60 protein-coding genes and 1 tRNA gene (2 of these 61 running past the window's edge) are annotated in these 53830 nt (G+C 64.2%); 38 read left to right on the top strand and 23 right to left on the bottom strand.

Going from position 1 to position 53830, the window contains the following annotated elements; all coding sequences use genetic code 11:
* From FCS99_RS04180 to FCS99_RS04165, 4 genes are all read right to left on the bottom strand, one after another.
* Positions 1 to 166: the 5' portion of a gamma-butyrobetaine hydroxylase-like domain-containing protein gene (locus tag FCS99_RS04180; RefSeq protein WP_138510819.1), read on the bottom strand. 137 nt of this gene lie to the left of the window's left edge; 166 of the gene's 303 nt are visible here — the first part of the coding sequence; the start codon lies at positions 164 to 166; its stop codon lies off the left edge, out of view.
* A 1-nt stretch (position 167) separates the two neighbouring features.
* Positions 168 to 365, bottom strand: a complete 198-nt coding sequence (locus FCS99_RS04175) for a Trm112 family protein (protein ID WP_138510818.1) — start codon at positions 363 to 365, stop codon at positions 168 to 170.
* An 11-nt stretch (positions 366 to 376) separates the two neighbouring features.
* Positions 377 to 1291 carry a thioredoxin gene (gene trxA / locus FCS99_RS04170; protein WP_138510817.1) on the bottom strand — a complete coding sequence of 305 codons (915 nt, stop codon included), beginning with the start codon at positions 1289 to 1291 and terminating at the stop codon, positions 377 to 379.
* 61 nt (positions 1292 to 1352) lie between these two features.
* A complete protein-coding gene (locus FCS99_RS04165; protein ID WP_138510816.1) occupies positions 1353 to 1874 on the bottom strand; it encodes a prolyl-tRNA synthetase associated domain-containing protein in 522 nt (173 codons plus the stop codon).
* Between the two features lie 123 nt (positions 1875 to 1997).
* On the opposite strand from FCS99_RS04165, the gene FCS99_RS04160 reads away from it, so the two are divergent.
* Positions 1998 to 2072 (top strand) — tRNA-Gly (locus FCS99_RS04160).
* Positions 2073 to 2129: 57 nt separating this feature from the next.
* On the opposite strand, the gene FCS99_RS04155 is transcribed toward FCS99_RS04160, so the two are convergent.
* From FCS99_RS04155 to FCS99_RS04145, 3 genes are all read right to left on the bottom strand, one after another.
* Positions 2130 to 3194 carry a hypothetical protein gene (locus tag FCS99_RS04155; protein WP_138510815.1) on the bottom strand — a complete coding sequence of 355 codons (1065 nt, stop codon included), beginning with the start codon at positions 3192 to 3194 and terminating at the stop codon, positions 2130 to 2132.
* Positions 3195 to 3371: 177 nt separating this feature from the next.
* Positions 3372 to 3758 carry a helix-turn-helix domain-containing protein gene (locus FCS99_RS04150; RefSeq protein ID WP_138510814.1) on the bottom strand — a complete coding sequence of 129 codons (387 nt, stop codon included), beginning with the start codon at positions 3756 to 3758 and terminating at the stop codon, positions 3372 to 3374.
* 7 nt (positions 3759 to 3765) lie between these two features.
* Complete coding sequence (locus tag FCS99_RS04145; RefSeq protein ID WP_138510813.1) at positions 3766 to 4959, bottom strand: LysR family transcriptional regulator; 1194 nt, start codon at positions 4957 to 4959, stop codon at positions 3766 to 3768.
* On the opposite strand from FCS99_RS04145, the gene FCS99_RS04140 reads away from it, so the two are divergent.
* The 4 genes from FCS99_RS04140 to FCS99_RS04125 all read left to right on the top strand — a co-directional run bounded on the left by FCS99_RS04140 (position 4924) and on the right by FCS99_RS04125 (position 11935).
* Entirely contained in the window at positions 4924 to 5469 is a 546-nt protein-coding gene (locus tag FCS99_RS04140) for a hypothetical protein (RefSeq protein ID WP_138510812.1), read from the top strand. The genes FCS99_RS04145 and FCS99_RS04140 overlap by 36 nt on opposite strands.
* On the top strand, positions 5466 to 6074 hold the full coding sequence (locus tag FCS99_RS04135; RefSeq protein ID WP_171036234.1) for a GNAT family N-acetyltransferase: 609 nt from the start codon (positions 5466 to 5468) through the stop codon (positions 6072 to 6074). The genes FCS99_RS04140 and FCS99_RS04135 overlap by 4 nt, the downstream gene beginning before the upstream one ends.
* Entirely contained in the window at positions 6071 to 6610 is a 540-nt protein-coding gene (locus FCS99_RS04130) for an isochorismatase family protein (protein WP_138510810.1), read from the top strand. The genes FCS99_RS04135 and FCS99_RS04130 overlap by 4 nt, the downstream gene beginning before the upstream one ends.
* Positions 6611 to 7009: 399 nt before the next feature.
* On the top strand, positions 7010 to 11935 hold the full coding sequence (locus FCS99_RS04125; protein ID WP_138510809.1) for an NAD-glutamate dehydrogenase: 4926 nt from the start codon (positions 7010 to 7012) through the stop codon (positions 11933 to 11935).
* Here the strand turns inward: FCS99_RS04125 and FCS99_RS04120 are convergent.
* The 7 genes from FCS99_RS04120 to htpX form a co-directional block, all read right to left on the bottom strand.
* Positions 11926 to 12810: a dienelactone hydrolase family protein gene (locus FCS99_RS04120; RefSeq protein ID WP_171036233.1), complete on the bottom strand. Its 885-nt coding sequence runs from the start codon at positions 12808 to 12810 to the stop codon at positions 11926 to 11928. The genes FCS99_RS04125 and FCS99_RS04120 overlap by 10 nt on opposite strands.
* Positions 12811 to 12912: 102 nt before the next feature.
* Positions 12913 to 14508 (bottom strand): bifunctional phosphoribosylaminoimidazolecarboxamide formyltransferase/IMP cyclohydrolase, encoded by a 1596-nt coding sequence (purH, locus tag FCS99_RS04115; RefSeq protein ID WP_138510807.1) that lies wholly within the window; start codon positions 14506 to 14508, stop codon positions 12913 to 12915.
* A 55-nt stretch (positions 14509 to 14563) separates the two neighbouring features.
* Complete coding sequence (locus FCS99_RS04110) at positions 14564 to 16471, bottom strand: nucleoside-diphosphate sugar epimerase/dehydratase (protein WP_138510806.1); 1908 nt, start codon at positions 16469 to 16471, stop codon at positions 14564 to 14566.
* Positions 16468 to 18234, bottom strand: a complete 1767-nt coding sequence (locus FCS99_RS04105) for a heparinase II/III family protein (RefSeq protein WP_138510805.1) — start codon at positions 18232 to 18234, stop codon at positions 16468 to 16470. The genes FCS99_RS04110 and FCS99_RS04105 overlap by 4 nt, the downstream gene beginning before the upstream one ends.
* A gap of 5 nt (positions 18235 to 18239) precedes the next feature.
* Positions 18240 to 18899 (bottom strand): ribulose-phosphate 3-epimerase, encoded by a 660-nt coding sequence (rpe, locus tag FCS99_RS04100; RefSeq protein WP_138510804.1) that lies wholly within the window; start codon positions 18897 to 18899, stop codon positions 18240 to 18242.
* A 60-nt stretch (positions 18900 to 18959) separates the two neighbouring features.
* On the bottom strand, positions 18960 to 20264 hold the full coding sequence (locus FCS99_RS04095; RefSeq protein WP_138510803.1) for an RsmB/NOP family class I SAM-dependent RNA methyltransferase: 1305 nt from the start codon (positions 20262 to 20264) through the stop codon (positions 18960 to 18962).
* Between the two features lie 72 nt (positions 20265 to 20336).
* Entirely contained in the window at positions 20337 to 21233 is an 897-nt protein-coding gene (htpX, locus tag FCS99_RS04090) for a zinc metalloprotease HtpX (RefSeq protein ID WP_138510802.1), read from the bottom strand.
* Between the two features lie 59 nt (positions 21234 to 21292).
* Here htpX and FCS99_RS04085 point away from each other — a divergent pair, with 59 nt between their 5' ends.
* On the top strand, positions 21293 to 21511 hold the full coding sequence (locus FCS99_RS04085; RefSeq protein WP_138510801.1) for a DUF1674 domain-containing protein: 219 nt from the start codon (positions 21293 to 21295) through the stop codon (positions 21509 to 21511).
* A 65-nt stretch (positions 21512 to 21576) separates the two neighbouring features.
* A complete protein-coding gene (locus FCS99_RS04080; RefSeq protein WP_138510800.1) occupies positions 21577 to 22101 on the top strand; it encodes a hypothetical protein in 525 nt (174 codons plus the stop codon).
* On the opposite strand, the gene pyrF is transcribed toward FCS99_RS04080, so the two are convergent.
* Both pyrF and glsA read right to left on the bottom strand, forming a co-directional pair.
* Complete coding sequence (pyrF, locus tag FCS99_RS04075; RefSeq protein WP_138510799.1) at positions 22098 to 22799, bottom strand: orotidine-5'-phosphate decarboxylase; 702 nt, start codon at positions 22797 to 22799, stop codon at positions 22098 to 22100. The genes FCS99_RS04080 and pyrF overlap by 4 nt on opposite strands.
* Positions 22800 to 22851: 52 nt before the next feature.
* The gene (glsA, locus tag FCS99_RS04070; RefSeq protein ID WP_138510798.1) at positions 22852 to 24123 is read right to left on the bottom strand and encodes a glutaminase A; all 1272 of its coding nucleotides are present in this window, start codon (positions 24121 to 24123) and stop codon (positions 22852 to 22854) included.
* 113 nt (positions 24124 to 24236) lie between these two features.
* Between glsA and FCS99_RS04065 the strand changes: the two genes are divergently transcribed.
* The 4 genes from FCS99_RS04065 to FCS99_RS04050 all read left to right on the top strand — a co-directional run bounded on the left by FCS99_RS04065 (position 24237) and on the right by FCS99_RS04050 (position 27962).
* A complete protein-coding gene (locus FCS99_RS04065) occupies positions 24237 to 25469 on the top strand; it encodes an argininosuccinate synthase (RefSeq protein ID WP_138510797.1) in 1233 nt (410 codons plus the stop codon).
* Positions 25470 to 25650: 181 nt separating this feature from the next.
* On the top strand, positions 25651 to 26790 hold the full coding sequence (locus FCS99_RS04060) for a sensor histidine kinase (RefSeq protein WP_138510796.1): 1140 nt from the start codon (positions 25651 to 25653) through the stop codon (positions 26788 to 26790).
* 72 nt (positions 26791 to 26862) lie between these two features.
* A complete protein-coding gene (locus tag FCS99_RS04055; RefSeq protein ID WP_138510795.1) occupies positions 26863 to 27498 on the top strand; it encodes a hypothetical protein in 636 nt (211 codons plus the stop codon).
* Positions 27498 to 27962, top strand: a complete 465-nt coding sequence (locus FCS99_RS04050; RefSeq protein ID WP_138510794.1) for a low molecular weight protein-tyrosine-phosphatase — start codon at positions 27498 to 27500, stop codon at positions 27960 to 27962. Before FCS99_RS04055 ends, FCS99_RS04050 begins: the two co-directional genes overlap by 1 nt.
* On the opposite strand, the gene thpR is transcribed toward FCS99_RS04050, so the two are convergent.
* Complete coding sequence (gene thpR, locus FCS99_RS04045) at positions 27947 to 28486, bottom strand: RNA 2',3'-cyclic phosphodiesterase (protein WP_138510793.1); 540 nt, start codon at positions 28484 to 28486, stop codon at positions 27947 to 27949. The genes FCS99_RS04050 and thpR overlap by 16 nt on opposite strands.
* 182 nt (positions 28487 to 28668) lie before the next feature.
* Between thpR and FCS99_RS04040 the strand changes: the two genes are divergently transcribed.
* Complete coding sequence (locus FCS99_RS04040) at positions 28669 to 29433, top strand: Bax inhibitor-1/YccA family protein (protein WP_138510792.1); 765 nt, start codon at positions 28669 to 28671, stop codon at positions 29431 to 29433.
* 78 nt (positions 29434 to 29511) lie between these two features.
* Here the strand turns inward: FCS99_RS04040 and FCS99_RS04035 are convergent, their stop codons facing one another.
* On the bottom strand, positions 29512 to 29847 hold the full coding sequence (locus FCS99_RS04035; RefSeq protein WP_233352650.1) for a DUF2794 domain-containing protein: 336 nt from the start codon (positions 29845 to 29847) through the stop codon (positions 29512 to 29514).
* A gap of 303 nt (positions 29848 to 30150) precedes the next feature.
* On the opposite strand from FCS99_RS04035, the gene FCS99_RS04030 reads away from it, so the two are divergent.
* The 7 genes from FCS99_RS04030 to FCS99_RS04000 are packed head-to-tail and all read left to right on the top strand — an operon-like array spanning position 30151 to position 36628.
* The gene (locus FCS99_RS04030) at positions 30151 to 30888 is read left to right on the top strand and encodes an ABC transporter ATP-binding protein (RefSeq protein ID WP_138510791.1); all 738 of its coding nucleotides are present in this window, start codon (positions 30151 to 30153) and stop codon (positions 30886 to 30888) included.
* A complete protein-coding gene (locus tag FCS99_RS04025; protein ID WP_138510790.1) occupies positions 30888 to 31628 on the top strand; it encodes an ABC transporter permease in 741 nt (246 codons plus the stop codon). The genes FCS99_RS04030 and FCS99_RS04025 overlap by 1 nt, the downstream gene beginning before the upstream one ends.
* On the top strand, positions 31625 to 33466 hold the full coding sequence (locus FCS99_RS04020; protein WP_138510789.1) for a Gldg family protein: 1842 nt from the start codon (positions 31625 to 31627) through the stop codon (positions 33464 to 33466). Before FCS99_RS04025 ends, FCS99_RS04020 begins: the two co-directional genes overlap by 4 nt.
* Entirely contained in the window at positions 33463 to 34512 is a 1050-nt protein-coding gene (locus FCS99_RS04015; protein WP_138510788.1) for a DUF4340 domain-containing protein, read from the top strand. The genes FCS99_RS04020 and FCS99_RS04015 overlap by 4 nt, the downstream gene beginning before the upstream one ends.
* Positions 34502 to 34882: a VOC family protein gene (locus tag FCS99_RS04010; RefSeq protein WP_138511229.1), complete on the top strand. Its 381-nt coding sequence runs from the start codon at positions 34502 to 34504 to the stop codon at positions 34880 to 34882. Before FCS99_RS04015 ends, FCS99_RS04010 begins: the two co-directional genes overlap by 11 nt.
* A gap of 58 nt (positions 34883 to 34940) precedes the next feature.
* Entirely contained in the window at positions 34941 to 35942 is a 1002-nt protein-coding gene (locus FCS99_RS04005; protein WP_138510787.1) for a GlxA family transcriptional regulator, read from the top strand.
* The gene (locus FCS99_RS04000) at positions 35939 to 36628 is read left to right on the top strand and encodes a DJ-1/PfpI family protein (RefSeq protein WP_138510786.1); all 690 of its coding nucleotides are present in this window, start codon (positions 35939 to 35941) and stop codon (positions 36626 to 36628) included. Before FCS99_RS04005 ends, FCS99_RS04000 begins: the two co-directional genes overlap by 4 nt.
* Here the strand turns inward: FCS99_RS04000 and FCS99_RS03995 are convergent.
* Entirely contained in the window at positions 36625 to 37491 is an 867-nt protein-coding gene (locus FCS99_RS03995) for a PfkB family carbohydrate kinase (RefSeq protein WP_171036232.1), read from the bottom strand. The two genes, FCS99_RS04000 and FCS99_RS03995, sit on opposite strands and share 4 nt — an antisense overlap.
* Positions 37492 to 37535: 44 nt before the next feature.
* Between FCS99_RS03995 and FCS99_RS03990 the strand changes: the two genes are divergently transcribed.
* Both FCS99_RS03990 and arsC read left to right on the top strand, forming a co-directional pair.
* Positions 37536 to 38387, top strand: coding sequence for an HpcH/HpaI aldolase/citrate lyase family protein (locus FCS99_RS03990; protein WP_138510784.1), 852 nt, complete (start codon positions 37536 to 37538; stop codon positions 38385 to 38387).
* A gap of 84 nt (positions 38388 to 38471) precedes the next feature.
* The gene (gene arsC / locus FCS99_RS03985; protein ID WP_138510783.1) at positions 38472 to 38831 is read left to right on the top strand and encodes an arsenate reductase (glutaredoxin); all 360 of its coding nucleotides are present in this window, start codon (positions 38472 to 38474) and stop codon (positions 38829 to 38831) included.
* A 17-nt stretch (positions 38832 to 38848) separates the two neighbouring features.
* Here arsC and FCS99_RS03980 read toward each other — a convergent pair whose 3' ends face one another.
* Positions 38849 to 39790 (bottom strand): acyl-CoA desaturase, encoded by a 942-nt coding sequence (locus FCS99_RS03980; RefSeq protein WP_233352648.1) that lies wholly within the window; start codon positions 39788 to 39790, stop codon positions 38849 to 38851.
* Between the two features lie 63 nt (positions 39791 to 39853).
* Positions 39854 to 40378 (bottom strand): GbsR/MarR family transcriptional regulator, encoded by a 525-nt coding sequence (locus tag FCS99_RS03975; protein ID WP_138510781.1) that lies wholly within the window; start codon positions 40376 to 40378, stop codon positions 39854 to 39856.
* A 223-nt stretch (positions 40379 to 40601) separates the two neighbouring features.
* On the opposite strand from FCS99_RS03975, the gene FCS99_RS03970 reads away from it, so the two are divergent.
* Positions 40602 to 40961, top strand: coding sequence for a hypothetical protein (locus tag FCS99_RS03970; RefSeq protein WP_138510780.1), 360 nt, complete (start codon positions 40602 to 40604; stop codon positions 40959 to 40961).
* On the opposite strand, the gene FCS99_RS03965 is transcribed toward FCS99_RS03970, so the two are convergent.
* Positions 40952 to 41854: a hydrogen peroxide-inducible genes activator gene (locus FCS99_RS03965; protein WP_138510779.1), complete on the bottom strand. Its 903-nt coding sequence runs from the start codon at positions 41852 to 41854 to the stop codon at positions 40952 to 40954. The two genes, FCS99_RS03970 and FCS99_RS03965, sit on opposite strands and share 10 nt — an antisense overlap.
* 129 nt (positions 41855 to 41983) lie before the next feature.
* Between FCS99_RS03965 and FCS99_RS03960 the strand changes: the two genes are divergently transcribed.
* The 13 genes from FCS99_RS03960 (at position 41984) to FCS99_RS03900 (ending at position 51474) form a co-directional block, all read left to right on the top strand.
* Positions 41984 to 42535: a peroxiredoxin gene (locus FCS99_RS03960; protein ID WP_138510778.1), complete on the top strand. Its 552-nt coding sequence runs from the start codon at positions 41984 to 41986 to the stop codon at positions 42533 to 42535.
* A gap of 156 nt (positions 42536 to 42691) precedes the next feature.
* Positions 42692 to 43213, top strand: a complete 522-nt coding sequence (locus tag FCS99_RS03955) for a carboxymuconolactone decarboxylase family protein (protein ID WP_138510777.1) — start codon at positions 42692 to 42694, stop codon at positions 43211 to 43213.
* Positions 43214 to 43337: 124 nt separating this feature from the next.
* Complete coding sequence (locus FCS99_RS03950; RefSeq protein WP_138510776.1) at positions 43338 to 43640, top strand: hypothetical protein; 303 nt, start codon at positions 43338 to 43340, stop codon at positions 43638 to 43640.
* A 115-nt stretch (positions 43641 to 43755) separates the two neighbouring features.
* Positions 43756 to 45045 (top strand): dicarboxylate/amino acid:cation symporter, encoded by a 1290-nt coding sequence (locus tag FCS99_RS03945; RefSeq protein WP_138510775.1) that lies wholly within the window; start codon positions 43756 to 43758, stop codon positions 45043 to 45045.
* Between the two features lie 15 nt (positions 45046 to 45060).
* A complete protein-coding gene (locus tag FCS99_RS03940; RefSeq protein ID WP_138510774.1) occupies positions 45061 to 45684 on the top strand; it encodes a hypothetical protein in 624 nt (207 codons plus the stop codon).
* Positions 45685 to 45772: 88 nt separating this feature from the next.
* Positions 45773 to 46072 carry a hypothetical protein gene (locus FCS99_RS03935; RefSeq protein ID WP_138510773.1) on the top strand — a complete coding sequence of 100 codons (300 nt, stop codon included), beginning with the start codon at positions 45773 to 45775 and terminating at the stop codon, positions 46070 to 46072.
* A gap of 237 nt (positions 46073 to 46309) precedes the next feature.
* Positions 46310 to 46504, top strand: coding sequence for a hypothetical protein (locus tag FCS99_RS03930; protein ID WP_138510772.1), 195 nt, complete (start codon positions 46310 to 46312; stop codon positions 46502 to 46504).
* A gap of 235 nt (positions 46505 to 46739) precedes the next feature.
* Positions 46740 to 48278 (top strand): signal recognition particle protein, encoded by a 1539-nt coding sequence (ffh, locus tag FCS99_RS03925; RefSeq protein WP_138510771.1) that lies wholly within the window; start codon positions 46740 to 46742, stop codon positions 48276 to 48278.
* Positions 48279 to 48315: 37 nt separating this feature from the next.
* Positions 48316 to 48789 carry a 30S ribosomal protein S16 gene (rpsP, locus tag FCS99_RS16315; protein WP_138510770.1) on the top strand — a complete coding sequence of 158 codons (474 nt, stop codon included), beginning with the start codon at positions 48316 to 48318 and terminating at the stop codon, positions 48787 to 48789.
* A 187-nt stretch (positions 48790 to 48976) separates the two neighbouring features.
* A complete protein-coding gene (gene rimM / locus FCS99_RS03915; RefSeq protein ID WP_138510769.1) occupies positions 48977 to 49534 on the top strand; it encodes a ribosome maturation factor RimM in 558 nt (185 codons plus the stop codon).
* Positions 49527 to 50267 carry a tRNA (guanosine(37)-N1)-methyltransferase TrmD gene (gene trmD / locus FCS99_RS03910; RefSeq protein ID WP_138510768.1) on the top strand — a complete coding sequence of 247 codons (741 nt, stop codon included), beginning with the start codon at positions 49527 to 49529 and terminating at the stop codon, positions 50265 to 50267. The genes rimM and trmD overlap by 8 nt, the downstream gene beginning before the upstream one ends.
* Entirely contained in the window at positions 50264 to 50656 is a 393-nt protein-coding gene (gene rplS, locus FCS99_RS03905) for a 50S ribosomal protein L19 (protein ID WP_138510767.1), read from the top strand. The genes trmD and rplS overlap by 4 nt, the downstream gene beginning before the upstream one ends.
* Before the next feature lie 104 nt (positions 50657 to 50760).
* Positions 50761 to 51474 carry an NAD-dependent deacylase gene (locus tag FCS99_RS03900; protein ID WP_138510766.1) on the top strand — a complete coding sequence of 238 codons (714 nt, stop codon included), beginning with the start codon at positions 50761 to 50763 and terminating at the stop codon, positions 51472 to 51474.
* Here FCS99_RS03900 and FCS99_RS03895 read toward each other — a convergent pair.
* Entirely contained in the window at positions 51462 to 51869 is a 408-nt protein-coding gene (locus FCS99_RS03895; protein WP_138510765.1) for a metallopeptidase family protein, read from the bottom strand. The genes FCS99_RS03900 and FCS99_RS03895 overlap by 13 nt on opposite strands.
* A gap of 135 nt (positions 51870 to 52004) precedes the next feature.
* Between FCS99_RS03895 and FCS99_RS03890 the strand changes: the two genes are divergently transcribed.
* The 3 genes in view from FCS99_RS03890 to FCS99_RS03880 are tightly spaced (at most 47 nt apart) and all read left to right on the top strand, a layout consistent with a single transcriptional unit that may run on beyond the window.
* Positions 52005 to 52649 (top strand): DUF3857 domain-containing protein, encoded by a 645-nt coding sequence (locus FCS99_RS03890; RefSeq protein WP_171036231.1) that lies wholly within the window; start codon positions 52005 to 52007, stop codon positions 52647 to 52649.
* Positions 52559 to 53707: a hypothetical protein gene (locus tag FCS99_RS03885; RefSeq protein WP_138510763.1), complete on the top strand. Its 1149-nt coding sequence runs from the start codon at positions 52559 to 52561 to the stop codon at positions 53705 to 53707. The genes FCS99_RS03890 and FCS99_RS03885 overlap by 91 nt, the downstream gene beginning before the upstream one ends.
* Before the next feature lie 47 nt (positions 53708 to 53754).
* Positions 53755 to 53830, top strand: partial view of an MmcB family DNA repair protein gene (locus FCS99_RS03880; RefSeq protein ID WP_325053213.1) — the start only. 410 nt of this gene lie beyond the right edge of the window; the window shows 76 of its 486 coding nt (coding positions 1-76); the start codon lies at positions 53755 to 53757; the stop codon falls past the right edge of the window.

Genomic DNA, 53830 nt, shown 5'->3' with positions numbered 1-53830 from the left:
TGACGATTTTCTTTTCGCCGGGATTGTGACCCTGGACCTCGGCGCTGGGGCTTTCCACGCGCAGGGTCTGAAAGGGTATGGACATGTCTCGGCCATCATCGAAGCGGATGTCGAGTGTCCGCTTGCCGGCCGAGAAGACCAGTTCGGAAGGCCAGGCGCGGGTCATGTCAGCTCGCCTCCAGCGACCGGGCCTCGTCCGGCAGCATGATCGGGATACCGTCCCGGATCGGATAGGCCAGGCCGGCACCCTCGGAGATCAGTTCCTGCGCCTCGCGATCATAGGTCAGCGGACCGCGCGTGACCGGGCAGACCAGGATTTCCAGGAGTTTCGGATCGACTACGCGCTGGGTTTGCGGATCGCTCATCTCATCAGTCCTCAGGAAAACAGGATGGAGGAAAGACGGCGGCGGCCGTCCTTGGACACGTCACTCATCGGGCCGGCCGCTTCGAAGACTTTCAGCAGCAGGGTGCGGGCGGCCTGGTCATTCCATTCCCGATCCAGAGCGGTGATGGCGATCAATTGATCAACCGCGCCCTGGTGGTCGCCACTGGCGACCAGCGCCTCGGCGAGGTCGTAACGGGCCTGAAGGTCGGACGGATTGGCCTCGACCTTGCCGCGCAGAGCAGCGGTTTCCGCATCATCGCCCGGTTGGCCGGAGGCCAGGTCCAGCGCGGTTTGAGCGCCAACCACGGCCGGGTCATCGGCCTTGTCTTCGGGCACATGGGACAGGATTTCGCGGGCCTTGTCCGTATCGCCATTCTTCAGCCAGACACGGGCCAGTCCGGCCAGGGCGGCGGGATGGCCCGGGTCGACCTGCAGCACGCCGGCAAAATCCTGAGAGGCGCCGCCCACATCACCATTGTCCAGGGCGGTCATGCCCCGATCGACCATGGCTTTCAGCTCGGCCTCGCTGGGACCCTTTCCCGTGATGCGCTGGATGAAATCCTTGATCTGGCTTTCCGGCAGGGCGCCCATGAACCCGTCCACCGGCTGGCCATCCTTGAAGGCGAACACGGCGGGAATGGACTGCACGCGCAATTGCTGGGCGATGCCGGGATTCTCGTCGATATTGATCTTGACCAGCTTCACCTCGCCGCCGGCCTCAAGAACGCTTTTCTCGATAACCGGGCCGAGTTGCCGGCACGGGCCGCACCAAGGGGCCCAGAAATCGACGATGACCGGAACTTCGCGCGAAGGTTCCACGACATCCGCCACGAAGGACTGGTCGGAGGAATCCTTGACGAGATCGGAGCCGGCGGCGTCGCCATCGGTGCCAGTAAAAAGGGTCATCGGGGTCTTCCTTGCATTGTCTAGCCCCTAGTTGGACGTCCCGGGCCCGGGATGCAAGGCGTCACTGCGCCGCGCTGGCGTCGTCCAACAGGGTGTTGAAGTCGAAAATTTCCACCGGATGGCCGGTCGCTTCGGCAAAGCGGATCAGGTCGTCACAGCTGACGGCCGTGGTCGCATCATTGCTGAGGGGATGGAAGTTCACCGGATCATGGTCGGTCAGGGCCTTGTCGAGGACGAAGCGGACACGCTTCCCGGTGTCATTCATGAGGGCGAAGGCGCTGACGGAACCGGGTCGCACGCCAAGCAGCTCGTACAGGAGGTCTTCCTTGCCGAAGGAGAGGCGGCCGCAGCCCAGAGCATGGTGCAGGCGATTGATCCGGATCCGGGTTTCGCCGAGGGCGGAGATCAGGATGATCGTGCCCTTTTTGTCCATGAGGAACAGGTTTTTGGTGTGCCCGCCCGGCATTTCCGCCTTGATCCCTTCACCTTCTGCGACAGTGAAAACAGGCGGATGATCGACGGTGGAATGTGGAATTTCCAGTCGGTCGAGATAGGTGAAGAGGTCGTGACGATCGGCGGGCATGCCCGTGTTGAAGCGCGCAGCTGCATCATATGCAAGAGGACGGAATCAGGTGCTTGCAATTATCCGGCGTTTGCGCGATATACCCCGCTCCCCGGCGGGGCCATGTTGCCCTGCAAATCGTGAGCGGGCGTAGCTCAGGGGTAGAGCGTCACCTTGCCAAGGTGAATGTCGTGAGTTCGAATCTCATCGCCCGCTCCATTTTCCCTTCTGGAAAATCCGGATCGAAACACTTGAGTGAACGGCTCGTGACTTGCGTCAGTCGATGCCCTGCGTTTCGCGCCATTGCTTGACGGCTTCTTCCATCATGGCGGGGTCGGGCAGGCTGTCATCCTTGGAAATCTGCGCTGCGAAGAGATAGCCGACGACCCGGCGCAAATCCTCCAATTCGCCTTCCAACTGCCGGATCCGGGCCTGTTCCGGTGACCCGTCCGGCGTGTTGCCAGCGGTCTTGGCGCTGAACAGCGCCCAGAAGGCATCGGCGCGGTCGCTGAAAAATTGATCGCAAATGGCCTCATTGGAGGCCTGGTGGGCGTCCATGATCTGTTTTTGTTGGGCGTCGGTCAGCCCGCCGCGGCGGCGCACCACATCCTCCGGCAAATTGCGCAGGACCCATTCAAAGGCCCGGTTGTCCCGGGAGTCCCGAAACAGGTAGTCCGACGCCCGGAAGACTTCCAGCAAGGCGTGGTCGACATTCGGATTGGATTGCCCGGCCGGGTGTTTGAAGCCGTCTGCTTCAATCTCCGTCATGCGACAGAAATCCGTCACAAGATCGCCGCCTGACAGGAAGTCGCGATGCAGGATGCGCATGTCATACCGGTCCGTGTCGAATCCGGCATCACGATAGCCCTCATACGCGTCCCAGAAGGTCGGCAGCGGGCCCCTGGTGCAGCGGTCGACCCATTCCTGCAAGCCCAGGCCCCGTTTGACCTGCCATTGCTTCCAGGCCGAATAGCACCAGTCCGTCTGGGGCCGGATATAGTGGATGATGCGGATCCCGAAAGTGTCCAGCAGCCGGCGGGCAAAGCCGGCCATGCGCGGTTGTCCCAGGATTTCAGCCGACAGAATGAAGCGGTCGCCCGTGTTTGCACAGCCGGCTGCCGCGATGACCTGGTCTGCCGCATTGTCCCAATGGTCGGCATTGTCCAGCAAGGCGTTCGGCATGCCTTTCACGTGATCGTCCCGGGAGCAGGCCAAATTCCGTCCGAACAGGAAGATCTTCTGATCGCGCAGCAGGTCCTGATTGGCCAGTAAGGTGCGCTGAATCGTGGTGCTGCCACACTTGGAATGGCCAATGTGCAGGATGAGTTCGGGTTTGGTCATGACAAGCGGCGGTGTTTCTGTCGGAAGCGCCGACTTTTGCGCGATGCTGTCGCCAGTGCAATCGCGCTGCGCGGTTCAGACATGACGAAACGGCCCTGCCAGTTGGATGGCGGGCCTCTGATGCGGGTCTACCTGCAGGCAGAAATGAAAACGCCCGGCGAGCTGCCGGGCGTTGGATCAGTCAGCGAGGGACCGAAGCAGGTCGATCACGCGACGCCGGACCGTCTGGTCCTTGATCGCGGAAAAGGCCGAGGCCAATGCGAGACCGTCGGGCGACGCGATGAAATCGTACAGCGTATCGGAATCCGTCCCCTTGAGTTCCGAAGAGCCATCGTCTTCGAGACCTTCGAAGAAGTAGGATACCGGAACTTCCATGACTTTGGCGACATGGAACAGACGGCTGGCACCGATACGGTTGGTGCCGCGCTCATATTTCTGGACTTGCTGGAAGGTGACGCCCAGTTTCTCTCCCAGCTCGGACTGGCTCATTTCAAGCAGGCTGCGCCGCAAACGAAGGCGTGCGCCGACATGCTGATCGATACTCGTTGGACCCCTAGCGCTCATCTCATCCTCATTGTTGTGGTTCAATGACCGTAATGCCGCTGAATTCTCTTGGATGACAGAATTCGTCACGGAACCATGGGTTTTTCTTACGGTCGAATAGTTCAGTAATCCAGTCGCCTACACATTTCACCCGACCGATCTCGTGGCTGCCCGGCTGGTATTTCAACCAAAACCGCATGCTCTGGTGGAACTCATAATCGAGAACAACCAATTCATCCGGATACAGGGACGCCAGATAAGTCGGTGCCATGGCGATGCCGCCGCCATAACGTATGGTTTCAAATAGCACCGAACTAATGTCTGTGCGGAAGGAATATTTAATAAGTGAATTGGTCTCAGCGGCCTGAATTCCCCACGTATTGAGCGACTTGTCATACTGTTCGAGGGTCAGAAACCTGAGGTTCATGACGTCCGACAGCGATTGCGGCGCGCCGTAGGTGTTGATGAAGTCGCGTGAGGCGACCGGGACATAGTGCAGTGTGCCAAGCTCGTCCGCCCGGACATCCATGCCCTTTTCCGGAAGGAATGTAATCGAAAGATGCGCGGCATGGTCGCCGATGGCCGGCGACTGGTCATTGACCAGTTTGAGGTCGATGGACGGGTGGATACGCATGAATTCCGGCATGTGTCGGGCCAGCCAGTAGGTCGACAGCCCGTCCGGTGTCCGCAGTACGACCTGGCCTTCCATCGCCCGATCCTGCCCGGAGACCCGGTTTTCCAGCTGCTGGGCGGAGCGCTGCATGGTGATCACATAGTCGAGCGCGTTTTCGCCAGCCGGGGTCAGGACCACGCCGGCGGCCCGGCGTTCGATCAACTGGCTTCCCAGGCGGCTTTCCAGCTGCCGCATGCGCTTCGACACGGTGGATTGCTGGCAGCCGAGGGCCGCTGCGGCCGCGCTCATGGATCCGGTCGTCGCCACGGCATGGAAGATCTGCAGATCATCCCAATCGAAAACATGCCGCCGCAGATCGCTACCTGTTTCTGGACTATCCACTATTCCAACTTTGCTAAAGGCGCGTGGCCCGCGCGGTGTTAACGAAGCATTAAGAATATTTTCGACCAAGGGCCACTCATGGCGACTCACGAAGCGCAGCTTAAAGACGTGCGGACCGGCTTTCAATTTCCGCTCGAAAGACTGGATCAGGCTTTCGGGTCGTTGGACTTTGTGCCTGTCACGCTTGACCGTATCGAGGAATTCCACGCGCTGGCCGATGAGCTCATCGACGGTGAAATCGCCGGGGTCGAGGATATCGCCCGCGTCCAAGCCTGGACGCAGCGATCTCTCCACATGCGCGTTTGGAATGGCACCCCTGACGGTTTTGTTGCCTCCATTCCCCTAAGCCAGAAAGGCGTGGACGCCTTGTTCGCGGGTGAATTCGGTTTTGCGAATGCGCGCCGGGACTGGGTGTGCGGGCTGGAGGAAGAGGCCGCCGCGCTCCTGTCCTGGGGGCTGGCCGGCCGGAATCCGCACGCACAGGCTGCGGCCTTGCGGGCTCTGCTTGTGGGCTGGCGGGGCTTTTATTCCAATGTCCGGGTCTATGCCCGGGCGCGGACGACGGAAGGGCAAGCCCTGATGCGGCGTCTGAACTTCGAGATCTGCGCCTATCCTGACGGCGTTAACCCCCTCTATGGCAGCACTGGCTTCCCGGACAAGCTCGGCGCCATGCTTCTGAAGCGAACAATCCTGGGCGAATGGGAGCCTGCCTCATGAAATCCGTGATGGCCGATAGTCTGAAAGTGACAGTCGCGCGCACGCTGGACCAGGTCGTCATGGCGATGACCCTGCGAGGCGTGATCTATCTGGGGGAGCAGGAAGCGCCCTATGGCGAGGAGTATGATGGCAATGATCTGGTTGCCGCGTCCCATCTTATTGCCTGGAAAGGGGCCGAACCGGTCGGTGTTCTGCGCCTGCGCTTCTTCGCCGGTTTTGCCAAGGTGGAGCGCGCCGCGGTGCTCAAACCCTATCGCCGCGATGGCGTGATGCGTCTTCTGATGCAGGAAGCCCTGCGTTATTCGGCACGCCGCGGCTATGAAAAAGTCATCGGCCATGCCCAGCTGAACCGTGTGAAATACTGGCGGACCCACGGCTTCCAGATCCGCAAGGACCGGCCGCATTTCTTCTTCTCCGACTATGAATATGTCGAAATCGAGCGGAAGCTCGTTCCGCCGTCCAATGCGATCACGCCGGAAACCGATCCGATGGTCTTGATCCGCCCTGACGGGGCCTGGGATGAGCCGGGGCCGTTTGACCGGTCGCTGGAAAGACTGCAAAACCCCGAAAAGCAGACGAAGAAAGAGGCCGAGGAAGCTGCATGAACTCTGCCGCCCCCTGTCTGATCCTTCTGGATTGCCAGATGGATCAGGTCCAACCCCCAGACGGCGCCATTGATCCGGACAACAAGGCCGTGATCGAGCGGATATCCACCCTTCTCCAGCATGCGCGCAGTCATGGCTGGACGGTCTGCCATAGCCAGCAGGCACCGGACGCGCCGGGCGCGGCGCGGAGCCCGATCAAGGCATTGCGGCCGTCCACCCGTGAAGCTGTGTTTGTTCGCCCCGGTTTGTCGGCCTTTTCCGATCCCTATTTCCATCAGGTCCTCGCACGCGCGACGGGACCCTGCCTGTTGACCGGTTTCTCGGCACCCTTCGCCATGCTCGCGACGGTGTTCGACGCGCAGACGCGTGGCCAGGAGCTGAGCATTGTTCCCGAAGCCGTCGGCAGCCTGGCTGTAGAGCCGCGCAATGTGCCGGAAACCCGGGCCATGGCCTTCGATCTGATGGCCCGCATCCTGCCGGCCGTTGATTGGAAGACGGTCAGCCGGACCTGGCTCGGCGAAACCGTCGGCGCCTGACCGGTCGGCCCGTTCCGGCCCCCTCCGGCACCGAAGATTAAATTCGCGAAATTCTCCACGCGCAGGCCTTGGAATCGGCCTGCGCGTTTCTACATATGAGGCGTGGGTGACAAACGGCCTTCCCGCCTCCCCCCGGATGGCCCCGTAATTCAGTCACCCTTTAAAGACCAGGCCTCATGAGAGCGTCCCCCCAGCCTGCCTTTGAGGTCTGACAGGCACCGTCGGGCTCCCCCTGTCCCTGCCCGGCGGTGCCACCATTTCCCCAAAAACCGCGACGCCCGGTAATGCCCTGCCAAAAAGAATGGCTCGTTTGCGTTTTCAACGGCGTACACGGCTTGCGTGAAGCAAAAACAGGTCTAGGCTCGCCGTAACTAAAGACAACACCACAGGGAGCGCCACATGGGGGCTGTCGTCGGAGTCGCGCACGCGTATTCTCGAGCGGAATTCATGGAGGCGGCGCGGCAGCGCTGGCAGGATTTATTCGGCCGAGAGTGCGGAGAGACGGGCAATTCCTTTTTTGCCCAGATCCATGACGATGCTCTGGCTGAAGACCTGGAACTGGTCAGTCCGGTGGACCTGGCGGGGCTGTGTGTGGACTTCTGGGATTTCGGCGCCAAACGTCCCGGCGATGACATCCTGATCCGAATGCGCCCGGCCACGCGTGTTGATGGCACGCCTGTCGGACGTGATATCCTTGAGATCATTGGCCGCGACCGGCCCTTCATCGTGGATTCGGTGATGGGCGAGATCGGGGCGCAGGGCTATGACATCCTGGCCATGTTCCATCCGATCGTGCAGGTCCGCCGCGGCACGGACGGTGAACGGGTCGAGGACGGCGGGCGCTGTCTCGCTGAATCCATGATCCAGGTGCATCTCCCGCCCCTGGATGAGCTGTCCCGCAAGACCCTGATCGATGGTGTCACCGCCACGCTGGATGATGTCCGTGTTGCGGTGGAAGACTGGACCGACATGCGGGCCCAGATGGACGACGCAATCGCGCATCTGGAGCAGGCCCGGACCCATGCTTCGCCGGAAGAACTGGCCGAAGCGTGCGAATTCCTGCGCTGGCTGCGGGATGACCATTTCGCCTTTCTGGGCTGCCGGATCTATGACTTTGAAGTCGGTGATGACGGCACCATGGCCCAGCGCCATCCGCGCGTCCGGCCGGAAACCGGCCGCGGCGTGCTGCGGGATCCGGATCGTCATGTTCTGCGCAAGGGCTCCGAACCGGCCGTCCTGACGCCGGCCATCGAAACCTTCCTGCGCGAACCCACCCCGCTGATTGTCGCCAAGGCGAACATGAAGTCGCGCGTCCACCGCCGCGTCTACATGGACTATATCGGGGTGAAGCGGTATCGCGAGGACGGTGCCGTGATCGGTGAAGCTCGCTTCGTGGGCCTGTTCACCGCGGAGGCCTATGACCAGAGCGCCTCGGCTGTCCCGCTCATCCGCCGCAAGGTCCGCCGGGTGCTTGAGCGCGCCGGCAAGACGCCGGGCACGCACTCGGCCAAGAAACTGCGCAACACGGTTGAGAACTTCCCGCGCGACGAGCTGTTCCAGACTGATGAGAATGACCTTCTGGAAATCTGCCTGGGGGTCCTGCATCTCCAGGACCGTCCGCGCACCAAGCTCTTCATCCGCCGCGATCAGTTCGACCGCTTCGTCTCGGCCCTGCTCTTTGTTCCCAGGGATCGCTATAATTCTAAAGTGCGCGAACAGGCGGGCGAGCTGATCCGCGATGCGTTTGGCGGCCGGCTTTCCGCTTATTATCCGCAATTCGGCGATGGCTCCCTGGCGCGCGTCCACTTCATCATCGGTCTTAATCCGTTCGACCATCCGGAACCGGACATGTCCGATCTCGAGCGGCGGGTCGCCCATCTGGCCCGGACCTGGGAAGATGACCTTGAAACCCATGTTCGACTGAACGCACCGGAAGCCATCCGCCTGCGCATGCCGGCCTATCAGGACGCCTTCAAGGCCGGCTATCGCGAGCTGTATGATCCCGCTGAGGCGCTCGCCGATGTCCTCAAGCTGGAAAGCCTGGATTCGTCGGACAAGGTCGCCGTGCGCGTCTATCGCGAACCGGATGACGCCAATAACGAGTTGCGCCTGAAAATCTATCGGGTCGGCAAACCGGTTTCCCTGTCCCGGGTCATGCCCGTACTGGAAAATCTCGGCCTCTATGTGGTCCAGGAAACCGGCTTCCCGGTCGACCGCCGGGGCGAGTCCGGTCAGGGCGTCGATCGCGCCTATGTGCATGATTTCGAGATGAAGGCGGACTCGCTGCGCGGCCAGTCTCTCGATGTTCTGGGAGCCAATCTCGAGGAAGCGCTCTTGGCCATGGCCGAGGGCCGGGCCGAGGATGACGGGTTCAACCGCCTGATTGTCGAGATCGGTGTGACTTGGCGCGAAGCGGCCTTCCTGCGGACTTGCGCGCGGTACCGCCAGCAGACCGGGCTGGACCCGTCGCAAGCCATCCAGGAAGAGGCGCTGGCCGCCTATCCGGACATCGCCCGCGGCCTGCTGGACCTGGCGCGCGTCAAATTCGACCCGGACTTTGACGGCGACCGCAAACAGCGCACGGATGCGGTCTGGGAGACCAGCGAAAACCTGCGCAAAGCACTCGATGATGTGGCCAGCCTGGACCATGACCGCGCCCTGCGCCGGATTTTCCATCTGGTTCAGGCGACGCTGCGCACGAATTTCTATCAGCGGGACGAAGCCGAAAATCCCAAACCGCGCATTGCGATCAAGATCGCGAGCGAGTTGCTGGAAGAGCTGCCGCTGCCCAAGCCTTATCGCGAGATTTTCGTGTGGGCGCCGGATGTGGAAGGCGTGCACATCCGCTTCGGCCCGGTGGCACGCGGCGGCCTGCGCTGGTCGGACCGGCGCGATGATTTCCGGACGGAAGTCCTGGGCCTGGTGAAGGCCCAGCAGGTCAAGAATGCGGTCATTGTACCGGTCGGCTCCAAGGGTGGTTTCTATCCCAAATCCCTGCCCCGGAACGGCTCCCGCGATGAAGTGTTTGAAGCCGGGCGCGAAGCCTACAAGACCTTCATCCGCGGCCTGCTCGACCTGACCGACAATATTGTCGACGACGCGGTTGTTCCGCCGGCCCTGACCGAGCGCTGGGATGATGATGACCCTTATCTCGTCGTGGCGGCCGACAAGGGGACGGCGACCTTCTCGGACACGGCGAATGGCCTGGCCGAGGACGAGTTCGATTTCTGGCTCGGCGATGCTTTTGCCTCGGGCGGTTCGGCCGGCTACGACCACAAGAAGATGGGCATCACGGCCCGCGGCGCCTGGGAATCCGTGAAGCGGCACTTCCGGGAAATGGGCAAGGACATCCAGACCGAACCCTTCACCGTGATCGGCGTCGGCGACATGTCCGGCGATGTGTTCGGCAATGGCATGCTCCTGTCCAAACAGATCCGCCTCGTCGCCGCCTTTGACCATCGCGACATCTTCATCGATCCGGATCCGGGTGATCCGGAGACGATGTGGAATGAGCGCAAGCGCCTGTTCGACCTGCCCCGGACATCCTGGCAGGACTATGACACCTCCCTGGTGTCCAAGGGCGGGGGTGTCTTCTCCCGGGCGGCGAAGTCGATCAAGCTGAGCGAGGAGATCAAGGCGCTGACCGGTCTGACCAAGGACTCGGTGAGCCCGAACGAGCTGATCAATGCCTTGCTGAAAACCGAGATCGAACTTCTCTGGTTCGGCGGAATCGGGACCTATGTGAAGGCGACCCAGGAGCAGCATTGGGAAGTCGGCGACAAGACTAATGATGGCCTGCGCGTCAATGCTGACGAGGTTCAGGCCAAGGTGATCGGGGAAGGCGCCAATCTGGGCTTCACCCAGGCCGCGCGTATCGAATTTGGCCAACATGGTGGCCGCGCCAATGCGGACTTCATCGACAATTCGGCCGGCGTCGACAGTTCCGACCATGAGGTGAACATCAAGATCCTGCTGCGTCCGATGATGCGCGGGGGCGACATGTCCCGGGAAGACCGGGACAAGCTGCTGGAATCCATGACGGATGATGTGGCGCACCATGTCCTGCGGCACAATTACGACCAGACACTGGCGCTTTCCATGGCGGAGCATTCGGCCAAGGCTGACCTGGACGCGCATGAACGCTTCATGCTGCGCCTGGAAGAGCTGGGACAGCTGGATCGCGAGGTGGAAGGCCTGCCGTCCAGCGAAGGCGTCCGGGCCCTGAAATCCAGGGAACAAGGCCTGACCCGGCCGGAACTGGCCGTGCTGAATTCCTATGCGAAGATCACGCTGTTCGACCAGCTCGTGGCCTCGGATGTGCCCGATGATCCGCACTTCAAGTCCATGCTGGTGAACTATTTCCCCAAGGGGCTGCACACCTATGGCGAGGCCATGGAAGGGCACCGGCTGAAGCGAGAAATCATTTCCACGGTCCTGGCCAATGAAATGATCAATCTGGGCGGACCGACCTTCGTCCACCGGGCCATCGACTCCACGACGGCCTCGGTCCCGGCGATTGCCCGGGCCTTTGAAGCGGGCCGGGAGATTTTCGGCTTCTCCGAACTCACCCAGGCGATCAATACGCTGGACAACAAGGCGCCGGCCCAGGTGCAGATCCGTCTGCACGAGGAGATCATCCGCCTGCTGCGCCGCCAGACTTATTGGCTGGTCCGCCGGGGCCGCAATGCCTCGACGGCCAGTGACGGATCGATCGGTGATGTGGTGAACACCTATCAGGCGGGCGTTCAGGAATTGCGCTCCATGGTGCACGAGATCATTTCCGAGCATGAGCGGGCCGGCGTCCGCAAGCGCAAGAAGACCTTCATCAATGCGGGTGCGCCGGAGGATCTGGCGCAGGCCGTGGCGGAGCTTCGTCCGCTGACCTCCTCTACCGATGTCATTGATATGGCGAGCGAACATGCCTGGCCACTGGCGTCCACCGCCTACATTTATCACGCCAGTGGAGCGCGGTTCCGGTTTGATCGGTTGCGGGGGATGGGTCAGGAAGTGTCGTCGGACCTGCACTGGGACCGGTTGGCGGTGCGGCGGTTGATGGAAGACCTCTATGCCAGCCAGCAGACGGTGACGGCTTCGGCGATGCGGTTTGCGCAACAGGCTGGCGGCTCGCTGTCCGCGGGTATCGAGAGCCCGTCGCGGGAGTGGGCGGATGCCCTGATCGAGGCCTGGAATACGGTCAATGAGGAAGAGGCCGGCCGGGTCGACTCGGTGCAGCGCCAGCTGGACGATTCCGGTGCCTGGACCCTGTCGAAACTCTCCATCGCCGCGACCCAGCTCAGCGAAATGGCCGCCGTTGCTCAGCCCTGACCGGGCTGGGTGCCGAAGCTTTGGTCAAGCCAGTCAATGACTTGCTCCCGCGCCCGTTGCGCCGCTTCGGCGTCGTAGCGGATGCGCGGATCCGGCGGCGGATTGGGTTCGTCGAAGGCATGGCTCTGGCCGTCCCAGACGCTGTAGTCCAGATCGACACCGGCGGCCGCGGCGCGTTCGAAGCGGCGCTCACAGGCCCCGTGAGGCGCGATGACATCCTGTTCCGCCAGGATCGCCCGCAGCGGAATGTCCGGATCGATATCCGCACCGGACGTCCGCATCGGAAAGCCGCAATAGGGATACATCGCGATGGCGAGCCGCACCCGGGGGGTGAGGGATAAGGTGTGACCCCTGAGCCCGCGGGGCTGATCGCCGCTGCCGGAGAAGGCCAGCGCCTCCATGAGGGACCAGCCGCCATGGCTCCAGCCGATAAGGGCGAGCCGGTCGCCATCAATGCCGGGCGTGTCCTGCAGCTCGGCGAGTACGGCGGCGATATCGGCGGCCCGGTCCTGCCCCCACAGGGTCTGCGCGGTACAAACCCGGCTCATCGCTCCGAAACGGCCAATCCCGCGCGCGCCGTTCGAGTCCACGATCACGACGGCATAGCCGGCCTCCAATACCCTGTCGGAATAGGCCTCCTGGACCTGCCGCAAGCCGCCGCAGCCATGCAGCATGACCAAGGCGGGCACCGGTCCGGCTGCGTTTCCGGGCCGGCGGATATCGATGTGCCCGTCCAACAGGGCACGCTGCTCGGCGAGGCTGCGCTGGGGCACGGAGAGACCGGTCGCATTGCCGATCGCGCAGGCGCCCAAGCCCGATACCGCGATCAGCGCGACGAGGGAGACAGGCATGAGGATCCGGCGGACAAGTGTCATGGCGTGACCATGGCGACACGAGCCGCGCAGCGTCAACGCAAGATGCATTCACATCCCGCGCAAACATCGCGCATTTTAATGTAAGCGGGAGGAAGCCCTGGCCTAGTGCCGGAAGTGGCGCATGCCGGTGAAGACCATGGCGATGCCGGCCTTGTTGGCGGCCTCGATAACCTCTTCGTCGCGGATCGACCCGCCCGGCTGGATCACGGCCGTGGCGCCAGCTTCGACGGCGGCGTTGAGACCGTCGGCGAAGGGGAAGAAGGCGTCGGAGGCACAGACAGAGCCTTCGGTGCGCGGTGCATCCCACTGGTTCTCTGCCGCCGTGGCTTCGGCCTTGCGGACGGCAAGGCGGGCGGCTTCCAGACGGCTGGTCTGGCCCATGCCGATCCCGGCGGTGGAGCCGTTGCGGGCATAGACGATGGCGTTCGACTTGACGTGCTTGACCACTTTCCAGGCGAAGATGAGGTCGGCCAGTTCGGCTTCGGTCGGGGCGCGTTCGGTGACGGTCTTCAACTCGTCCAGACCGATCATGGCCGTGTCGCGCTCCTGGACCAGGAGACCGCCGGCGACCGTCTTGGTCAGCCAGCCGGCCTGGTTCGGATCGGGCATGCCGCCGGTCAGCAGGACGCGGAGATTGGACTTGCCGGACAGGACGGCGAGCGCGTCCTCATCGGCATCCGGGGCGACGACCACTTCGGTGAAGATCTTCACCAGTTCGCCAGCCGTGTCGGCATCCAGCGTCTTGTTCATGGCGACAATGCCGCCAAAGGCGGAAATCGGGTCGGCGGCGAAGGCCTTCTCATAGGCAGCGGCCAGGCTGTCATGCACCGCAACGCCGCACGGATTGGCGTGCTTGACGATGACCACGGCGGCCTTGTCGTCCGCCGCGAATTCGCCGGCCAGTTCGAAGGCGGCGTCGGCATCGGCGAGATTGTTGTAGGACAGCGACTTGCCCTGGACCTGGCGGGCGGTGGCAATGCCCTTGCGGCCTTCCGGCGTGGTGTAGAAGGCGGCCTTCTGGTGCGGGTTCTCGCCATAGCGCAGGGCTTCGGAGAGCTGGCCGCCAAAGGCGCGCCAGGCCGGAGCACCCTCGCCCAGCTGGTCGGCGAACCAGTTGGAGATGGCCGCATCATAGGCGGCGGTACGCGCGTAGGACTTGGCTGCCAGGGATTGGCGCAGGCTGTAGGGTGTGGCGCCGTCATGCTCGCCCATGGCAGCGATCACGGCATCAACATCCGCGCCATCGGTGCAGACATTGACCCAGGCGTGGTTCTTGGCCGCGGCCCGGATCATGGCCGGTCCGCCAATATCGACATTCTCGACGCAGTCGGCGTATTCGCCGCCCTTCGCGACGGTCTCTTCGAACGGGTAGAGATTGACGTAGAGCAGGTCGATGTTGGGAATGCCATGCTCCGACATGGAGGCGCGGTCCTCGGAATTGTCCCGACGGCCGAGCAGGCCGCCATGGACGCGCGGATGCAGCGTCTTGAGGCGGCCATCCATCATTTCCGGGAATTCGGTGACTTCGGAGACGTCCTTGGCCGGGATGCCGGCATCCTTCAGGGCGCGCAGCGTGCCGCCGGTGGAGAGGATCTCGACCCCGGCATCGGCCAATTGGCGTCCGCGCTCAACCAGACCGGTCTTGTCGGAAACAGAAATCAGCGCGCGACGGACGGGCGCGAGTGCGAGGTCGGACATGGTTGGGGCTCCGTTCAATCCACCCGGATGCGCGGCGAGTTACCACGCCGGGTGATCAAGTCAATGTGGCGCGCTCGCGCGGGCGCAGGGCACACAGCGCTTCCAGCGCCGGTGCGGCCGCGTCGCGCTGGCCGGAATGGGTTGTTTTCAGAACACAATCGAGCGCCTGCCGGACCTGTTCCTGGTCCAGGGCGGGGCCCGTAACACACCAGACACCGTCGATCCCGGTCTCCTCGCGCCGCTCGAAATCATAGACGAGGCTCTCATGACGTTTCTCGCCCGGGCGCAGGCCGACGATCGAGATCGCGCCGGGCATGTCCGGATCCCGGCCACGCAGGCGCAGAAGCTGGCGGGCCAGGCGCAGGATGGAGACCGGCTTGCCCATGTCGAGCACGTAGAGCGCGCCATTGAGGGCCGGGTCGAATGCGGTCTTGGCGGCGGCATCCAGGACCAGGCCGGAGGCTTCCTCCACGGTCATGAAATAGCGCGTGGCTTCCGGGTCGGTGATGGTGACCGGGTCGCCTGCTTCGATCTGGCGCTCGAACAGGGGCACGACCGAGCCGGTGGAGCCGAGCACATTGCCGAAGCGCACCACACAGATACGGGTCTCGCTGCCATCGCCGGCGGCGTTGCGGGCATAGAGTTCGGCGGCGCGTTTGGTGGCGCCCATCACATTGTTCGGCTCGACCGCCTTGTCGGTGGAGATCAGGGCGACGACGCGGGTGCCATGGCGCTTGGCGGTCTCGATCGTGTTGACCGTGCCGATGACATTGGTGCGGACGGCCTCGCCGGGATTGAGCTCGCTCATCGGCACGTGTTTCAGCGCCGCAGCGTGCAGAACCACATCCGGCTTTTCCTCCGCGAAGACCGCGTCGAGACGGTCGGTATCGCGGATATCCCCCAGGATCGCGCGCCAGGCGATGCGCTGGGGCCGGCGGGAAAACTCCAGGTCGATCTCATAGAGATTGGCCTCGGAGGCATCGAAGAAGATCAGCTTGCCCGGATTGAGCGTGGCAGCGAGCCTCGCGAGCTGGGAGCCGATCGTGCCCCCCGCCCCGGTGATCAGGATGCGCTTGCCCTCGATCAATGGCCGGGCCTGTTCCAGGTTCGGCGGGCGCGGTGGCCGGTTGAGCAGGTCGGCGGCTTCCACCGGGGAAAAGGCTCCCGGCCCTTCCGCCGGCCGGGCGCGGGACAGTTTGGCCCCGGTGCGCGCGGCAATCCGGATCAGCTGGTTGACCAGTTCCACATCCGCAGAATCCCCGGCGAGGACGAGGCGGGGCGGATTGGCTTCATCCTGGGCCAGACGGCGCAGCCCGGCCTCAATGGCGCCCAGTCCGCCCAGAACGGGAATCCCGCGAATGGCGTGGCCGGTCAGTTCGGAATTCGGTTCGATCAGGCCTTTTGCCCGAAAGGGGGCGGCGCCATTGCGGCGGTCCAGATCGCGCAGGGCTTCGTCCAGATCGGCGGCCGACCCGACCAGGATGGCGGCGGGCTTGGACCGGTCTTCCACCTGCAGCAGGGCGCGTATGCCCTGGGTGCGCAATCCGCCGAACACGAAGCGCGGGGCGAGCAAAAGGCCGATCAGGATCGGAATGTCGATCAGGATGGCGGTCCGCGGGAAGCCTTCCAGACGGTTGATCAGGAAGAGAATGGGCAGGAAGACCAGATTGGCGATGATGACCGCACGGACAATCCGGGCCGCATCATTCAGCGCCGCATAGCGCCACAGGCCGCGGTGCAGGCCTTCCAGCGGGAAGACCAGGGCGCAGGACAGGGCGAAGACCGCCACGGATTGCAGCACGATCTGGTCCGGCGGATCTATGGGTTCGAACCGGTAGCGCAAAAGGACGGCGGCCCACATGGAAAAGGCCCCGGCACACAGGTCGAACAGGGCGACCCCGACCATGGACAACTGGTTGCGATGCGTCGCGGTCTGACGGGTCTCCGGCGTCGGCCGTGTCATTCCGTGTCTCCCCCCGCGCCGCCGATACGGCCCAAGCGCTGAAATGCCCAGCGAACCCGGTTCGGGGGACGATCCCCGGCCCCGAAGGGTTCGGCATCCCCCTGTATTACTATTTGTGTGGCCCGTTGTGGAGGTGCTCCGGCTGCCAAATAAACGGAACGTTCCAGACGGATCGGTCCGCCATCGGTGCGGAAGCGCCAGCCATCCCCATCGGGCTGGACCAGAAGGGCACTCATGGAGTCCCGTGACAGGGAGGCGCGGACATCGGGGTGGAGGTGGAAGCGGATGGCGAAGGGCCAGCGCACATCGACATCATCGGGCGGGCCGTCCGAGACCGGCCGGAACAACGCATCCTCGCCCCGCAAATCCCCGCCATCACTGGCCAGGAAGACGCGGCGGCGATGCGACAGGCCATAGCGGCTGCGATAGCCCTCATGGATGCCCTCCAGCCAGACGCCCAGCTCTTCTTCATTGCGGCGGGCGGTGACGGTGCCGGGGGGAAATACCAGGCGCGGACCCAGCAGGTCGCGCTTCCAGCCCTGGGTGAAGAGCAGGGCAGAGGAGGTTTCATCCAAGGTCAGGGTGGAATGGGCGGCGGTGGCCCGCACCGCCTCGCGCCAGGAGGCCGGCTGGTCGTCATGCCAGCCGCAATTGACCACCAGCCGCCCCGCGGAGGTGCAGAGTTCGAAGGCCAGGGCGCTGGCATGGGCGCTCGTGCCCAGAGCGCCGGGCGCCGGCTTGCCGACATCCAGAAGGATCGTCGCGCCGCCGGCCTCGGCGCGGTGATAGCCGGAATGGGGTGCGAAACCGAAGGGTTTGGCCTGGACGTCATCGCGGTCGAGCGCATGCGCCAGGGCGGTGTGGTCGCATTCCCCGCCGCCATGGAAACTGGCCAGGCCACCATCGGACATGCGGAAGAAGCGGGCCATCGGGGCGAGCCGGTCCATGGCGCGGTCGATGTCGGCCGGCAAGGCGACACCGGCGCGCTCGGCGGCATCGCGCAGGGTGACCAGATCGATCAGGGTTTCCGCGCAGGCGCGCGGCGAACGGGAAACATGGCCGCCATCGGGCAGGATCTGGCGGGCGACTTCCCGCGAAAGGGCCTGCAGGCCCGCTTTTTGAAGGGCCGCCTGGCGCGGCAGGCAGAGTCCGGTCAGGGCCAGGGCGGTGGCGCAGCGCAGGCGGATGGCGCCGTCATGGGCAATGGGCAGGGAGCGCTGAAGATAGCGCGCCTGGCGCAGCAGGGTGCGAAAGCGCAGGCGGCGCGCCTTGCGGTCCGTATCATCCGTGTTGAACAGGACCTCGCCACAACGCAGCCAGTTCAGGATTCGGGCCGAGAGCACACCATGGGACCAGGCGAAACCGTTCCAGCGACCGAAGGCCTCGATCCAGCTGTCCACCAGCTCGCGGGCCTGGGCATCGCTGCCGTCTTCAGGATTGGCCAGGCAATCGCGCAGCCAGCCGAAACCGTGCAGACGTCGGGCGAAGGCGCGGGTCGGTGCGGGTTCGTGCCAGATATCGCGGGCGGTCTCGACGACATGGACATCACCAGCCAGGGCGAACCGGCCCACGGCGATGGCCTCGCCCCGGTCAGGGTCGGCGGCATAGAGATCGTCGGGCAGGATATCCAGCGCGTCGGGCAAGCCGCCCAGCCCCTGGAAGCCCATGGGAAGTCCGACCGCATTCAGTGTGGCGGAGGCTTCCCGGCGCAAACCCATCATGGCGGCGCCGGCATAGTCGGACAGACGCACCGCGCGAGCCATGACGATCAGCCGCGCAGGGCGTGAATGTTGTCGCGATAGGCGTCCGGCCCGCCGCGGAAGACCGCGGATCCGGCCACCAGCGCATCCGCGCCGGCATCGCGGCAGGATTTGGCGGTCTCCGGGTTCACGCCGCCATCCACCTCGATCATCGTCTTCAGGCCGCGCGCATCAATCATCGAGCGGATCTGCTCGATCTTGCGCAGCTGGCTGTCGATGAAGCTCTGCCCGCCAAAACCCGGATTGACGCTCATCACCAGGACCAGATCCAGCTCGTCCAGGACATAGTCGATGATCGCGGGGTCGGTGGACGGGTTGAGGGCCGCGCCGGCCTTCACGCCCAGGGAGCGGATTTTCTGGACCGTGCGGTGGAAATGCGGCCCGGCTTCCGGATGGGCCGTGATGATGTCCGATCCGGCCTCCGCGAAAGCGTCCAGATAAGGGTCGACCGGTTCGATCATCAGATGCACGTCGAAGGTCTTCTTCGAGTGCGGACGCAGGGCTTTCACCACGGCCGGACCGATGGTGATATTGGGCACGTAATGCCCGTCCATGACGTCGACATGGATCCAGTCGGCGCCGGCTTCGTCGATCGCGCGGATTTCCTCGCCGAGCTTGGCGAAGTCAGCCGAGAGGATGGACGGCGAAATAATCACGGATTTGGACATGTCGATCCGATAACAGCGGGGCCTCACGCGCGCAAGCGATGCGCACGTTTCCCGGTGATTTTAAGCCGAAATGCGCTTTTCGAAGCGGGCGATGAAGAAACCGTCCAGTCCGCCCTTTTCCGCCCACAGGGCCGGGGTGAGGCGCAGCCAGCCCTCCGGCGTGATGGCGTCTTCAAGACCGGGCACTTCCCCGTCCTGGATCGGGCGCACGACGAGTTCGCTCTGGCGCTTGAGGAGTTCGGCGGCGAGCCCCTCGCCCTCTTCCGGCTGTAGCGAACAGGTGCACAGGACCAGCGTGCCGCCCGGGCGCAGGAAGCGCACGGCGGCATTGGCCAGCTCCAGCTGGAGTTTCACCATTTTGGCGACCTGGCCGGGTTTCTTGATCTGGGCCGCCTCGGGGTGGCGGCGCAGCGTACCGGTCGCCGTGCAGGGCGCATCCAGCAGGATGGCGTCGGCGGGGCCTTTCGGCTTGTAGCGGCGGCCATCCTCGGCGACGACATTGGCGCGCAAGTGCGTGCGGCCGAGATTGTCGCGCAATTGTTTCAGCCGTCCGGCAGAACTGTCGATCGCGGTGACGCGGGCGCCCAGGGCGGAGAGCTGCAGCGTCTTGCCGCCCGGCGCGGCGCACATGTCCAGCACGTGGTCGCGCTCTTTCACGCCCAGCAGGGTCGCGGGAATGGCGGCGGCTGCGTCCTGCACCCACCAGGTGCCGTCGCGATAGCCCGGCAATTGAGTGACATCGCCGATTTCCCGGCGGCGCAGCGTGCCGGTCGGCAGGATGTCCGCATGGAGCGCTTCGGCCCATTTTTCGCGTTCGGCCGGGTCTTTCACCGTGATGTCGAGCGGTGGCGGGTCCATCAGGACATTGGTCATGCGGGCCAGGGCGCCGGGACCGTAGGCCTTGCGCCAGGCGCGGGCCATCCAGTCGGGGAGATTGTCGCGCGGGGCCGTGCGGGCTGCGAGGTCGCGGCCTTCCTTGTCGACCTTGCGCAGGACGGCATTGATCAGGCCTTTCAGGCCGAACGCCGCCTTGTTCTCCGCGGCGAGGGCGACCGTGGTGGAGACCACGGCATGCGGGGCACCGTCCATCCACAGGAGCTGGGTCGCGCCGGTGACGAGCAGGGCCACGGCCGGTTCCGGCGTCTCTTCCAGCGGTTTGGCGAGAAGCTTGGACAGGACGGCCAGGGTCTGGCCATGGCGGCGGAAGGTCGTGGCCAGGATGGCGCGCGCAAAGGCCCGGTCGCGCGCCTCCATCTCGCGATAGCCGCGTGTGTGTTCCAGGGCCGATTCCAGCGTTTTGCGCTGGGACATGATGGCCATGTAGGCGTGGGCGGCCGAGCGCCGCGAGGCAAGTCCGTCAGTCATCGGCGCGGAGCTAGCACGCGGGCCCGGTCCCGTCGATGTTTTCTGGCCGCAAACCCGCCATGCAGGTAGGCCCTAACCCCACGGCCCCCGGGGCGCCCAGGGTCCGGACTGGACCGGAGCGGCCGCGCCGGCCATTTCGCGCAGTTTCGCGATCCGGTTGGCCGTGTCCGGGTGGGTGGAGAAGAGATTGTCCATATTGCGCCCGTTGAGCGGGTTGATGATGAACATGTGGGCGGTGGCCGGATTGCGCTCGGCGGCCGGGTTCAGGGTCTGGCGGGCCGAACGCTCGATCTTCTCCAACGCGCTGGCCAGGGCCATCGGCTTGCCCATGATCTGGGCACCGATCCGGTCGGCCTCGTATTCGCGGGCGCGGCTGATCGCGCTCTGCACCAGCATGGCGGCCATCGGGGCGAAGATCGCCAACGCGATGGAGCCGATCAGGCCGGCGCGGTTATTGCCGCCGAAAAAGAGCGCGAAATTCGCCAGCATGCCGATCGCACCGGCCAGGGTGGCGGTGACGGTCATGGTCAGCGTGTCTCGGTTCTTCACATGCGCCAGCTCGTGCGCCATCACACCCTGCACTTCCTCGCGATTGAGGCGGGCGAGCAGGCCGGTCGTGGCCGCCACGGCGGCGTGCGACGGATCCCGTCCGGTCGCGAAGGCATTAGGCTGGTCTGTCTCGATGACAAAAACGCGCGGCGGCGGCAGGTCGGCGCGCTGGGCCAGGTGCTGCACATCCAGCGCATACTGGCGCAGGGCCGGATGCGTCTCCGACGGGGTGATCTCACGCGCGCCATGCATGCGCAGCACCATGTCGGCGGAATTCCACCAGGCGAACAAATTCATCCCGGCTGCGACGACCAGGGCGAGCATGGCGCCGGCCGGCCCGCCCAGGAGATAGCCGATCCCCATGAAAAAGGCCGTCATCCCGGCCAGAAGCATAAAGGTTCTCAGACCATTGGCAGTCATCTGTTGTCCAAACTCCATCACGCATGGCCTTGGCGGCCGTGTCGGACTAGATAAGTGGTATGACTGACGAGACCAGACAAGACGGGACGCAGGCGTCCGCCGTCCCCTCCGAGCGCAAACCGCTGAGCGAGGCCGCCAAACGGGCCCTGGCCGAGGCGGAGGCCCGCCGGGCAGAGGCCGTGGAAGAGGACCGCCCCGTCGAGCTGGGCGGCCGCAAGGGCCCGGAACCCACACGCTTCGGCGACTGGGAGAAGAAGGGCATGATCAGCGATTTCTGATCTGCCATTTCGCCTGAGGCGCGCATTGGCTTAGTGATCCGCCGGGAAGGCGCTAGTGTGCCGCTATGGCACACTTTCGCCCGATCCTGTTGGCTTTCGCGGCCGCGCTCATCCTGCCCGCCAGTGCGCTGGGGCAGGCCGTGCCGGACCGTGTCTGCTCGGCCGAGGATATCGCAGCGGCCCGGGCCGGGACCTATACCGGACCTGCCTGCCGCTTTTCGGCCGACACCGCACAGCCAGCGCAGCTCCGCCTGGCCGGCGCGCCGCCGCGCCAACCGCAACCCGTTGCGCCAGCGCCGGTGCGGATGGCAGCGCCGGGTCCGGTCACCGGGACGCCGGAGCGGGTTGTGCTGGCGGATGATTTCTTCACCGGATCGTTGACGGGCGGCGTCGAGCAGCCGGTTTTCCGGCCGGTTTACGCCTTTCGCGGCCTGATCCTGATCGATGCCTCGGGCCGGGTGCAGACCGGATTTGCCGGTGCGAACACGACCCTGACCCGTCAGGTCCGGTCGCTGGACGCACCCGTGATCCCGGCCCCTGTGATCTCGGCCCCTGTGATCACGCCGCGGCGCGCTTATCCCTATAATTAGGCCGGAACGGACTGCATTTCCGCGACAATGTCCCGGGCGGCCTGTGCCGGATCAGGGGCGGCATTGACCGGACGGCCCACCACGAGATGGCTGGCACCTTCGCTGAGCGCCTTGGCCGGTGTGGCGACGCGTTTCTGGTCGCCGATATCGGCGCCGGCGGGACGGATGCCCGGCGTGACGATGTGGAAGCCATCGCCGAAGCGCTGACGGATTTCCGCAGCCTCGTGGGCGCTGGCAACAATGCCGTGAACGCCGCATTCCAGCGCCTGTTCGACCCGGCGCAGGACCAGGTCGCGCGCTCCGTAGGCATAGCCCATCTCGGTCAGCATGGCATCGTCATAACTGGTCAGCACGGTGACGCCGAGGATTTGCAGGTCCGAGCCCTCGCAGCCCGCCACCGCCGCGCGCATGACCGGCGGTTCGGCGTGCACGGTCAAGAGGTCGGCCCCGCCCTGGGTGATCGAGCGCGTGGCTTTCTCCACCGTGGCCGGGATGTCGTGAAGCTTGAAATCCAGGAAGACCGATTTGCCGGCCGCTTTCAGGCGGCGGCACAGATCCATTCCGCCGAGCGGAAAGAGCTGGAGCCCGATCTTGTAGTAGTCGACAGCGTCGCCGACCGTTTCGGTCAGCGTCCAGGCTTCGTCGGTCGACGGCAGGTCAAGCGCGACGATGAGGCGGGGGTCTGAGGTCTTGGACATGGCGCGCTTTTAGGCCGTTCCCCGCGCCAAGATCAAGCGGATCATGGTCACCTCACTCCGAGGCGACCCCGGCAAAGATGTGGAAGGGATAGTCTTCGATCAGGCGCTGGCAGAATTCCACACCGCGGACTGAATTGCCTTGCCGGTCCAGGCGCGGTGACCAGAGTCCGAAACCGCCCACGCCCGGAATGACGATCATCAGCCCGCCGGACACGCCGGACTTGGCCGGCAGGCCGACGGTGAAGGCGAACTCGCCGGAATAGTCATACATGCCGCAGGTCAGCATGAGGGAGAGGGTGTGGCGCACGATGCCCGGGTCGATGACCCGGTGGCCGGTGACCGGACAGACCCCGCCATTGGCCAGCATGGCCGCGACCACGGACAGGGCATCGCAATCCAGCGTCAGGGCACAGGTCCGGAAATACAGGTCGAGCGCGGCCTTGGTGTCCGTGCCCGGCGGAAAGGCGTCATGCTCGTCCATCATGTTGACGAGGGAGCGATTGCGGGCGGCCGTTTCCAGTTCGGACCGGTAGACGGCTTCGTCGAGCGTACAGCCGGCCCCGCCGGCTGCCGACAGGACGAAGCGGCGGACCAGTTCGGCGCGCGCCTCGACGCTCTGGGCCGGGCGGATCAGGGCGGCGCACATGATCGCCCCGGCATTGATCATCGGATTATGGGGCCGTCCGTCCGGATCCAGGGCCAGCTCATTGAAGCGGCGGCCGGAGGGTTCGCGGCCGACATGGGTGTGGACCAGGCTTTCGCCATTGAGGGCGAGCGCGAGCGCATAGTTGAGCGGTTTCACCACGGATTGCAGGCAAAACCCGGTCTGGGCCTCACCGAGATTGAAGCGCTGGCCATCGATCGAGCACAGGGCCAGGCCGAACCCGTCCTCATCCTGGTGCGCCAGCTCGGGGATGTAGTCGGCAATCTGTCCGCGCCGATTGTCCCGGGCATAGCTGAAAAAGCCGGACACGCGATGGCAGAAATGAGCGAAGTCCGGAATGGCGAGCCTGTCGCCGACGGCTCTTTCCAGCAGGTCGAGACTGTCCAGGGGCAGATCCGCACCGAACTGGTCCGGCGCGAGCGGGCCCTCGGCCCGCGACAGGGCGGTCAGGCAGTTCGTCAGGCGCGGCAGGGCCGTGTCGAGGCCGCGCGCGTCGAGATATTCCAGCAAGGCCTGAGGTGTGTTCAGGCCCATCGCCCGGGCCTCGTCGCACAGGGCGTTCAGCCGCGTGTCCAGCCCGGCCCCGTCCTGGGGACCGTGCTCGAAACGGGCGCGGCGACCGCGAAAACGCGAAAAACGGGACAGGCCGGATCGAAACATGGGCGGGAGAATGGCATGCCCGCGCTGACTGTCCAGCGCTTCGGTCCGAAGGAAATCCTTGCACCCGCACGAATGTGGCGCTACGCGCAGGGAAACTCGAAAAGGACATGCACATGCCTGCCAAAAAGCCCGTCAAAAAGGTCGTTCTTGCCTATTCCGGCGGTCTCGACACTTCGGTCATCCTGAAATGGCTCCAGGATCATTATGACGCCGAAGTCGTGACCTTTACGGCCGATCTCGGCCAGGGCGAGGAATTGGAACCGGCGCGCAAAAAGGCCGAAGCCGCAGGCGTGAAGGACATCTTCATCGAGGATCTGCGCGAGGAATTCGTGCGCGATTTCGTCTATCCGATGGTGCGGGCCAATGCCGTTTATGAAGGCCTCTACCTGCTGGGCACCTCGATCGCCCGTCCGCTGATCTCCAAGCGTCTCGTCGAGATCGCCCACGAGACCGGTGCGGATGCCGTGGCCCATGGCGCGACCGGCAAGGGCAATGACCAGGTCCGTTTCGAGCTGGGCGTCTATGCGCTGGACCCGGATCTGCGCGTGATCGCCCCCTGGCGCGAATGGGACCTGAATTCGCGCACCAAGCTGATCGCCTATGCCGAGCAGAACGGTATCGAAGTGGCCAAGGACAAGCGCGGCGAAGCCCCCTTCTCCGTGGATGCCAATCTCTGGCACACCTCCTCGGAGGGCAAGGTGCTGGAAGATCCGGCTGAAGAAGCCTCCGATATCGTCTTCCAGCGCACCGTCGATCCGGTCGATGCGCCGGACACGCCGGAATATGTCACGATCAGTTTCGAGCGTGGCGATGCCACCGCGATCAATGGCGAAGCGATGTCGCCGGCCACCTTGCTGACGGCGCTGAATGAGCTGGGCCGCAAGCATGGGATCGGGCGTCTCGACCTGGTCGAGAACCGTTTTGTGGGCATGAAATCCCGCGGCATTTATGAAACCCCGGGTGGGTTCATCCTGATGGCGGCGCATCGCGGGATCGAGCAGCTGACGCTGGACCGGGGTGCCGCGCACCTCAAGGACGAGCTGATGCCGCGCTATGCCAAGCTTCTCTATGAAGGCTTCTGGTTCTCGCCGGAGCGTGAAATGCTGCAGGCGGCCATTGATGTCAGCCAGGAGTATGTCACCGGTGATGTTCGCCTGAAACTCTACAAGGGTTCCGCCAATGTGGTCGGCCGTTCCTCGGCCCACACGCTTTACTCGGAAGCCCACGTCACCTTCGAGGAAGACGAGGTGTACGACCAGAAAGATGCGGAAGGCTTCATTCGTCTCAATGCCTTGCGCCTGCAACTTCTGGCTCGCCGCAAGCGCCGCCTCGGGCGCAATGATTGACCGAATCACCCGGACCAGGGCCGATGAATGAAAAATTCATTGTGCCCTGTCCGTGCTTTACACGCCAAGCCGGTCCGGCGACCCTGCCCGGGTTGGCTGGGTGGGGCGGTTAACAATGCGTAAAGACGTTCGGGGGATAGATTGACACAACCCTTGGTGATGATAGCGGGCGGGTGACGAGATGCGCTCGGTCCTTCTGACCAGTATGATGGATTTCGGACTCGCAGCGGCGGCAGCCTTGGCGATCTGGGTCCTGTGGCGGAATGCGCGCGTCATCCGGACGGCTGAAGCGGCCGCCTCCCTGCCGCTCATGACGGCGGGGCTGGCCATCTGGGGCGTGTATTACGGCGCTCAATTCCTGATCGTTATCGGGGGCCCTTTCCTGGTCGGCATGGGGGATGCCGAACAGATATCCGAGGCTGTGGAATCCGGCTTGCGATGGCTGACCAATCTGGTCGCCACAGGCCTTTTTCTGACGGGTCTTGTGCTCCTGTTCCGGGGGATCAACCGCCTGCTCAACCGTGTCCATGAAAGCGCCGATGCGCTGGAACACGAAATCAGCCATCGGGACAACGAAGCGGCCGAGCTCAAGAGCGAAGCCGAACATGAGCGGCATTTCCGCCTGGCCAAGTCGGAATTCATGATGGGGCTGAGCCATGAATTGCGCACACCGCTGAACGGCGTGATCGGTCTGGCGAGCCTTCTGTCCAATACGGGACTCGACAAGGATCAGCGCAAACTGCTCAACACGTTGGAGCAATCGGCCAAGGCCATGCTTGCGCGGGTCAGCGATGTGTTCGACCTGTCCCTGCTGGAGACCAATCGCGTCGAACTGCGCTCCAGCCTGTTCCATCCGGCCGATGTCAGCCGGGCCGCGGTCGGCCTGTTCGAGCCGCTCGCCCGGGAAAAGGGCCTCGCCCTGACCTGTGACTGTGAGAGCCTGGACGAACGCTCCGTCATCGGAGACCCGGTCCGGGTGCGGCAGATCCTGACGCATCTTCTCTCCAATGCCGTGAAATTCACCCCGTCCGGCGAGATCCGTGTCCACGCCTCCAGCCAACCCATTGATGCCGATCATGTGGAGATCCGTTTTGTCATCGAGGACAGCGGTATCGGCATGTCGGCCTCCGATCTGGAACAGGCCAATCAGGGGCCGGCCTTGCAAACCGGGGCCCATTCGGGGATCGGCCTCTCCATCTGCTGGCGGCTGGCGGAATTGATGGACGGAAACCTGGCCTTCAAAAGCGAGCTGGACCGGGGTACGCGGGCCATTGTGACCCTGCGCTTCCAGTTGGAACCGGACGCCGGCGTCGAAATCTGACGGGCCGAGCTTGCGCCGATTCGCAATCGGGGCTGAATTCATCCGACAGTTCAATGATCCTGGAGGACGGCCATGTTGAGAGCCGTGATGATGGCAGCGGTCCTGTGGACCGGACCGGCCCTGGCGGATGATGATTTCGACCGGCCGGCCCTGTTGGCGCTGGCCGACCCGGCCCTCCAGCCGGCGCTGGAAGCCGCAGACCAGCATGTCCTTGTGGTGCGGCATGCCCGGAAGATTTCCCCCGACTGCAATGGCATGTCCTGCCCCCTGAGTGCGCAGGGTGAGGCGATGGTGGTGCGGCTGACCGAGCTCATCGGTGCGCCCTCGGTCGACCGCGCCTATGCCAGCGCTGCCTGCCGGACCCGCCTGACCGCCGCAGCCGGCGGCCGCGAGGTGGTCGCCCACCAGGCGGTGGACGGGTATGCGGTTGATTGCACGGAAGGCGAAATGATCGAGCGGCCGCGCTCGGACGCCTTCCGCGAGACACGGCAGGAACCGGTGCGCTGGACGCTGACCGGCGAGCATTCCAATACGAGCTGTTTGTGGATGGTCGAGTTCGCCGGTCCCGAAGCGGCGGGCGAGGCGGGCTGCAATGCCGAGGGCCGTCTGGCGGAGACCGCCTATGGCGATGTGTTCTGGCTCTACCGCACCGGCGAGGACTGGCATCTGACCGTCCTGCCGGGGGCGTTCGAGGTGGATGCCGATTAATGCGCATCCTGTTTGTCTGCACCGGGAATATCTGCCGCTCGCCAACGGCCGATGGCGTCGCCCGTGCGCGGATCGCGGCGCTGGGGCTGGACTGGGTGATCGACAGTGCGGGCACCGGGGACTGGCATGCAGGGGAAAGCCCCGACGAGCGGGCCACCGAGACCGCGGCGCGACGCGGCTATGATCTTTCGCCCCTGCGCGCACGCGCCGTGGACCGGGCGGATTTTGACCGGTTCGACCATCTCATTGCGATGGATGCCAGTCATGAACGCTTTTTGCGCCGCCTGGCACCGGGCCGGAGCGGCGGTCGGGTCTCGCGACTGATGGATTGGGTGGACGCGCCCGCCGAGCGGGATGTGCCGGACCCGTATTATGGCCATGATGACGGGTTCGAACGGGTTCTCGACCAGATCGAGGCCGGCGTGGACGGGCTGATCGCCCGCCTGGCTCATCCCAGCGGATAGTCGGCCAAGGCTTCGTAGATATTGGCCTCGCCGCGATGGGTCCAACTGGCGAAGAGCGAGAAATGCGTCACCTGCCAAGGGTGCGTTTTCACATCCGCGGCCCGCTGGACGAAGCGATGGACCTTCTCGACCGGGGATTTGTTGAGATAGGCGATCGTCATGTGCGGCGTGTATTTGCGCGTGTCAGGGGCCAAGCCCGCCTTGCGGGCGGCCCGCTCGCAGCCCTGGTTGAGCCGGGCCAGCGTGTCCGGTGCCTTCACACTCATCCAAAGGGCATGGGGGTCGGCCTTGCCGAACCAGTCCGCGCCATCCAGCTCGACCGGGAAGGCGGGCAGGGCAATATGGGCGAGCTCGGCATCGAGATCCTCGGCCTGGCGCTCGTCCATTTCACCGAAGAAGCGCAGCGTGATGTGAAAGTTCTCCAGCGGCCGCCAGCGCGCACCCGGGACACCCTTCTGCAGGCGCAGATAGTCCCGCCCGATCTCCTCGGGCACCGGAATGGCGGCGAACAGGCGCAGTGACATGGGAAATTCCTTTACCAGGCAGAAGACCTAGGCCGGTTCGGAGGCGTCCGCAAACCCTGACAGGTTTTCGTCAGGGGGGACGCAACCCCCACTGCGTCCCGCCTTGCCAATCGGCCATCATGACACGATATTACGGATCAAAGCGTCCGAAGGACGCGTCACGAACTGAAAGAGTCGCAACGATGAATGATTTCTCCCGCACCTATGGCGGCGCTCCGGCGATGGACATGTCGGTGGATGCCGGCCTGCGTTCCTTCATGCTCGGCGTCTACAACAAGATGGGTCTGGGCCTGCTCATTTCGGCGGCCATTGCGTTTGCCGTCGGCACCGTGCCGCCCCTGACCCAGCTCGTCTTTGGCACGCCGCTGATCTATCTGGTCCAGTGGGGCCCGATTGCCCTGCTCTTCGGGTCGATGTTCTTCATGCGCAATCCGTCACCGGTCGGATCGGCCCTGTTGTACTGGGCGATTGTCGGCCTGATCGGCGCCTCGCTCTCCATGTGGGTGATCATCGCCCAGCAAAACGAGGCTGTGCAGACGGTGACCGGCCGTTCGCTGAGCCTTGATTTCGGCACGATTGCCCAGGCTTTCGTGATCACCGCGGCGGCCTTCATGGGCCTGTCGGTGTTCGGCTACACGACGAAGCGCAATCTGATGCCGATGCAGAGCTTCCTCTTCATGGCGGTTCTGGGCGCGGTCGTTCTGGGTATCCTGAACTTCCTCTTCTTCCAGTCCTCCATGCTGGAACTCCTGCTCCAGTTTGCGGTCCTGCTGCTGATGGCGGGCGTGACGGCCTGGCAGACGCAGGCGCTGAAAGTCACCTATTACCAGGTCGCCGGTGATCATCGCTCGATGGCCGTGCTGACGAATATGGGTGCCCTGAACCTGTATCTGGCCTTCGTGAACATGTTCCAGATCATCCTGTCGCTGCTCGGCAGCCGCGAATAGGATTGCGGACATCGCACACAGGAAACCCCCGGCGCCCCAGGCTCCGGGGGTTTTCTTTTGCCTGGATGCCGGGCCGGGTCAGTCGATGACGTTGAAGCGCTTCTTGTCGAAAATGCGCAGGACCTGTTTGAGGTCATGGCCGCGCTTGAGGATCTGGCCGCCCATGGCGACCACCTTGTACATGCCCTGGCGGTGCGCATCGGCCGGGGTTTTCACCACCGTGAACATGGGCATTTCGCTGTGGCGGCGGAAAATCGAGAAGACCGCCGTGTCGCGCAGCCCGTCAATGGCATAGTCCTTCCACTCACCGCGGGCGACGAATTGACCGTACAGGCTCAGGATCGCGTCCAGTTCCTGGCGCGTCCACATGATGGACGCCGGAGCGGGATTCGCGGGCTGAGGTCCTGATTTCACTCAATTTCTCCTGTGAGTTGAAATGCGGGTTTTCAACTTACAAACATTTCACGCGCTGCCCCGGTTTCGCCACATTCTTGACGCGTTGCGGCCATAGCGCCCCATCACCGTCCAACAGGTCGGCCGGTCGCGTCAATGTTCCAGATCCTGGATTTAGACAGCCCCCCCAGCCCCCCGGGTCATGGAATTGCGAACCGGTCGACACCCCAAACCTCCGCAAAAACGTTAACTTGCCTTCGCACTGGTCAAGCCGGGCGCACCGCGCTAACGCTAGGCGTGTCGCTCATTTGAGGCCCCCCGCCCATGCTGGTCGCCGACCGCCTGATCAAGGATTTCGGACCGCACCGCGCCGTCAATGGTGTCAGCTTCATCCTGGAGCGGGGCGAGGTGCTGGGCTTTCTCGGACCGAACGGGGCCGGCAAGACCACGACAATGCGCATGCTCGCCGGCGGTCTGGAACCGGATGGCGGCAAGGCGATGATCGGCGGCCATGATTGCGTCGCCGACCGGCTCGAGGCGCAGGCCCGGCTGGGCTATCTGCCCGAGGGCGCACCGGCCTATCCGTCCATGACCCCGCGCAGTTTCGTGGAGTTCGGCCTGCGCGCCCGCAGCTTCTCCGGTGCCGCCCTGAAACGGGCCTGCGAGCTGGCGCTGGAACGGGCGCGGCTGGAGGATTATGCGGACCAGCCGATCGGCACCCTGTCCAAGGGATACAAGCGCCGCGCCGCCCTGGCCGCGGCGATCGCCCATGATCCGCCCGTGCTGATCCTGGATGAGCCGACCGATGGTCTCGACCCGAACCAGAAGGACGGGGTGCGCGCCCTGATCCGCGAGATGGCGCCGGACAAGGCGATCATCATCTCCACCCATATCCTGGAAGAAGTCCCGGCCGTGTGTTCACGCGCCATCATCATTGCCCGCGGCGGCCTGCTGTTCGATGGCACGCCGAACGAATTGGCCAGGACCGCACCGGATCACGGGATCGAAGGGGCGTTCCGCGCGTTGACCCGGAATGATGCGCGGATGGAGGCCGTGTCCTGATGTCCGGTCTTGTGGCTGTGTACCGGCGGGAGCTGACCGCCTATTTCCAGACCCCGCTCGCCTATGTCTTCCTGGCGGTGTTTGCCTTTGCCGCCCCGGCCTTCGCCTTTCATGTCGGGCGCTTTTTCGACACCAATCGCGCCGATCTGGCGCCCCTGTTCGACTATCTGCCCTGGCTTCTGGTCGTGCTGATGCCGGCCCTGGCGATGCGGGCCTGGGCGGAGGAGCGCGATCGCGGCACGCTGGAATTCCTGATGGCCCTGCCCATCCCGCTCTGGGCGATGGCGGCGGGCAAATTCCTGGCCGCCTGGAGTGTGGCGGCCCTGGCCATCCTGCTGACCTTCCCGATGTGGATCGCGGTGAATTATCTGGGTGAGCCGGACAATGCCGCCATTGCCACCGGCTATCTGGGCACGCTCCTGCTGGCCGGTGCCTATCTGGCGGTCGGCCAGGCCCTGTCGGCGACGACCGCAAACCAGGTCGTCGCCTTCGTGCTGGGCGCAGGCGCGGCCTTCCTGCTGACCATGGCTGGTCTGCCCTTCGTGCTGGCAGCGCTGGGCGAGAATGCCCCGGCCCTGGTCTCCGAATTCGTCGCCGGGCTGAGCGCGCTGGATCATTACAACGCCTTCCGCCAGGGCGTGATCGGCGTGCCGGACCTGATCTATTTTGCCGGCCTGATCACGGTGTCCCTGGCTCTCGCCGGTGTGCTGATCGCCGAGCGGCGCGGAGGCGGACGATGAAGCGCAGCCTCTATCTGCCCCTAATGATCCTCAGCCTGGTCGTGCTCTTCCTGGCGGGCAATCAGCTGTCCGGACAGATCTTCCGCGCCTGGCGGGTCGATCTGACCGAGAACGGGCTCTACCGCCTGTCCGACGGGAGCGTGGCAGTGATGGACCGGCTCAGCGAGCCGGTGGAATGGCGTTTCTATTATTCCCGCGCGGAAGCGGCGCAATACCCGGCGATCCGGGCCTATGCCAGTCGTGTCCGCGAGATGCTGCAGGCCTATTCGGACCGGTCGGGCGGGCTGATCCGGCTCACCGAGATCGATCCGGAACCCTTCTCGGCGGATGAGGATGCGGTCATTGCCGCCGGTCTGACCCCGATGCCGACAGAGAGTGGCGAGACCCTGTATTTCGGACTGGTGGCGCGCAATTCCGTCGATGACCAGGCGGTGATCCCGCTTTTCCGTGAGGATTCCGAGGCCCGTCTGGAATACGAGCTGACCCGGCTCCTGTCCGAGCTGGACCGTCCGTCCCGCCCGCGTCTGGCGATGCTGACCAGCCTGCCGATCACGCCGGACAATGGGGCGCCCAACCGTTTCGTCCGCGAGTTGGCCGGGGCCTATGACCTGGTCTGGGTGGAGCCGGACTTCGACAGCCTGCCCGATGCGGAAGCCCTGCTCATCCTGCATCCGCCGGAACTGGACCGGTCGCAGCTTTACATGATCGACCAGTATGCCCTGACCCGGGGCCGGATCCTGGCTTTCCTGGATCCCTTGGCCCATCTCGCCCTGCGGCCCGGGCCGGACGGACTGCCGCCGCTGCGCGCGCGCCGCGCCTCCGATCTGGGACCGCTTCTGGCGCGCTGGGGCGTGGCCTTTGATCCCCAGACGGTGGCCATGGACCGCACGCTGGGCCTGCCGGTGGAGATTGTCGAAGCCGATGGCCGGGCCCGCCGCCGGGCTTATCCGCTCTGGTTCTCCGCCGGGCCGGAGCAGATGTCGCGTACGGATGTGTCCACGGCGACGCTGGATTTGGGCGTGAATTTCGGCTCGCCGGGCCGGCTGGAAGAGATTGGCCTGGAGCATGTCACCGTCACACCCCTGGTCACGACGAGTGCGGACGGCGCCATTCTGGACGCCGACATCGCCGCCGGCTCGCCCGGTCCGGACGATCTGCTGCGCAATTATGTCGTTTCGCCGGAACCGCTCATCCTGGCCGCGCGTGCCTCCGGCGTGTTCGAAACCGCCTTCCCCGACGGACCCCCGCCGGGCGATATCCTGTTCTCGCCCGCCGACCATGTGGACCAGGCCGGCCAGCCGGTCGACATCACGGTGGTGGCCGATGCGGACTGGCTGGATGACAGTTTCTATGTGCGCAATGACCCGGCGGTCGGGGAAAGCCTGGTGGCGGACAATCTCATCCTGGTGATGAATCTGATCGATATGGCCGCCGGTGATTCCGCCCTGATCGGATTGCGCTCGCGGACCCCGTCCGTACGCCCGATGAGCCGGGTCGACCGGCTGCGCGAGGAGGCAGAAGCCCGCTATGTGGAAGTCCAGGAGCGCCTGGAAACCGAGATTGCCGAGGCCGAAACCCGGCTCACCGCGCTGACCCTGCAAGGCTCCACTTCCGCCCTTCTCGGCAATGGCGGCGCGGATGCCCGCGCCGAGGCTGCCAATCTGCGCGAACAGATTGCCGAGCGCCGCGCCGAACTGCGCACGGTCGAACGGGATTTCCGGCGCGATATCGACGCGCTGAATGCCAATCTCCAGTTCTGGACCATTGGGCTGCCGCCGGCGCTCATCATCCTGGCCGGTATTGCCGGCAGCCTGTTCCGTCGCCGGAGGCGCGCATGAGCCAGCCCATGGACCGGCAGAGACTCCGGCGTCTCGGCATGGTTGGAGGCGCGGCCCTGATCATGCTCGTCCTGGCCCTTGCGGCCGGCTGGATGCAGGCGAGCCGTGGCTGGGCGCCGGATGTGGCCGGCCCGGTCCTCCCGGACTGGGCGCAAAGTGTCGAGGCGGCGCGCAGTATCACCATCGACAGTGCCACGGACGAATTTGTCCTGGAGCGCGGTCCGGACGGCTGGGTCATGCCCAGCCGGGACAATTACCCCGTGCGCACCGGGCAATTGGCGACGCTGGACCGCTTGCTGACCGGTCTGACCTATATTGGAGCCCGCACGGCCGATCCTGACAAGCATGGCCGTTTGGGCCTGGCGGCCGGCGGCGAGCAGGCGGGCACGCGGATCACGGTGCGTGATGAGGCGGGAACCGTGCTGGCGGATCTCCTGCTGGGCCAGGCCGAGGATGACCGGCTCTATATCCGCTTTCCGGGCCGCGACCGGACCTATGCCACCCGCTATGACCTGCCTGGCCGCGAGTTTCCGGCCCTGGCCGAGGCCACGGACTGGATGGCGCTGGACTTCCTGGATCTGGGAACGAACATGATCGCCAGGGCGCAGATCACACCGGCCGAGGGGCCGGCCTATCTGCTGGAACGCGCCGGTCTGAGCGTGCGCAATTTCGCCCTGCGTGAACCGGCGGGCTGGCGGCCGATCACGGCCGCGGCCGGGAATGGTCCGGCCAATGCGCTCAGCCGTGTGCGTTTCCGAGATGTTCGGGCTGCCGACCGGGTCGAGGGGGATATCCTGGCCCGGCATGTGGCCGAGACCTTCAGCGGGATCCGCCTGTCGGTCGCCGTGATCGCGCGCGGTGACACTCGCTGGGCGCGCCTGGAGGCCACGGCGCTGAGTGATGATGCGACGGAGGCCGTTGCAGAGCTCAATGCGGCCGCCGAGGGCTGGGCCTTCCTGCTGTCCGACCTGACCCTCGAGCGGCTGGTCCGCCCGCTCGACATGATCGCGGACCCGCGCCCGGTGGAGACGGATGATGCGCCTTAACCAGATCACCCTGCCGGTCAGCGATATCGCCCGCTCGAAAGATTTCTACCGGCGTCTGGGGTTCCGGCTTCTGGTCGACAGTCCGCATTATTGCCGCTTCCTGGCTCCGGAGGGCGATACGACGTTTTCCCTGCATGCCGAAACGGGCTCGATCACGCCCGGCGCCGTGATCTATCTGGAAAGCGATGATGTCGAGGCCCGTCATGACGCTCTGGTCGAGGCGGGGTTCCGGTTTGAGTATCCGCCACGCGATGAGAGCTGGCTGTGGCGCGAAGCCGTCCTGCTGGACCCGGACGGGCACCGGATCAAGCTCTACCATGCCGGCGCGAACCGGATTGATCCGCCTTGGCGCGTGAAACCAGAGGCGTGACCCGATTTGCCCCTTGATTGACCTTTGGGCCACGCCTCGCCGCGTATAGCCTGCGGTCATGACCCAGTCCCACACCCTGTTTTGTGTCGTCTTTCCCGGCTTCCAATTGCTGGACCTGACCGGGCCGATGGCCATGTTCGCCGCCGCCAACCATCTCAGCGGCGCGCCGCTCTACACGATCCGGACCCTGGCCCCGCAGGCGGGACTGGTCCCGTCTTCCGCCGGTTTGGCGGTCCAGGCCGATCTGGATGCCCGGGCCGCCGCTGCGCATGTCGGCGCCGGTTCGACCGTCCTCATGGCCGGGGGCGAGGAAGAGGGCATGCGGGTCGCCCTGAAGGATCGCGATATCGCGGATCTGGTCGAGGCCGGTTTTGACCGGGCCGACCGGCTTGCCTCGGTCTGTTCGGGCAGTTTCTTTCTCGCTGCGGGCGGACGCCTGGACGGATGCCGGGTGACCACGCACTGGCGCTCGGCCGGTCTGCTGCAGCGCCTGCATCCGCGTGTGAAGGTGGAGCCTGATGCCATCCATATCCGCGATGGCAAGGTGTGGACCTCGGCCGGCGTGACGGCGGGCATCGATCTCGCCCTCGCCATGATCGAAGCGGATCATGGCCGCCAGCTGGCTCTGGATGTGGCGCGCCAGAATGTCGTTCAGCGGGTCCGCTCCGGCGGCCAGGTCCAATACGCCGCCGACCTTGCCGGGCTGGAGGCGGATGATGCGCGCCTCGTCCGCCTGACCGCGGCCATTCGCGAGGCCCCGGACCGGGACTGGACGGTGGATACGATGTGCGAGGCCATCGGTGTCTCGCCGCGCACACTCAGCCGCTTGTGCCGCAATGAAGCCGGTCTTTCGCCGGCGGTTCTGGTGGAGCGCGCCCGGATCGATGCGGCCCGCCAGCTTCTGGTCTCGACCCGGCGCCGGATCGACACCATCGCCCGCCTGTCGGGTTTCGGACACCATCAGCGCATGGATCGGAGTTTCATGCGCCGCCTGGGTGTCTCCCCGCGCGATTACCGCGCCCGCTTTGCCTCCCCCCTGACCGAGGAAACCGTCTCATGAGCAAATCCTTCAAGATCGGCTTCTTGCTGTTCGACAACATCACCCAGCTGGATTTCACCGGTCCGCTCCAGGTCCTGTCCCGCATTCCCGGAGCGAAGGTGCATCTGGTGGCCGCCACGACAGACCCTGTGCAGACGGATTGTGGGCCTTTCATTCTGCCGGACACGTTATTCGCCGACTGTCCCCAGCTGGACCTGATCTGTGTGCCGGGCGGTTTCGGGGTGGATGCGGCCATGCAGGACAAGGAGGTTCTGGATTTCCTGCGTGAGCAGGCCTGGAAGGCGCAGTATGTCACCTCGGTGTGCACCGGCGCCTTCATCCTGGGGGCGGCCGGCCTGTTGCAGGGCCGCAAGGCGACGACGCATTGGCGCTATCACGAACATCTGGCGCATTTCGGTGCGATCCCCGAGAAGGACCGGGTGGTGCGCGATGGCCGGCTCTTTACCGGTGGCGGGGTCACGGCAGGGATTGATTTCGCCTTCACGATCGTGCGCGACCTGGCCGGCGAGACCCTGGCCGAAGCCGTCCAGCTGGGTCTGGAATACGATCCGCACCCGCCCATCCTGTCCGGTTCGCCCGATCTGGCGAGCCCGGCCGTGCGGGAGGCGGTGGAACAGCGTTTTGGCCCGCGCCTGGCGGCGTTTGAAACGCTTCTGGACGATCTGGACCTGCCCGAACCGGTCTAGAGCGCTTCGGCTTCCAGGCTGAGACCGGGTTCGCGCAGCCACTGCGCCGCGGCCACGATGGGCAGTTCCGGTCCCTGCCATTCATGCGCCTTGCGGACGAGGGCCAAGGTTGCGGCGACGGCCTGTTCCAGCGCCGGTTTCGGCTCGGCTCCGTCGGCGATGGCGCAGGTGAAGGCCGCGGTCAGCAGATCGCCCGTTCCGTTGGGGGCTTTGGGCACGCGGTCATGGGTGACCATCCAGGCTTCGTCATGGTCGACATACATGACCCCGATCTGGCCGTGCCGGGGCAGGGAGGAGACCAGGCAGGGGCAGTCGATCGACCGTGCGGCCCGGACCATGGAGGCCAGATCGGTCAGCTGGCGGCCGGTGATATGGCCCAGTTCGAAGGCGTTGGGCGTGATCAGGTCGGCGCGTGGAATGAGCTGGTCCTTGATGCCCGCGGCAATCGCGGCCGGCACGTAGAGCCCGCCCGGCGCATCGCCCATGACGGGGTCGACCACCACCATGGGGCGCGGTGCATAGGCCTTCACCCCCTTGTTGACCCGCTTGCCCTTGCGCACGACATCGATCACGGCGGCGGTGTCGAAGACCTGGCCGACATCGGCGAAATAGCCGGTCAGCACAATGTCCGTGATATCGAGCAGGCCCTGATCGGCGATCCCGGACAGCACGCCCTGGAACAGATCCTGCTCCACCGGTCCGCCGCCGGGTGCGCCCCAGCCGGGATGGCGGCCGAACAGGACGGTCGGCACCAGCATGGTGTCGATCTTCGCGGCGTTGAGCACGCGCTCACTGACACCCCCGCCGACACGGGAGGCCGCGACAAGACTGGAAAGGATCAGCGCCAAGGGCATGGGTTTCATGCTATATCCGATTTTCCAACTCATCGAAGCTTTTTGATCCAACGATGCGCCGCCTGATCCGTTCCGCCCTCTTTGTACCGGCCTCCAAACCGCGCGCCATCGACAAGGCGGCCCATGTCGGCGCGGATCTGCTGATCCTCGATCTGGAGGATTCGGTGGGACCGGACGAGAAGGAGGAGGCTCGCGCCACCGTCGACACGGCGATGGATGTCTGGTCGGCCTCCGGGGCCATCCGCACCGTACGGGTCAATGCGCTGGACACGCCCTGGGGGGCGGCCGATCTGCGGATCGCGGCACAGCTGGCGGATGCTGTCATCATCCCGAAAGTCGAGCAGGTCGGTGATCTGCATGAAGTGCGCTCGGCCCTGAGCTCGCACGGTTCCTCCATCCCGATCTGGGCCATGATCGAGACGCCGCTGGGCTTGATGAACTTGCCCGGCATTTCCGGTGCGACCGGAACCGGACTGGCGGGCCTGATTGCCGGTACCAATGACCTGGCCAAGGAATTGCGCTGTTCGCCGGATCATGACCGGCTCGCCCTGGTGCCGCATCTGGCGCAGATCGTATGCGCCGCCCGGGCGCGCAATCTCTATGCGCTGGACAGTGTCTACAACCATTTCCGCGACCCGAAAGGCTTCCGGGCCGAGGCGGAACAGGGACGCGTGCTGGGTTTTGACGGCAAGACCCTGATCCATCCCGGACAGGTCGATCTGGCGCATCTGTATTTCGGCCCGACCCCGGCAGAACTGGAGCGGGCGGCCCGGATCGTGGCCGCCTTCACCGATCCGGAAAACGCCGGCAAGGGTGTGATTTCACTGGATGGTGATATGGTGGAACGCCTGCATCTGGAGGCCGCCCGGGCCCTGTTATCCATGGCTGGCGACAACGACATCTAGACTTGTCTGAACAGTGAAATGCAGGCGGAGACTTGATGTTGCCGCCCAAGACCGGCTTTGATCGCGGGACCAAAAGGAAGAAAAATGAGCGATTCAACGATTATCTGGCACAATCCCCGCTGTTCGAAATCCCGGCAATGCCTGGCCTTGCTGGAAGCGCGGGGCGGCGATCTGACCGTTCGCGAATACATGACCGACATGCCCAGCGTGGCCGAGCTGAAAACGGTCCTGAAACAGTTGGGCTATACCTCGGCACACGAATGGTTGCGCAAGAATGAGGCGATCTACCGCGAGCTCGGCCTGAAGGCGATCGAGGATGAGGAAGCGGTGTTCAAGGCGATGTCCGAGAACCCCAAACTGATCGAACGCCCGGTCGTGATCTACCAGGACAAGGCGATGATCGGCCGTCCGCCGGAGCAAGTCCTGGAACTCTTCCACAGCTAGGTCGCGCGTCGTTTCTCTCAGTCCTGGGAAAACAGGCCCAGGCAGGGGCAATGATGACGGTCATCGGGGTCGACCCGTAGCAGGCCCGGCCGGTGCGGCAGGGTCGCTGCTGTGACGATATCGCGGACCAGTCCGATACGGGCCAAGGCCTGGAGCACCCACCAGCCCGGGTCCAGTTCGCCGGGGCGCTGGCTGAGGCGGGCCGAGCCGGGATAGGCATGGTGATTGCCGTGCCAGCTTTCCCCGAACGTGATGAGTGCGGCCCAGGGCAGGTCGAATCCCTGGGCGGCAGCGCCCTCGACGCGCCAGGTCTGATGCCCGTCGCGGTGTGCGAAATGGCCGATCAGCCAATGCCCGGAGAGCGAGACTGTCACCCGCAGGGCCACGCCCCAGATCACCGCATCCCAACCGGCCAGAAGCCAGAGGATGACGGCGACAGGGATCTGCTGCAGCATCCAGGTGCGTTCCATCCAGCGATAGACCGGGTCTTTGGCGACCCTGGCTTCCAGCCGGAAGCGGGGCGGATGACGCAGGTCGAGCTTGCCGTGCAATTGCCAGGCGGCGTCCTGCCAGAAGCCCCGGCGATGGGCGAAGAAGTCGTGGCAGTCGGTCTGACGCTGCGCCCAGTCCCGCAGATCATGGATGCGGATCATGCCGATCGGCCCGGCCATGCCGACCAGAACGCCCAGCCAGACCAGGACATATTCCAGCCAGCGCGGGCAGGAAAAACTGCGATGGATGAGAAGGCGGTGCATGCCGATCGAATGTCCCAATCCGATCGTGATGGCCGTGGTGGCCAGAAAGATCAGGACGTTCTCGAGCGAGACGGTGGCGACCGCCCCGACGGTTCCGACCAGAAACAGACTGCCGGTCCAGATCGAGCGCACCGGCGCCCATTTGACCTGACCGGTGACGGCGCTGCTTCGGGCGTGGCCTTCAACCCGGTCCGTCGAAATCATGGCAATGCTCTCCTTCATTAATTTCTGTCGAAACAGAAATTGGAAATCAAAAAAGGGGCGGTCTCAGCCGCCCACGAATTTGGCGACCTTGGCGCCGAGTTTCATCAGCTTCACCAGAGTGCCCTGGGGCATGGCGCGGACCTGGCTGTACCAGTCGGTCAGATTGCCGACGAAGCTTTCCATCCGGCGCAGGCGTTCGGCGGCGTGTTTCGGGGTTGAGCTGTCGGCTTCGGCGGCGTCGGCGCATTCGCGCAGGAAGGCGATGGTCGGGTCGACCTCGCGCTGCTTGCGAGCCTCGGCGATGGCCATCAGCATGTCCCAGGGCTCATGCGTGGCAACAAAGCGGTCCCGCCGGTCGCCGAGCACCTGTTCCCGTGACACCAGACCCAATTGCTGGAGTTCCTTGAGCGAGTTGGAGACGTTGGAGCGGGCGATCTTCAGTGTGTCGACGATCTCCTCGGCGTCCAGGGGCTGGTCGGCGAGGTAGAGCAGGGCATGGATCTGGGCGATGGAACGATTGACGCCCCAGCGGGCGCCCATCTCGCCCCAGTGGACCACAAAACGCTGCATCGGTTCGGACAGGTGCATGGCCCGTCTCCTTCATCAATTTCTGTCACGACAGAAACACGAGACGGGGCGAGCGCCAATGCGGCCTCGCGCCGCACGCCTTAAGACCCTGTCCATGTCTGGTGAATTAATCATGACACGCGCGGCCGTATGCAGACGGATTCGGCCTGCTAGCCTTCTTATTCCGGCCGGATGATTCGCCCTCGGGTGATGCATCCCGGGCAAGGGCCGAATTGGAGAATGCATGCGGATCGCCATCGTGGATGACGACACGGTCGAACATTTGATTTTGTCCGAGCTGGGCCGGGCGGAAAATCCGGATCTCGAATTCGAGGGCTTTGACGCGCTCGACGGCTTCATCGCCGCGGACCCGAAAGTGTTTGATCATGTCTTCCTGGACCGCTGCCTGCCCCCGTATGACAATTTCGAGGATACGCTGACTCAGATCGCCCAGTCCGGCTATGCAGGCCATGTCATCCTGATGACGGCGGACGCGCCCCGGCTGGACACCTCGGACTATGCCTTCAGGGTCACGGGGCCGATCAACAAGATCGATCTGCTCAATCCCGGCAGGCTGGCAGGCTGTTTGTCCGGTCAGGCCTGACCGGTCAGGCTTTCCCGGATCGCTTCGCCCAGTTGCAGCGCTTCCTCGGCGCGGGCGGAACCCTTGCGCCAGGCGACACCGATCTCGCGGCCGGCGACCGGCGGATCAAAGGGCATGACTTCCAGGCCCATCTGGTCCACCAGGCCCGCATCCACGGCCATGCGCGGCAAGAGGGTGGCGCCGAGACCCGATTTCACCATGTGGACGAGCGTGTGCAGGCTGGTGGCGGCAAAGTCCGACCGGGCCGTGCCCGTGGAGCAGGCCGCCAGGGCGTGGTCGCGCAGGCAATGCCCGTCTTCCAGCAAGAGCAGGGGTTCGTCTTCAAGCATGGACGGATCCAGCGTCTTGCGCCCGGCCAGCGGGTGATCCGGTGTGCAGGCGAACAGGAATTCGTCCGACCAGATCGATTTCGTCTCGATCAGCGGGCTTTCATAGGGCAGGGCGACCAGCGCCGCATCGAGGCGGCGCTCGCGCAGCCCGTCAAACAGGCGCTCGGTCAGGTCCTCGCGCAGGAAGACCTCCAGCTTGGGATGCTTGATCCGCAGGGTCGGCAGGACCTTGGGCAGGAGGAAGGGCGCAATGGTCGGGATGACGCCGAGCCGGAAGGGGCCGCTGAGCGGTTCGCCGGCCGCCTGCGCGGCGATGACCAGATCCTCGGCCTCCGCCATGACGCGCTGGGCGCGTTCCAGCACGGCTTCGCCGGCATGGGTGAGAACGGCTCCGCGGGCGCCGCGTTCGACCAGGACCGTGCCCAGCGTCATCTCCAATTCCTTGATCGCCGCACTCAGGGTCGGCTGGGTCACGAAGACCGCTTCGGCCGCCCGGGAAAAACTGCCGTGTTCGGCCAGGGCGATCAGGAACTGCAATTGGCGGAGGGTGGGGAGTTGCGACATGATGCCATAGATAATAGCTATGGCATCGCAAAAAACAATCCATTAGATTTATTTGGTGCACCGCGTCATAGCAGGCGCATCACAACAAGCCGGCTCCGGCCGGATTCGACTGAAAACATGGAGAGATCAATGCTGGGTATTGGCGACAAGCTTCCCGAATTCGAAGTCACCGGTGTGAAGCCGGGCTTCAACGCTCACGAAGAAAATGGCGAAAGCGCCTTCGAAACGCTGACGAATGAAAGCTTCCCGGGCAAGTGGAAGGTCATCGTCTTCTACCCGAAGGATTTCACCTTCGTCTGCCCGACCGAGATCGTGGCCTTCGACAATCTGGCTGAAGAGTTCGCCGACCGTGACGCCATCGTGCTGACCGGTTCCACGGACAATGAATTCTGCAAGCTGGCCTGGCGCCGCGAGCACCCGGACCTGGACAAGCTGGGTCACTGGCAGTTTGCCGACACGACCGGTTCCCTGGTCGACAGCCTCGGTGTCCGCTCCCCGGAAGGCGTGGCCTATCGCTACACCTACATCGTCGATGATGAAGGCACGATCCAGCACGTCTACGCGACCAATCTGAATGTCGGCCGCAACCCGGAAGACACGCTGCGCGTCCTCGACGCCCTGCAGACGGACGAGCTGTGCCCGTGCAACCGCGCTGTTGGCGGTGACACCCTGGCGGCCTAAGTCGCCCGACAAGACCTGGCTGACCGCCCGCCCTCCAATTGGGTGGTCAGTTGCCCCGGAGCCGGCCCTTGTGTGACCCACATGGCTCCGGGGCACCTAATTTTCCCGAAAAACCCGTGACTGTACCCCGGTCGTAGTCCCTCGAAGGAGACGGCGATGAGCCTTGATGCGCTGAAAAGCGAACTTCCCGATTATGCCAAGGACCTGAAACTCAACCTGTCCTCCCTGGCGCGTGAAACCGATCTCGATGACCAGAAGAAGTGGGGCACCTTCCTCGCCGCGGCCCATGCCGTGGGCGAACCCAAGACGCTGGCAGCCCTGAAGGCGGAAGCCGAAGCCGTGCTGTCGCCGGAAGCCGCCAATGCGGCGAAGGCCGCCTCGGCGATCATGGGCATGAACAATGTCTATTACCGCTTCCTGCACCTGTCGAAGAACAAGGAATACGGCACGCTTCCGGCCAAGCTTCGCATGAATGTCCTGGCCAATCCGGGCGTCGACAAGGCCGACTTCGAGCTGTGGTCCCTGGCCGTCTCCGCGATCAATGGCTGCGGCCTGTGCATCGACAGCCATGAAGCCGAGCTGCGCAAGCATGGTTTGACCACGGCGCAGATCCAGACGGCGGTCCGGATTGCGGCTACCGTGAACGCGGTCGCCCATGTGGTTCTCGCCGAAAGCTGAGTTTCGGCGTTTCGCCAAAATTCAAACCCCTTGAAGACCTGACTCCAACGGTCTGATTTCGGGAAATTAAGTGGGCGCGCAAACGCCGATTTGCGCGCCCGCTAAAAATCCGTATAATGAGCGTATGTCGATGATAGATCATACGCTCGATCCGCTGCCCAAGCGCACCACGCGCACCGACGAAGGTGAGCATGGCGGACGGATGTGGTTCTCCAAGGAAACGGTTTTCCAGGCTGCCCACTATGCGGACGTGCCCTGGTTGCGGGTTCTGGCGCCGGCTGTGTTGTCGCTTTCGCTGGTCCTGGCCGGCTTGCTGACCGGACCGGGCTCCCTGAGCGGTCTGGCCCTTCTGGCCGGCTGCGTGGGCTCCGCGCTCAGCGTGCCCGCCGCGCTGCTCAAGCTGATGGCACACCCGAAAGCCCGCTAGACCGCCGGTCTCCCGGAGATTTGAAACACCCCGCTGATTGACCCTCTGCCGACACACTCTAGTGTGCGGTCACACGTTTGCGCGCCGCATTGGGCGCCATCGAGGGGAGAGTTTCATGGGCTGGTGGTTAAAGATCAAACTGTGGCAGCGGGTGCTGGTCGCGCTCGCACTGGGTCTGGTGTTCGGTCTCACACTATCCAACATCATGGGCGATGCGGCTGGACCGTGGCTGGAACAATGGGTTCGTCCGGTGGGCGATCTCTTCATTCAGTTGATCCGGATGATGATCGTGCCCCTGATCTTGTTCACGCTTGTTTCGGGTGTGATGGCGATGGGCGATCCGGCCAAGCTGGGCTCTCTAGGCGCCAAAACCCTTGCGCTCTATCTCGGCACCACCTTTTTCGCGAATGTTATCGGTCTGATTGTCGGCACGGTCATGCGCCCCGGTATTGGCGCTGATCTGGGGCAGGCTCAGGCGGCACCCGTACCCGAGGGGCAGAATTTCTGGGACGCCATTCTTCAGGTTCTGGGAAGCTTCCTGGAAATCCCGCCAGAGAACATTGTCGCAGCCTTGGCGGATGGTGATGTGCTCGCCATCATATTCGTTGCTCTGCTGATCGGCGCGGCCATTCTCGCAACGCGCAGCGAAGGCGCGGCATTCGGGTCCTTCTTCGACGCGGGTTCTTCCGTTTTCCTCAAAATCACCCACTGGGTGATGGAGGTGGCACCCTTCGGTGTGTTTGCCCTGGTGTCCCATACGGTTGCCACGCAGGGCTTTGAATCCCTCCGGGCGATCGCCCTGCTGATTGCAGCGGTCTATATCGGACTGCTCATTCACATGTTCCTGACCTATGGCTTCCTTATCCGAGTGGTCCTCAATCTGCCGCTCGTCCGCTTCTTCCGCGGCATCCTGGATGCCCAGGCTGTGGCGTATTCAACGGCCTCGTCCTCGGCCACCCTGCCGGTGACGATTACAAATGCTACCGACAACCTGGGCATCAAGAAGCCGGTTGCGGGCTCTGTCCTGCCGCTGGGGTCCACCATCAACATGGATGGCACGGCACTCTATCTGGGTATTCTGGCCCTCTTCACGGCGCAGGCTTTCGGGTATGACATCAACCTTGCTCACTACATCCTGATCGCCATTACGGCGGCCTTGGTCTCGATCGGAGCTGCGGGTATCCCGTCCGCTTCCCTCTTCTTGTTGGCGACCGTCCTCTCGACCTTTGGGGTGAGTGCCGAACACACGGCCATCATTGTCGGCTTCATCCTGCCGGTGGACCGGATTATGGACATGGCGCGGACTGCCGTGAACGTGACCGGCGATGCCGCGGTCGCGACGGCTGTGGCCAAGTGGGAAGGCGAGCTGGATGAAGAACGCTTCCGCGATCCGGCGGTGATCTAGACCGGAGCCGGCGCGATGAAGTTCCACTACCGCACCATCGAAATGGTCGTGGCAGGGTGTGTGGTCGTCATCTCGCTGGCCTCCCTTTTCGTGGCAGTCTTCCAGGGCGTGGTCATGCAGCGCACCATGGAAGCCTCGGTGATGCCGCTCATCCAGATCGGGCACGGCAATTTCAACGCCGAAGCCGATGAGTGGCAGATCCAGATCGAAGTGAGCAATACCGGCCTCGGCCCGGCGCAGGTCCATTACCTCGCCATGCGCTGGAATGATCAGCTGATCACCGATACGTCGCAATTCATGGCGCAATGCTGCGTGCCGGACAGCGTGCCGGAGGCGGACCGTCTGCCCTACATGCACGGCCTCTTCCGGGATGGCGAGATGGCGCTCATCTTCGACGACGTCCAGATGCGCTTCCTGGCGCCCCAGCAGACGGTTGAGTTCATCACGTTCGACCAGCCGGACGCGGAGACCCAGGCCCGGGGCCTGGCTGTCTGGCGGGCTGTTGATTCGGTCCGCCACGATATCAGTTTCGAGACCTGCTATTGCTCCGTGTTTGACCAGTGCTGGGTCTCCACTTTCCCGGTCCAGTCACGTGAGCCTGTCCGCCAGTGCGTGCCGCCCACCAGCAGGGACGGCTAGACCCGAAAACGTTTTCAGTGATCCGGCCTCCGGCTTCCCGCGTAGACAGTGATGTCCCTGGAAGCAGAAGAGGCGTTTGCCCCCAACCATGCGCTGGATCCTTTTGCTTCTCTCCCTGGTCCTGGCGGGTCTGATTGCCCTCGCCGTCGGGGCCGGGGACTTCTCCGCCGCCGGGGCCTGGCTGGTCCGGGATCCCTGGGGGCGAGTCACCCTGTTTGATCTGTATTTCGGCTTCGTCCTGTCGGCCCTGGTCATTGCCGGGTTTGAACGGAAGGTCTGGACAAGCCTGTTCTGGATCCTGCCGATCTTCTTTCTGGGCAATCTGTGGACGGCCGTCTGGTTTGTCTGGCGGCTTCCGGACCTGTGGCGGCGGCTCTCATCTTCGTGATCGCGGATCGCCTCCTGCTGGGCTTGCTGAAAAGACACAGCCTCCCCAATTCCGGGGATGGTCGCAGAGACGGACCAATTTTAGCCTTATTTGTTGCGTGTTAACGATCAGGCGCATTCGCGGGGCCCCAGTAGGTGTTCATTAAGGGACTCCGCGCTGAATCGAAGACAGGCGATCAAAGCGGATTCGCCCGCGCCAAGACCGGGAAACGGCGGCGCTTCTGGAGAGGAATAGATCATGGCCAAGGCCGATTTCGCCCTGCGCGTTGTAGCCAAGTCCGCCCTTCTGTGGCTGACGGCCGGGATCCTCTTTGTCTCCGTTTTCGGCCTGCTCTTCTCGGCCCGTCCGTCCGGCCCCTCCCTGGTCATCGCGGACACGGCGGAGCCGTCGGACACGGTGATGGCGGCCTCGGATACCGAGATCGCCAACTAGCGCACCCGCTGTGCGTCCGCGCTCCGGCTTGACTCTTTTCCACACCCCGCGTATTGCCCCGCCTTCATCACGCAAGCTTGCACGCTTGTCTTACCGGCACATCCGTCCCACCTGACGGGGGAGGTCGGCGAGAACCCTGCTCGGCGAAGGTTTCGCTCAGCGGGGCTGATCTGCTTTGTGCGGTCAGGTTCCGGCGCAGGCCTTGTGAGGATGAAGCGGACTGAAGGACGAACGCATGTTCGATGCACTGACAGAAAGACTGGGCGGAGTCTTCGACAAGCTCACCGGGCGCGGTGTGCTGTCGGAGAAGGACGTCGATGCCGCGCTGCGCGAGATCCGCGTCGCCCTGCTCGAGGCCGATGTCGCCCTGCCGGTCGTCAAGTCAGCCGTCAACCAGATCAAGGAACGCGCCGTCGGTGAGGATGTCATCCGCGCCGTCGCTCCGGGCCAGCAGGTCGTCAAGATCGTCCATGACGCCCTCGTCGACCTGCTCGGCGGCGAGGGTGAGCCGGAAGGCCTGGCCCTGGAAGGCGAACCGCCGGTTGCCATCCTGATGGCCGGTCTGCAGGGTTCCGGTAAGACCACCACCTCCGCCAAGCTCGCCAAGCGCATTTCCGAACGCCACAAGAAAAAGGTCCTGTTGGCCTCGCTCGACACGCGCCGTCCGGCCGCGATGGAGCAGCTCCAGCAGCTGGCCGGCCAGGTGGATGTCGCCTTCCTTCCGATCGTGAAGGGCCAGAAGGCGGTCGATATCGCCAAGCGCGCCATGACGGCGGGCAAGCTGCAGGGCTTTGACGTCGTCATCCTCGATACCGCGGGCCGCACCTCGATCGACGAGGACATGATGTCCGAGGCGCAGGCGATCGCGACCGCGACCCGGCCGCGCGAGACCCTGTTGGTCGCCGATGCACTGACCGGTCAGGACGCCGTGGAGACGGCGAAGCGCTTCCATGAACGCCTGCCGCTGACCGGTCTCGTCCTGACGCGAATGGATGGTGATGGCCGCGGCGGTGCCGCTCTCTCCATGCGCCATGTCACCGGCCTGCCGATCAAGTTTCTCGGTGTCTCCGAAAAGCCCGACGGGCTGGACGCGTTCGACGCCAAACGCCTCGCCGGCCGCATCCTGGGGCGTGGCGATATCGTCTCCCTGGTCGAGAAGGCCGCGCAGGACGTCGATGAGGAAAAAGCCGCCCGCATGGCCAAGAAGATGGCCAAGGGCAAGTTCGACCTCGAGGATTTGCGCGAACAGTTCGGCCAGCTCAAGAAAATGGGCGGTCTCGGCGGCATCATGGGCATGCTGCCCGGCATGAACAAGAAAATGCAGGCCCAGGCTTCCGCCGCCGGCATGGACGACAAGATGCTGACCCGCCAGGAAGCGATCATCCTGTCGATGACGCCGCAGGAGCGCGCCAAGCCGGAAATCCTCAAGGCCTCTCGCAAGAAGCGCATCGCTGCCGGGTCCGGTGTGACCGTCGCGGACGTGAACAAGCTGATCAAGATGCACCGCCAGATGGCCGACATGATGAAAAAGGCCGGCAAGAAGGGTCGAGGCGGTCTGGCTGGCATGATGGGCGGAATGCCGCCCGGCATGGCGGGCATGAACCCGGCCGATATGGGCGCGGCCACCCAGGACCTGCTCGGTGGCAAGGCGCCGTCGGGCGCCAGCATGCCGGGGCTGGGCTCCGGAAATTCCAAACCTGCCTCCCTGCCCGGTCTGGGCGGAGGGGCCCCGCTCGGCCCCGATGGCCTGCCCATCGGTCTGCCGAAAAAGTAATCGCGTAATTCAGAACTGACTTTGAAGGACTAAAACAATGGCTCTGAAAATCCGTCTCGCCCGTGGTGGCGCCAAGAAGCGTCCCTACTACCGTATCGTCGTTGCTGACAGCCGCGCCCCGCGCGATGGCCGTTTCATCGAGAAGATCGGGTCCTACAACCCGATGCTGCCGAAAGATGGCCAGCGTGTTCAGCTGGACATGGAAAAGGTGAAGGCCTGGATCGCCAAGGGCGCCCAGCCGACTGACCGTGTCGGCCGTTTCATCCACGAAGTCGAGGCGGACGCCTGGAAGTGGGAACAGGGCAATAACCCGAAAAAAGCCGAGCCGGGTCAGAAGGCCAAGGAACGCGAGGCCGAGAAGGCCGAGAAGGAAGCCGAACTGAAGGCGGCCCAGGAAGAAGCCGAGGCCGCTGCCAAGGCTGAAGCCGAAGCCCCGGCCGAAGAAGAAGCTCCGGCCGCTGAAGCCGAAGCGCCGGCTGAGGAAGCCGCTGAAGAAGAAAAGTCCGAATAGGATTTTTCGACGCCGTTGACCCATCCTTCCCCTTGATGGGGAAGGTGGGCCAGCGCGCAGCGCTGGGTCGGAAGGGGTGAAGCCCGGAGCGCTTCCAGGGATCACCTCGCTCCCACCCACTCCACCGCGCAGTCGCGCGGTCCCCCTCGCCCATCAAGGGCGAGGACCTTATGCGGATCGACACCCCATGACCCAACCCGCTGATGATCTCATCTTCATCGCCGCCCTGGCCGGTGCGCACGGGGTGCGGGGGGAGTGCAAGCTGAAGAGCTTTGCCGGTCAGCCTGCGGATGCCTTTGCCTATGGTCCCTTCCTGGATGAAGAGGGCCGGGTTCTCCTGACCCCGAAAATCTGGAAGCCGACCAAGGACGGGTTCATCGTCCGCTTTGCCGAGGCACTGGACCGCGACAAGGCCCAGTCTCTCAAGGGCACCCGTCTCTACATTCCGCGTACGGCCCTTCCGGAGCTGGACGAGGACGAATTCTACCACACCGATCTCATCGGCCTGAAAGTCCAGGCGTTGGACGGTGCCCCCATGGGCACTCTCAAGGCCGTGCATGATTTCGGCGCAAGTGATCTCTTGGAAGTCACCGGCACGCCGGGCCGCAAAGGCAGCTGGATGCTCCCCTTCACCCGCCAATTCGTCCCCCACATCTCCCTGGCCGATGGCGTGATCACCATCGATCCGCCGGAAGAGGTGGGTTCGAAGGCCGAGGAAGAGGCGGGTGGCAAGTCCGATGATTGACGCCCAAAACCCTGCCCTGCCTTGGACGGCGACGGCGCTGACCCTGTTCCCGGACGCCTTTCCGGGACCCCTTGGCGTGTCGCTGATCGGATCAGCTGCGAATCATGGGTTGTGGGCGCTAGAAACTGTGGACATCCGGGATTTTTCCCGTCATAAGCACCGCTCCGTGGACGACACCCCGGCCGGCGGAGGCGCTGGTATGGTGCTCAGGCCGGATGTTGCCACGGAGGCGATCGATGCGGTGCAGTCTCGCTGGCAAGGTGAGAAACGGCCGTTGATCTATTTGACGCCGCGAGGACGACCGCTCTCCCAGGCCCGGGTTCGGGAATGGGCGGCGGGTTCTGGCGTTGTCGTGTTTTGTGGACGCTTCGAGGGCCTGGATCAGCGGGTCATCGAGAGCCGCGAAATGGAAGAGGTCAGTGTTGGCGATGCCGTGCTGGCCGGTGGCGAAGCTGCAGCCCAGGTTCTCATCGAGGCCTGTGTGAGACTTCTCCCCGGCGTGCTGGGCGACCCGATGTCGACCGAAGATGAGAGTTTCGAGGGCGATCTCCTCGAATATCCTCACTACACGCGACCGCGCGTGTTTGAGGGTGAAGAGATCCCCGACGTGCTGCTCTCCGGGCATCATGGCCGCATCGAGGCCTGGCGCCAGGAGCAGTCTGAAAAGATTACGAAGGCGCGGCGCCCCGACCTCTGGCAGAGGTACAAGGCGCGCAAGGAGAATGCACGATGAACATGATCGAGCAGCTTGAAAAAGAAGAAGCCGCCCGCGTCCTGGGCGAAAAGACCATTCCGGATTTCAGCGCCGGCGACACGCTGCGCGTCCATGTTCGCATCAAGGAAGGCGAGCGTGAGCGGATCCAGGTCTTCGAAGGCGTGTGCATCGCCCGCAATGGCGGTGGCCTGAACGAGAGCTACACGGTTCGCAAGATCTCCTTCGGTGAAGGTGTCGAGCGCGTCTTCCCGGTCTACTCGCCGAACGTCGAGAAGATCGAGATCAAGCGGAAGGGTAAAGTCCGCCGCGCCAAGCTCTATTACCTGCGCGACCGTCGCGGCAAGTCCGCCCGTATCGCCGAACGCGTCTCCGGCCGCGGCATCGAAAAGCGCGAAGCCAAGAAGTAGGCTTTCGCTCTTGTGCGATTTCAAAAACCCCGTCGGGAAACCGGCGGGGTTTTTTGTGTCTCCACCGGCTTCACCTCGGGCCCGGTGCGCGTTTAACTTCCCGCATGAGCGGCTCTCTCGTCATTCTCACCGGTGCAGGCATTTCTGCCGAGTCCGGCCTGGGCACGTTCCGCGATACGGACGGGCTGTGGGCGAAGTTCGACTGGCAGGCCCTGGCGACCCCGGAAGCCTTCGAGGCCCAGCCTTTCAAGGTGCATGAATTCTACAATGCGCGGCGCGCCAATCTGGCCGACGCCAGACCGCATGCGGCCCATGAGGCGCTGGCGCGGCTGGAACGGGACTGGGTTGCGCGCGGCGGCGAGTTTCTCCTGGTCACGCAGAATGTCGATGATCTGCATGAGCAGGCCGGATCGGAACGCCTGGTCCACATGCATGGCGAGTTGAAGAAGATGCGCTGCATCGGCTGTCACTCCGTGATGGAGGCGCCGCTGCAACTGGGGACGGACACGCCCTGTCCGCGCTGCCAGCAGCCCGGCTTCCTGCGGCCGCACGTGGTCTGGTTCGGCGAGATCCCGCTTGAAATGGACCTGATTTTCCAGGCACTGGAGACCTGTACCCACTTTGCTGCGATCGGCACGTCCGGCACGGTCTATCCGGCCGCCGGCTTTTCCCAGGTGGCGGGGCAGGCCGGGGCTCATCTCACCGAAATCAATCTGGCCGAGACGGACACCTCACCGCAGTTTGACGCGCGCGTCTCAGGTCCGGCCAGCGAAGCGGTGCCGCGCTGGGTGGAGCGGATGTTGGCTCAGCCGACCTGATCCTCGATGGCGTGCATGGCCTCATCGGAAAGCCCGAAATGGTGGCCGATCTCGTGGACGAGGACGTGGGTGACCAATTCACCCAGAGGCAGATCCCCGCGCTCGGCCCATTCATCCAGGATCGGGCGGCGATACAGGATCACGCGGTCGGGTTCGCCGGACGGGTCGCTGACGGATTTCTGGGTCAAATCGATGCCGATATAGACGCCGGTGAGTTCGAACGGATCCTTCATGTCGAGTTCGCGCAGGGTTTCGCCATCGGCGAAATCGGCGACGAAGATCTCCACCCGGCTGCACAGGCGTCGGAAATCCGCCGGCAGGCTGCTGAAGGCGTCGGCGGCCAAATCCTCGAAATCCTCGAGCGAAGGGGCGATCAGATCAGCGGGTCGGGTCATCCTGCCTGTGTGGCGTGCACAGATGCGATTGGCAAGCCGCCACCCGCACGCCAGGCTTGCACGGTACGGAGAGGGCCATAATCTGGCCTGGGGAAACAGAGCGGGACGGGCATGTTGCGTATCATTGCGAGTTGTATGGCGGGGATTCTGCTGGCGATGCCGGCCAGCGCCCAGCCGGATTGGGATTTGTCCGGCATGGCGGCGCCGCTGCCGGAGCGGATCGACTTCGAGCCCGCACCCGATTTTGTGCAACCCGTCACCGCCCCGACCCCTGAAGACGCCGAATTCGAGGCCTATAGCGGTGTCCAATACCTTCTGGTGGATGACCAGCAGGACATGCGGGGCGAGGAACCGGTGCTCTATTACCGCATGGTGATGGAGGCGCTGAATGTTTCGGGCGTCGAGGTGATGGCGAATTTCGACATCGGATTCGACCCGGCCTGGGAGACCATTGCCTTCAATCATGTCCGTGTGATCCGGGATGGCGAAGTGCTGGACCGGCAGGACGCCATCCAGATCGACATTGTGCGCCAGGAGTCCGATGCCGACCGGTTGATGTTCAATGGCCGGGCCACGGCGCTGATCCGGATCAATGATCTGCGCGTCGGCGATGTGCTCGATTACGCCTATACGCGCCGGGGCAAGAATCCGGCCTATGGCGAGGAGTATTTCCGGGTTTATGGCCTGGCTTGGACGGTTCCGGTGGAGCGCCGGAATTTGCGCTCGGTCTGGTCGCGGCCCTGCGCTTTGTCCAGGACGAAATCCGCTATCTGGCCCTGACCTATGGCGAAGGCTCCTTCGTGCCGGTGGCACCGGACCAGACGCTGCAGACCCGGTTCGGGGACTGCAAGGCCAAGACGATGCTCTTGCTGGCCCTGGCCGAGGCGCTGGGTATCGAGGCCGATCCGGCCCTGGTCAGTCTGGGCGCGGGACCGGGCCTCGACCAGCAATTCCCGTCACCGGGTGCCTTTGACCACATCATCGTCCGGGCCCGGCTTAATGGTCAGGACTATTGGCTCGATCCGACGGCCTCCTTCCAGGGCGGGCGTCTGGATGTTCTGGAACAGGCCGATTACGGCTTTGCCCTGCCGCTCGACCGGTCCGGAGACGGGCTGGTGCCTATGGCGGTGGAGACGCCCTCTTCCGAGCCGACCCTTGTCGTCAACGAGATCATCGATATCGGGGAAGGCCGTGACGCGCCGGCCACGCTGACCGCCCATACCGTGTTCACCCGCGGCGCTGCCGATGCCATGCGTCGCTCCATCGCCAGTCGCGGCCGCCCGGGTCTGCAGCGCGACTATCTGGACTTCTACAACCGGTATTTCGGGCCGAGCCGCCATGTCGAGGACATGCAGATCGAGGATGATCGCGAGGCCAACCGGATCGTGATCACCGAACATGTCGAACTGGCTGACCCCTATGAAGACGGGGAAGAGGACGGTGCCTATGCTTTTGCCTTCGTGGCGCATGGCGTCGACGCGCTGGTCAATACGGAGTCCGAACGGCGCCGGAACACACCGCTCGCCATCTCCTATCCGATCCATTCGCGCCATGTGATTGATCTGCGCCTGACCAATGGTGGGGCAGGCTGGGACCTGGAAGACCAGGACGAAACGATCGAAAATCCGGGCTTCCGCCTCCGTCACCGGACCTGGCACCGGGGTGCCGGCTATCGCATGCAGTTCGACCTGGAGAGCCTGTCGCGCTCGGTCGAGGCCGACGCTGCGCCGGAAGTCCTGCGGGAACACCAGGATTTCCGCGAGCTGGTTTATTACGGCTTTGACCTTTGGAATGAGGCCCCGGACGCGGAGGAGGCGGCACCGGACGCCGTGCCCTGATCCCCGCGACCCGGCCCTGAAGCCGGCATCTTGTCAGGTGAACAAATATGGAACATGCTGGCGGCATGGACCTGTCTGATGTCGCTTCCGCGTCCAATCCGGATATTGATGATGCCCAGGCGC

Source organism: Maricaulis alexandrii, assembly GCF_005871165.1.
Classification (GTDB): Bacteria; Pseudomonadota; Alphaproteobacteria; order Caulobacterales; family Maricaulaceae; genus Maricaulis; species Maricaulis alexandrii.
The sequence above is the reverse complement of the archived record's forward strand: the minus strand, read 5'-3'. Positions and strand labels throughout refer to the sequence as shown.

What these genes read in the sequence shown, in the direction of transcription:
- FCS99_RS04175 (WP_138510818.1), bottom strand. Translation starts at nt 365, where the DNA reads ATGAGCGATCCGCAAACCCAGCGCGTAGTCGATCCGAAACTCCTGGAA.
- trxA (WP_138510817.1), bottom strand. Translation starts at nt 1,291, where the DNA reads ATGACCCTTTTTACTGGCACCGATGGCGACGCCGCCGGCTCCGATCTC.
- FCS99_RS04165 (WP_138510816.1), bottom strand. Translation starts at nt 1,874, where the DNA reads ATGCCCGCCGATCGTCACGACCTCTTCACCTATCTCGACCGACTGGAA.
- FCS99_RS04155 (WP_138510815.1), bottom strand. Translation starts at nt 3,194, where the DNA reads ATGACCAAACCCGAACTCATCCTGCACATTGGCCATTCCAAGTGTGGC.
- FCS99_RS04150 (WP_138510814.1), bottom strand. Translation starts at nt 3,758, where the DNA reads ATGAGCGCTAGGGGTCCAACGAGTATCGATCAGCATGTCGGCGCACGC.
- FCS99_RS04135 (WP_171036234.1), top strand. Translation starts at nt 5,466, where the DNA reads ATGAAATCCGTGATGGCCGATAGTCTGAAAGTGACAGTCGCGCGCACG.
- FCS99_RS04130 (WP_138510810.1), top strand. Translation starts at nt 6,071, where the DNA reads ATGAACTCTGCCGCCCCCTGTCTGATCCTTCTGGATTGCCAGATGGAT.
- FCS99_RS04125 (WP_138510809.1), top strand. Translation starts at nt 7,010, where the DNA reads ATGGGGGCTGTCGTCGGAGTCGCGCACGCGTATTCTCGAGCGGAATTC.
- FCS99_RS04120 (WP_171036233.1), bottom strand. Translation starts at nt 12,810, where the DNA reads ATGACACTTGTCCGCCGGATCCTCATGCCTGTCTCCCTCGTCGCGCTG.
- purH (WP_138510807.1), bottom strand. Translation starts at nt 14,508, where the DNA reads ATGTCCGACCTCGCACTCGCGCCCGTCCGTCGCGCGCTGATTTCTGTT.
- FCS99_RS04110 (WP_138510806.1), bottom strand. Translation starts at nt 16,471, where the DNA reads ATGACACGGCCGACGCCGGAGACCCGTCAGACCGCGACGCATCGCAAC.
- FCS99_RS04105 (WP_138510805.1), bottom strand. Translation starts at nt 18,234, where the DNA reads ATGGCTCGCGCGGTGCGTCTGTCCGACTATGCCGGCGCCGCCATGATG.
- rpe (WP_138510804.1), bottom strand. Translation starts at nt 18,899, where the DNA reads ATGTCCAAATCCGTGATTATTTCGCCGTCCATCCTCTCGGCTGACTTC.
- FCS99_RS04095 (WP_138510803.1), bottom strand. Translation starts at nt 20,264, where the DNA reads ATGACTGACGGACTTGCCTCGCGGCGCTCGGCCGCCCACGCCTACATG.
- htpX (WP_138510802.1), bottom strand. Translation starts at nt 21,233, where the DNA reads ATGACTGCCAATGGTCTGAGAACCTTTATGCTTCTGGCCGGGATGACG.
- FCS99_RS04085 (WP_138510801.1), top strand. Translation starts at nt 21,293, where the DNA reads ATGACTGACGAGACCAGACAAGACGGGACGCAGGCGTCCGCCGTCCCC.
- FCS99_RS04080 (WP_138510800.1), top strand. Translation starts at nt 21,577, where the DNA reads ATGGCACACTTTCGCCCGATCCTGTTGGCTTTCGCGGCCGCGCTCATC.
- pyrF (WP_138510799.1), bottom strand. Translation starts at nt 22,799, where the DNA reads ATGTCCAAGACCTCAGACCCCCGCCTCATCGTCGCGCTTGACCTGCCG.
- glsA (WP_138510798.1), bottom strand. Translation starts at nt 24,123, where the DNA reads ATGTTTCGATCCGGCCTGTCCCGTTTTTCGCGTTTTCGCGGTCGCCGC.
- FCS99_RS04065 (WP_138510797.1), top strand. Translation starts at nt 24,237, where the DNA reads ATGCCTGCCAAAAAGCCCGTCAAAAAGGTCGTTCTTGCCTATTCCGGC.
- FCS99_RS04060 (WP_138510796.1), top strand. Translation starts at nt 25,651, where the DNA reads ATGCGCTCGGTCCTTCTGACCAGTATGATGGATTTCGGACTCGCAGCG.
- FCS99_RS04055 (WP_138510795.1), top strand. Translation starts at nt 26,863, where the DNA reads ATGTTGAGAGCCGTGATGATGGCAGCGGTCCTGTGGACCGGACCGGCC.
- FCS99_RS04050 (WP_138510794.1), top strand. Translation starts at nt 27,498, where the DNA reads ATGCGCATCCTGTTTGTCTGCACCGGGAATATCTGCCGCTCGCCAACG.
- thpR (WP_138510793.1), bottom strand. Translation starts at nt 28,486, where the DNA reads ATGTCACTGCGCCTGTTCGCCGCCATTCCGGTGCCCGAGGAGATCGGG.
- FCS99_RS04040 (WP_138510792.1), top strand. Translation starts at nt 28,669, where the DNA reads ATGAATGATTTCTCCCGCACCTATGGCGGCGCTCCGGCGATGGACATG.
- FCS99_RS04030 (WP_138510791.1), top strand. Translation starts at nt 30,151, where the DNA reads ATGCTGGTCGCCGACCGCCTGATCAAGGATTTCGGACCGCACCGCGCC.
- FCS99_RS04025 (WP_138510790.1), top strand. Translation starts at nt 30,888, where the DNA reads ATGTCCGGTCTTGTGGCTGTGTACCGGCGGGAGCTGACCGCCTATTTC.
- FCS99_RS04020 (WP_138510789.1), top strand. Translation starts at nt 31,625, where the DNA reads ATGAAGCGCAGCCTCTATCTGCCCCTAATGATCCTCAGCCTGGTCGTG.
- FCS99_RS04015 (WP_138510788.1), top strand. Translation starts at nt 33,463, where the DNA reads ATGAGCCAGCCCATGGACCGGCAGAGACTCCGGCGTCTCGGCATGGTT.
- FCS99_RS04010 (WP_138511229.1), top strand. Translation starts at nt 34,502, where the DNA reads ATGCGCCTTAACCAGATCACCCTGCCGGTCAGCGATATCGCCCGCTCG.
- FCS99_RS04005 (WP_138510787.1), top strand. Translation starts at nt 34,941, where the DNA reads ATGACCCAGTCCCACACCCTGTTTTGTGTCGTCTTTCCCGGCTTCCAA.
- FCS99_RS04000 (WP_138510786.1), top strand. Translation starts at nt 35,939, where the DNA reads ATGAGCAAATCCTTCAAGATCGGCTTCTTGCTGTTCGACAACATCACC.
- FCS99_RS03995 (WP_171036232.1), bottom strand. Translation starts at nt 37,491, where the DNA reads ATGAAACCCATGCCCTTGGCGCTGATCCTTTCCAGTCTTGTCGCGGCC.
- FCS99_RS03990 (WP_138510784.1), top strand. Translation starts at nt 37,536, where the DNA reads ATGCGCCGCCTGATCCGTTCCGCCCTCTTTGTACCGGCCTCCAAACCG.
- arsC (WP_138510783.1), top strand. Translation starts at nt 38,472, where the DNA reads ATGAGCGATTCAACGATTATCTGGCACAATCCCCGCTGTTCGAAATCC.
- FCS99_RS03980 (WP_233352648.1), bottom strand. Translation starts at nt 39,790, where the DNA reads ATGATTTCGACGGACCGGGTTGAAGGCCACGCCCGAAGCAGCGCCGTC.
- FCS99_RS03975 (WP_138510781.1), bottom strand. Translation starts at nt 40,378, where the DNA reads ATGCACCTGTCCGAACCGATGCAGCGTTTTGTGGTCCACTGGGGCGAG.
- FCS99_RS03970 (WP_138510780.1), top strand. Translation starts at nt 40,602, where the DNA reads ATGCGGATCGCCATCGTGGATGACGACACGGTCGAACATTTGATTTTG.
- FCS99_RS03965 (WP_138510779.1), bottom strand. Translation starts at nt 41,854, where the DNA reads ATGTCGCAACTCCCCACCCTCCGCCAATTGCAGTTCCTGATCGCCCTG.
- FCS99_RS03960 (WP_138510778.1), top strand. Translation starts at nt 41,984, where the DNA reads ATGCTGGGTATTGGCGACAAGCTTCCCGAATTCGAAGTCACCGGTGTG.
- FCS99_RS03955 (WP_138510777.1), top strand. Translation starts at nt 42,692, where the DNA reads ATGAGCCTTGATGCGCTGAAAAGCGAACTTCCCGATTATGCCAAGGAC.
- FCS99_RS03950 (WP_138510776.1), top strand. Translation starts at nt 43,338, where the DNA reads ATGTCGATGATAGATCATACGCTCGATCCGCTGCCCAAGCGCACCACG.
- FCS99_RS03945 (WP_138510775.1), top strand. Translation starts at nt 43,756, where the DNA reads ATGGGCTGGTGGTTAAAGATCAAACTGTGGCAGCGGGTGCTGGTCGCG.
- FCS99_RS03940 (WP_138510774.1), top strand. Translation starts at nt 45,061, where the DNA reads ATGAAGTTCCACTACCGCACCATCGAAATGGTCGTGGCAGGGTGTGTG.
- FCS99_RS03935 (WP_138510773.1), top strand. Translation starts at nt 45,773, where the DNA reads ATGCGCTGGATCCTTTTGCTTCTCTCCCTGGTCCTGGCGGGTCTGATT.
- FCS99_RS03930 (WP_138510772.1), top strand. Translation starts at nt 46,310, where the DNA reads ATGGCCAAGGCCGATTTCGCCCTGCGCGTTGTAGCCAAGTCCGCCCTT.
- ffh (WP_138510771.1), top strand. Translation starts at nt 46,740, where the DNA reads ATGTTCGATGCACTGACAGAAAGACTGGGCGGAGTCTTCGACAAGCTC.
- rpsP (WP_138510770.1), top strand. Translation starts at nt 48,316, where the DNA reads ATGGCTCTGAAAATCCGTCTCGCCCGTGGTGGCGCCAAGAAGCGTCCC.
- rimM (WP_138510769.1), top strand. Translation starts at nt 48,977, where the DNA reads ATGACCCAACCCGCTGATGATCTCATCTTCATCGCCGCCCTGGCCGGT.
- trmD (WP_138510768.1), top strand. Translation starts at nt 49,527, where the DNA reads ATGATTGACGCCCAAAACCCTGCCCTGCCTTGGACGGCGACGGCGCTG.
- rplS (WP_138510767.1), top strand. Translation starts at nt 50,264, where the DNA reads ATGAACATGATCGAGCAGCTTGAAAAAGAAGAAGCCGCCCGCGTCCTG.
- FCS99_RS03900 (WP_138510766.1), top strand. Translation starts at nt 50,761, where the DNA reads ATGAGCGGCTCTCTCGTCATTCTCACCGGTGCAGGCATTTCTGCCGAG.
- FCS99_RS03895 (WP_138510765.1), bottom strand. Translation starts at nt 51,869, where the DNA reads ATGACCCGACCCGCTGATCTGATCGCCCCTTCGCTCGAGGATTTCGAG.
- FCS99_RS03890 (WP_171036231.1), top strand. Translation starts at nt 52,005, where the DNA reads ATGGCGGGGATTCTGCTGGCGATGCCGGCCAGCGCCCAGCCGGATTGG.